Source organism: Kribbella antibiotica (assembly GCF_004349055.1).
In the GTDB taxonomy this organism is placed as follows: Bacteria; Actinomycetota; Actinomycetes; order Propionibacteriales; family Kribbellaceae; genus Kribbella; species Kribbella antibiotica.
Map to the genome: position 1 here is coordinate 1 of NZ_SMKX01000067.1, position 40,852 is coordinate 40,852.

A 40,852-nucleotide genomic window follows, 5' to 3' on the forward strand; every position below is an offset into this window, starting at 1 on the left:
CCCCACGCCAAAACCGGTACTCCAGCTCCACCGGCAACCGCGGACGACCCCTCCGAACACCCACCACAACACCCCTTTCAACAAGCCGGTGTTGCAACCACCCCTAGAACCCGCCGGGTCTATGCGCCGAAAAAGTCACATGCAACGACGCAGCAAGAGTCAGATGGGCGCGGCGGGACCCCGCGCTTCCTTGCTGGCGCTTTTCACCACCGCGGAGGGTCACGTTCCAGGCCTCCTCGCTACCGGCCGCAACCATAGCGAGCACCTCAATCGGCGGTCACGCGATCGCCGACCTCGCCAGTACCTCAGCCACCCGCCGGGCCGCACCACCCTCCCACTGTAAATCGGCCGCAGCGGCGACCAGCCACAAGCCGATCCTGACCGGCCGCATCCGAGCGATACCCCAGCCGCGACCGCGACAACCGCCCCGACCCACACCCACTCACCCCTGCGGCGGATCCTCGATCCACGCATCGCCGAGATGGTAAACCCAGCGCGGAGAAACCCCAGCAGGCACCAACCGGAACGGCTTTCCGTGATCGTCGATACGAACAGTCCCCTGCCGACCACCGCTAGACCAGGCCAGGTCGAAGTACCAGTAGGTGTCGCGCTTGGTGGTGCTTGCGGTGATGTAGAAGACCTCCGGATCCGACTCGGTCACCTTGAACGGAAAGGCGGGCTGTCCGGCGAGGGGCTTGAGTTGCGGGTGTTCGGAGTCGAGATCGAGGGTGAACTCGTGAGTGGGAACCGGCCCGCCGCAGCCGTCGCCGTTGCGGAAGATCGAGCCGGGCGGGCGGTCGCCCGTCTGAACGACGCGGACTGAGAGCGACTCGAGGACGACGGTCTCCGCGCCTTTGCCCTGCAGGGTGAGTTGAATCCGCTGGGATTCGGCGGGAATCCCCCCGAGCGCATTGAAGAAGACCTTGGCGTCCGGCTCGAGTGTTGGCGGTGGCGGGACGTCCTTGGGAACGCGGTTGAGCAGGAAGACGCCACTGCACGGGTCCGCCCAGGCGGCCGGGTCGACGGTCAGGGTCAGCGGGGCCGGCGGGGGCTGGGTAGTGGGCTTCGCGTCGGACGTCAGGTTGCGCGCGACCAGAACACAGGCTGCGATGACGACCACGGCGACCGAGGCGGCGATCAGCACTCGCAGCGACGACCAACGGGGCGCGCGGACAGGCTCCGCCGGAAGGTCGTCCGCGGCCTCAGACTCGGCCGACGGCTGGCCGGCAGGCTCCGCGGCAGGCGGTTGGGCGGCGGGCGAGGTGGTCGGCGTTTGAGCGACGGGCGAAGTCGTCGACTGGCGCCCCGGTGCGGCTGGCGGTTGCGCGACAACCGGATCGGGCGGGGGTTTGCGGCGAGCAGCGTCGGCGAGAATCCAGCGGCGATGGAGCTCGACCAGCTCGTCCGGGTTCGCCTTGCAGAGACGAGCCAGGCGCTCGATCGGCGCGTAGTCGGTCGGCACCGCCTCGCCGTTGCAGTAGCGGTGCAGGGTGGACTGGCTGAGGTAGAGACGCTTGGCCAGTACGCCGTAGCTCAGGCCGGAGCGGGTCTTGAGTTGGGTCAGGAATGCCGCAAACTCGACGATCTCCGCAGGTCGTTCCACGCTCTCCCCGTCCCGGTCCGGCGCTCCAGGGGCGAGGCGTTTCCCCAGGTCAGCGCGGCATTCAGCGTTCCAGCCTCCCGCATCGGCCGATCACTCTGGCGGCCGGGACGGATCGTATACAAGCCTGGTGCTCGTTCACACAGCAACCCTCCACGAAAGTAGCCAACGATGTCAGCGCGTACCTACCTCGTCACTCTCGGACTCGCCGTCACCGCGACCGCAGCCTTCGCCACCAGCGGCGTCCTGACCGCCGCCGGCACCAACGACAAGGCCCCGGTCACCTCAACCAGCGCACCGGCCGCCAAGACGGCGGCCACCAAGACGGCGGCCAAGCCGAAGGCGACCGTGACGTGCACCGGCGGCAACACCAAGGTGGTCGTCACGAAGCTCACCCGTCCGGCCAACCACTGGCTGATCACCGCCACCAACACCGGCAAGAACCTCTGCAACGCGTACTACGCACCGTTCCTCGGCTTCGAGCACGACCAGTCGACCACCACGATCATCGAGGGCAGCCAGCCGCAGGCCGTGGTCACGCTCGCGCCCGGCGAGTCGGCGTACGCGGGTTTCACCACCGCGTCGGCCAACGGCTCCGGCTCGAACCCCCGGACGGCGCATGACCTGACGATCTACTTCTCGGGCCGGAGCAGCGATGGCGGCTCGGTCGGCAAGGCCGCGCACTGGATCTTCAAGCCGGGTGTGCGGGTCGACGACAGCGCCAAGGTCACCTACTGGCAGTCCTCGATCTCGGACGCCATCAACTGGTGACTCTTGAAGAAACGGACCACAGTCCGTTAAGGTCGGCGACATGGATATCAGCGCAGGGCTCGAGCGCATTCAGGCGCTCGGCCGTCAGGACTCCTGGCTCGCCGTACTCATCACGCAGCGCCGCTCCGGGGAGCCGGCCGCGACCGTAGTGAACGCAGGCGTCCTCAACCACCCGCTCACGGGTGAGCCGGTCGTCGCGCTCGTTGCCCGGGGCCGGACCGCGAAGCTGGCTCACCTGCGGCTGAACCCGCAGGCCACGCTGGTGTTCCGGGCCGGCTGGGAGTGGACCGGAGTCACCGGATCGGTCGAGTTGGCAGGTCCCGACGACGAACTGCCCGGGCTGGATGCGGATGCGCTGCGGCAGTTGCTGCGTGACATCTACGAAGCGGCCGGCGGCGAGCACCCGGACCTGGACGAATACGACCGAGCGATGGCAGAAGACCGTCGTACGGCGGTGCTGGTCCGGCCGGAGCGTTTCAGCAGCAACCCTCCCGGGGCCGACCACGAGGAGAGCGAATGATCATCCAGGTCTGGTCGGATCTGCTGTGCCCGTTCGCTCATGTGGCGATTCATCGGCTCCGGGTGGCGCGGGAGCAGTTGGGTGTCGAAGTGCAGCTGGATCACCACACGTTCGCCCTCGAGCTGTTCGACGGCCCGCACCCGCGACCCGGTACGGACAGCGAAGCGGTCGGCCTCGGCCAGCTGGAACCGGAGCTCGGCTTCCGGCTGTGGACGAAGCCGGACTGGACTTACCCGTCGACAGTGTTGCTCGCCGCCGAGGCCGTACATGCGGCCAAGGAGCAGGGGCTGCGAGCATCCGAAGAGCTGGATCACGCGCTCCGGAAGGCGTTCTGGCTGGAGTCTCGGTCGATCGCGCATCGGCAAGTGATCCTCGACGTCGCCACCGAGATCGGCATCGACACCACCGCGCTGGCCGCTGCGCTGGATGACGGTCGTGCCCGCGCGACCATGATGGCCGACCACGCGATCGCGGTGACCGATGCGATTCAGGGTAGTCCGCAGTTCGTCCTGCCCGACGGTTCGAGCGTCCACAACCCTGGAATCAAGGTTCGTTGGGAAGGTCCGTTCGCCGCGGGGTATCCGATCGCTGAGAACAGCGATCCCGGATGGGCCGAGCGACTTCTCAAGCAGGCCGCATGATCCGCCTGGAACGCCTGGTCGTGGGCTACCTGGACACGAACTGCTGGATCATCGCGCCGGACGTCCCTGGCCGGCAGCCCGCGCTGATCATCGATCCCGGTGACGATCCGGATTACCTGGCCGCGGCGGCCGCGTCGTACGACGTCGTTGGGCTCTTGCTCACGCATGCCCACGCCGACCACGTGCTGGCTTTGTCCGCCCTGGCCGAATCACTCAACGCGCCGATCATCGGCCACCCGGCCGAGCGTGAGGTGTGGGCCGCTGAGCTCGACCACCTGAAACGGCACGGCTACCTGGACGCCGGCACCGCGACCGCCGACCTCGTGGCGAACGGCAAGGCACCGCGCCCCACCCCCGGCGTCCCGCTCTGGAACGGGCACCTCGACCAGGAGATCGCCGAGCCGACGAAGCTCGCCCTGGGCCCACTGGATGTGGAGGTCATCCCAACTCCCGGCCATTCCCCCGGCAGCCTCACCGTCCACGTCGCGGGCCACCTTTTCACCGGCGACACCCTGTTCCCCGGCGGCCCCGGCCTCACCGGTCCGGAGTACCCACTGACCGATTTCGACGCCATCATGAGGTCCGTCCGCCAGCTCCTCAGCTACCCCACCGACACTGTCGTCCACCCCGGCCACGGCGCCGACACCACTGTCGGAACCGAGCAGCCAGCGCTCGAATCGTGGCAGGCCCGCGGCTGGTGATCGTTGTGCGAAGCAATCACTCCGGCCCTGGAATAACACACCGGCAGGGCCAAGGCCGGACCCTTACAGCACAGGTCGAATCTTTAGACCACTTCGCCGCCAGCGCCTAGATTTTCGGGCAACAGACGCCAGCTCGAAGGGGAACCGAATGAAGAAGAAGCCGACCGCACGCATGGTCGCCGCAGTCATCATCGGCGCGACGGCGCTGCTGGGCGCAACCGCCGGGTCGGCGGCCGCCGACCCGCCGTGCTACAGCGGCGAGGTCTGCACGTACTACCAGGGCGCGCTCGTCTCCAAGAACGGCCCGATGTACCCCGGCCAGTGCCACTTCGTCTCGCACAGCTTCGACTATGTGCGGAACCTGTCGGGGATCCAGCAGACCGCCTACTCCGGCACCAACTGCACGGGCCGCAGCGTCCGGATCAATGCCGGCACGGGCTCCGGGGTCAACCTCTTCTGGAGCATCGGCTACTGATCCACTGTGCGAGAGCGCCCGGTCAAGGAATGAGCAGGACCTTGCCGGTCGTTCGCCGCGCCTCAAGGTCGGCGTGCGCGCGAGCCACGTCGGCCAGTGGATAAGCGGCCGAATTCTGGATGACGAGGTCGCCGGCCTGCACGTAAGCGAAGAGGTCGGCGGCCCGTTGCCGGAGCTCGGCCGCCGTGGTGACGAAGTCGCGAAGGGTCGGGCGCGTGATCGTCAGTGATCCCGCCGGCCCTAACCGCCGAAGGTCGAAGGGCGGGACCGGGCCGCTGGACTGGCCGTACAGGACCAACGTGCCGCGTCGGCGCAGACAGCTCAGCGAGTCCTCGAAGGTTGTGGCGCCGACACTGTCGTAGACGACATCCGCCTGCTCGCGTGCGATCTCTGCATAAGTGATGACACGGTCGGCGCCGGCCGCTCGCGATAGCTCGGCTTTCGCGTCCGTGGACACCGCACTGATCACGTGAGCGCCGCGGAGTTTCGCTAGCTGGGTAAGGAGTAGGCCGACACCACCAGCACCAGCCAGTACGACGACCAGGTCGCCCGGCTGCACGTCGTACGAGTCGTTCACGAGGTAGTGCGCGGTCAAGCCCTGCGTCGGCAACGCGGCGGCAGTCTCAAGGCTCACCGCCTCCGGTACGGCGATCAACCGGTCAGCGGGGATCACCTGCTCGGAAGCGTATGAGCCGCGAATCCCCTGCCAGCAGACGCGTTCGCCCGGCTGCCAGCGCCGTACTGACGCACCGATCTCGACGATCACGCCACTGCCTTCGTCACCCGGCACGTACGGTACGGCGCGCGGATACGCGCCAGTGCGCTCCTGAACATCCAGGTAGTTGACGCCGATCGCGGCCACCTGAACCCGAACCTCGTCAGGCCCCACGGGCACCGACGGCCGTTCGACAACCCGCATCTCCTCAGGCCCACCATGGCGGCCAACTTCGACGACCCTCATGCTTGGTGGAACGCTTCGACGACCTGCTGCACCCGGAAGCCCGTCGCGAAGTCGGCGAGGTTCCCCGAGGACCGGCCGTGCATCGCCTCCGCGAACAGGCTCAGCCGGGTCTCCTCCGAACCCCGCGCCCCCACCAGGCGCACCGGTTTCCAGCCATTGCTGTCGGCAACGAACAGCTGATCCCAGTCCCGCAGGAGATAGGACCGCTTCGTCCCGCGGATGATCCACTCGTAACTGTCCTGACCAGCGGCTCCAGCGACGGCGGAGACCTGCACCGGCACACCGCCCGCCCGGAGCAATCCCCAGGCCGCGATCTCACTGCGGAAGTCCGCTCCATGGTCGAGGTGCAGATCAACCGGCTCCAACGGCCCCAGCAAGCGGTCGGTGAGATAGACGAAGTGCGACAACACCTCGCGCACGAACCCACCTTGCGCGCGACCGTCGAGCCACCCGGCATGGGCCTGAAAATCCCGCGGCCAGTGCGTGAACGCGAGCCGGATCTCGACCGATAGCACCTCGCCGATCAGCCCGAAACCCAGTGCGTCCTCAAGCTGAACAGTCGCATGCCGATCGGACAGCGCGAAGTTGACCGCGGCAACACCAGGAGCGGCATCCGCGGCCGCCACCATGCGACGCCCATCTGCCAGGTCTATCGCCAACGGCTTCTCGCACAACACCGAGAGCCCGGCCTGCAGCGCCGCCACCGCGAGGTCCGCGTGGAAAGCCGGCGGAGTGGCGATGTAAACGGCATCGAGACCGTCTCGCACGTCCGCCGAGTCGGTAGTGAACCGGACGCTCGGATAACCGTCCTGGTGGCGAGCAACCTCGGGGTCGGCGGCGGCGACGACCTCGAAGGCGGGGTGCGCACTGGCCACACTCAGCACCTCTGCCCCCATCGCGCCCAATCCGATGATGCCGAGCCGTACCGGTGTCTCCATCCCTTGAGCATGAGGTGACTCCGCCCCTGAGGTCCATCTAATCTTTGGACATGGATCAGTTAAGGCCAGACTTCATCGACGATCTCCGCCGCTTACGGGTACTGCGTGAGTTCCGCGAGCGCGGAACGGTGACGGCAACCGCCGACGCGCTGCATTTGACGCCGTCCGCGGTGTCGCAGCAGCTCGCGGGCCTGTCCCGGGACCTCGGGTTCGCGGTGATCGAGCGGGAAGGCCGACGGGTGAAGCTGACGCCCCGCGGCACTGCCCTGCTGCACCACGGTGACGCGGTATTCGCCCGGCTCGAGCAGGCGAGGCTGGAGTTCCAGTCCTGGGACCGGACGATTCAGGGCAACGTCACCATCGGAGCTCCCTCTTCCGCGCTGATCAGCCTGTTGCCCCGGGCGCTCTCCACGATCCGGGCCGAGCTGCCCAAACTCAACGTCTCCCTGCGTCAACTCGAGCCACCCGCGCTCTTCGACCTGCTCGACGCCGGCAAGGTCGACCTCGCCATCGCGGTGAGCTTCGACGGCTCGCCCAGCGCCGGTGATGCGCGATACCACCGGGTTGAGCTCGGCGCCGACGTACTGGATGTTGCGCTGTCTGCCACGCATCCGCTGGCGGCCGAGGAGGAGATCGAGCTACCGGCGCTCCAGCACGAGCCGTGGATCTCCGGTACGCTTGGTGGGTGCTGCGCGACGATCACTTCGACTGCCTGTGCCGCGGCCGGATTCGCACCACGGATCGCCTACCAGGTCGACGATTGGCACGCGGTAGCCCAGCTGATTCGCCAGGGTCACGCGGTCGGTCTGCTCCCCCGGCTCGTCCAGGAGTCAATGAGTCAGGAGCTGGCAATCCGACCCGTCAAAGGGCCGCGGCCGCAGCGTCACCTCTTCGCCGCGGTCCGGGAAGGCAGCCAGCAGTCACCCTTGATGACCAGCCTGCTGACGACCATCCGGCGCTCGGCTCTGGACGGGGAGCGCGCCGCATAGGACCCTGATCCCTCAACGCCTCGGCCTACGACGGGAAACCCGCCTTGTCTGACTCTGTGCTTACCTCGGTCCTGCTGCCGATCGCGCTGGCGATCATCATGTTCGGGCTCGGTCTCAGCCTGACGACCGGCGACTTCGCCCGGGTCGCGCGGATGCCGAAGGCCGTACTGGTTGCGCTTGGCACCCAAATTCTGCTGCTGCCGGTGATCTGCTTCGGGCTCGTCGAGGTGTTCGGGCTGGCCCCGGCGCTCGCGGTCGGCATGATGTTGCTGGTCGCCTCACCCGGCGGTACGACGGCCAATCTGTTCAGCCACCTGGCCGGTGGCGATGTGGCGCTCAACGTGACGCTGACCGCGGTGAACTCGGTGCTGGCGGTCATCACGCTGCCGATCGTGGTGAACCTGTCGGTCGCACACTTCATGGACGGCTCCGGCCAGCTCGGGTTGCAGCCGGCCAAGATGCTGCAGGTGTTCGCGATCGTGCTGATCCCGGTTGCCCTCGGCATGCTGGTGCGCAATCGCAAGCCCGGCTTCGCCGATCGGATGGAACGCCCGGTGAAGCTCGGATCGGCCGTCGTACTGGCCCTCGTCATCTTCGCCGCGATCTACACCGAACGCGACAACTTCCTCGACTATCTGGCCGCGGTCGGGCTGATCGCTCTCCTGCTGAACGTGATCAGCCTCGGCCTCGGCTACGTCCTGCCCCGGGCTGCCGGCCTGGGCGAGCGGCAGTCCATCGCGTGCTCGATGGAGATCGGGATCCACAACGCGACCCTGGCCCTGACCATCGCACTGAGCCCAACACTGCTGAACAACAGCGAGATGGCCACGCCAGTAGCCGTCTACGGCATCGTGATGTTCTTCCCGACCGCTCTCGTCGCCTACCTCCTCAGCCGAGCATCCAGTCGAGGAAGCCGGCTGCCGCAAGCCGGCTGACCGTCGCCTCAGCCGTCTTCCGGCTGAGGTCCTGGACGGCGATGACGTTGCCCTCGTAGAAGATGCCGCCGTGGTTGGTCTCCGCCTCGACGTCCTGGGTGAGGCGGTAGGGGTCATAGACGATGACGGGGAACTTCCGCTCCCCGTGCACCAGGTGACCGCCCATGAGCAGGCCGCGGCTCTCGATCAGCTCCCAGTCGGCGTCGTCGAAACCGTCCGGTCCAACGAGCCGCCAGCCTGCTTGGGTCATCGTTTCTCCTCAGCTAGTGAAAGAGTGCCTTGAGCGCTCCGAGATAGTCGGACTCGGTGACCTTGAGGCCGTCGCGGACCGCGATCTCGAAGTGCGTACTCGTCTCCGGGTTACCAGTCTGCCGAATCGCCAGCCTCGGATCGAGCTTGGTCGGGTCGATCCGGAGTGCGTCGAATCCCTTGGGCAGCGCCCCGGGGCTGGTGTTGGTCGAAATCCCACCGTTCGTCTTCACGAACCCGTCGACGTCGACCTTGTAGTCGACACCCTTGCGCGCCTCCCACGGCTTGGCACCGTCCGGCTTGGTGCCGCGGTAGATGGGCTCGTCCGGCCGCGCCTCCCGGCCGAGCCGGGACTGCTGCGGTTGCTGCTGCTTCGGCTTGCGCGGCTGCTGCTGGCGGGGCTGTTGCCGCGGCTGCTGGGGTTTGCCCGGGTTGCCTTCCTGCGGCTTGCCCTTGCCGTTGTTGCCGCGGTTCTGATTGCCCCGGTTCTGGTTGCCCCGGTTGCTCTGACTGTTGCTCTTGCCGTCGTTGCGTTGGGCCTTCTGGTTGTTCCGGGGTTTCTTCTTGTCCGCAAAGTGTTTGATGATCGTCTTGTAGATCACCACGGTCTTCGCGACGATGCTCATCACGGCGACCGTGATGAGTCGCCACATCGTGACGATCACCGTCGTGACCACCTTGACCAGCTTGACGATCGAATCCCACGCCCATTTCAGGACGTTCCAGATGTTGTCGACCTTCTCTTCCCAGCTGACCGTCGTCACCGACTGCTGGTAGGCCTGCAGCATCGCGACCATCACGATGAGGACGACGAACACCACGACGATCACCGGTACGGCGATCACGACGACGAAGTTGCCGCCTGCGTCGTTGTAGCTGACCGGGTTGTGGTTCGCGTAGGCGTACCCGCTCATCTGCCGTTGATCGGAGAAGTCGACGAGCGAGTCGACCGAGATGAACCGCCCGATGCTCTTGTCGTACTGCCGTGCCCCGAGCTGGACGAGCCCGGTGTCCGGATCACTGGTCCCGCCGTGGAAGTCGCGCTGCCCCGGCCAGTCCGTCGGCGCCGCACCGCGAGTCTCGCCGTACGGCAGCACCCGGCGTTTCTGGACGGCCTGCGTCACCGAGTCGATCGCTGTCAGCGGCGTCCCTTGCAGGTCACCGAGCAGCCAGCTCAGCTTCGCCCCGGACCGTACGGCGATCACCCGGTCCCCGAACCCGTAGTACCGGGTGCCGGTCACGGTCTGACCGGCCTTGTCGAGGCGGAGCTCCGTCTCGCCGACGTACAGCGTCGTACCGGAGGAGTCCCGGCGAATCAGCCGGCCGCCATCCGCGTCGTACACCGCACTCGTCGAGGCGGCGCCCTTCGTCGTACCGACGAGCTGGTTCTCGGCGTCCCACTCGAGGACCTCGTCGACCCCGTTGGCCGTCCGCCGGGTGGTGTTGCCGACCTCGTCGTAGGAGAAGGTCTTCGTCTTCGTCCCGGCCGGGCCGGTGCTGGTCACGCTGGTCAGCGCATGCGGTTTGCCGCTGCCGTATTCGTAGGTGCTCGTCGTCGTCCCGGCAGGTGTGGTCGTCTTCTCCGACTTGCGGTTGCCCGCCTTGTCGAACGTCCACTCCTGCGCGTACGGCGCCGGTCCGCCGAGGTCCTGGGCAGCCGCACAGTCACCGGCACTGTTGTCCGCCCCCGGCTTCGGGGTCCAGGCCTTGGTCAGCCGGCTCAGGTAGTCGTAGTCGAAACACTGTGTGTCAGTGGCGTCGCCCGACTCCGCCGGAGCGATGTCGCTGATCTTCTTGATGTTGCCGCCGGGGTCATAGTCGTACCGGGTGTCGGAGACCCGCTTGGGCGACAGTTCCTTGTCGACCACGACTCGGCTGACTCGCCGGGTGATCTGGTCGTACTCGAACTTCTGCTGCACGAACGGACCCGACGCCGTACCGAGAGTCAGTACGTCGGCATCCTCGAACGGCGTGTACGCCAGCTGCCGCACGTAGGTGTCCTGGCCAGCCAATGAGGTCGGCAGGCCCTGGTTGTTGTACCCGAGGTTCAGCGTCTCCGCGCCGAGACCACCAGCGGCCGGCAGGGACCGGGTGGCCACCTGACCGTCGTCGGTGTAGGTCTGGCCGACCGTGTAGCTACCGGCCAGCTTCCCTTCGGAGGCAGGCAGGGTCAGCGTCGTCCCGGTCACCCGGCCGGATGCGTCGTACCCGCTGATCGCGCTCGTGTAAGCCTCGGTCTTGCCGTCCTTGGTGACGTACCGCGTCGAGGACGTCGGCCGTCCGGCCGCAAGCGAGTCGTACTTCCACTCGCTCTGGAGCGGTCCGTCCGGAGCGTTCAGCCGCGTCGCGGTCTTCCGGCCACTGTTGTCGTAGCTGGTGTACAGCTTGACCCCACGGGAGTCCGTCGTCGACACCAGTTGGTCGGCAGCGTCGTACTCGTACTTGCTGATCCCCTTGTCCGGGTCGTTCTCCTCGATCTTGCGGCCCTGGGTGTCGTACTTGTAGCTCCAGACACTGCCGGCCGGATCGGTGACACTCTTCAGGCTGCCGCTCGGCCAGTAGGCGTACTTGGTGCTGTCGTAGTCACCGGTCGCGCTGTCGCCCTTGTACTGACGCAGCTCGGTGAGGTTGCCGTCGGCATCCATGATCCGCGTGGTCGGGGTCTGTCCGGTGGGCGGGTCGATGGTCTGCTTGTTGGTGCTGATGGTGTGCTCGATCGACCACTTCTGGACGCCCATCGAGCGGAACGTCTGACTCTTCGGCCGCTCGGCCGCGTCCCAGACGTTCACCTCCTGCTTCGGCAGCGTTGCCTCGTCGACGACCTTCAGCTCGCCCTCGGCCAGGGTCGCGGTGTAGTACGGGCCGTTGACCTTGGTCTCGAGACCGCGCGAGTCGTACCGGTTGTCGGTCACCAGCCAGCCACCACGCGGCGACTGCTCGTGCGTCTGGCGGACCCGGCCGAGGCCGTCGTACAGGTCGTAGGAGATGTCGTAACTGGTGACATTGGTGGCGGCATTCTTCACGCGGCGCTTGGTAGTCACCATCGACGGACCGTCGTCGCGCAGCTTGTAGTCGAGCTCCAGGTCGGCCGGACCGGTGGCCGGGTGCCCGGAGTCCCAGGTCTTGCTGACCCGGCCGACTGCGTCGAGCTGACGGACACCGCGCCGGCCGTCAGGCATCTGTACGGCGGTCTCGGTGCCGAACGCCGGCTCGAGTTCCGTGATGACCTGCTGGCCGTTCGGTGCGGTGTCGGTGATCTTCGTGATCGGCCCGTACGTCGGGTTGTACGCCCGGCGGTTGGGGCGGTTCAGCGCGTCCACGGACTCGGTCTGGCGGCCCTGCGTGTCGTACTTGGCCGTGTAGACCAGTTCGTACTTCGGCTCACCGGCAGTGTCGAAACCTGCCAGCCGCTCGGCGCGGGTGACCTGACCCCTGACCGGAGTCGCGGTCGGCGAGGTCGCGTCGTCGTAGAACAGCCGCTCGTCAGCCAGTACGTCGGTATTCGCGAACGGCTGGTCGCATCGCTTCGCGACCTGCTGCAACCGGGCCGGCAGTTCACGGAGGTTCTTCGTCGGGTTCTCGACGTAGGTGTAGCGCGTGCAGCTGTCGTCCGTGGTGTCGGCGAGGTCGCCGGCCTCGTCCTTGCTGGTCAGCCGGCCACCCGCGTCGTAGCTGTTCTGGGTGTCGACCTTCAGCGTGCCGGTGTCGGTCGGCTGGTACTGCGTGACCTGCTTCTGTCCCGAGTAGCGCGAGGTCAGCGTGCCCCACGGCCGCGTCATCGTCGCGGTCGGCGCGGAGATGTAGTAGTCGGCGATGCTCTTGTTGATCACGGTGGCGCCGTTGTAGGTCAGCTGCTCGCGCGCCTGACCGGCGTACTCGTTGATGTCCTCCACTGCGGCACCAGTGGAGTCGGTGATCTTGACGTCCTTGACACCACCGGCGGCCGTCCGGTCACCGTCGAGGCCACGGAAGTACAGCGACTCGCTGACCGACTGTGTCTCGTCCGCACGACCCTTGATCACCTTGACCCGGCCGAAACCACGCCACTGCGACCAGGTCGACTCCTTCAGGTCGGTCCCGGCGTCCTGCTCTTCAAAGCGCCAGGCCGGCTTGTCGAGGTACTGGACCGTCGTGACGACCGGCACCGGCGCCTGCCACGGGTCGTTGGCCGCGACAGTTCGGTCGGTCTCCTGTACCGACGTGACGACGTACTTGTGGAACCAGTCGGTGCGGTCGGGTGAGCTGTCGAGCAGCGACCACTTCTGCGGTCGGCAGCGCCGGTCGTTGTTGTCCGGTGCGGGCAGACCCGTCGGCAGGCAGTCGATCGGGCCGTAGTTCACCGCGACGTCGCCACCGGTCCCACCGTGGACGGCGTTGATCCGGAACCACTCCAGCGGCGGAACAGTGTCGCTGCCAGTGTCGACCCGGTTGGCCAGCGGGATGCCGTCGAAGCTCGTCGTGGGCATCTGAACCGGCGTACCGACCAGACCGATCGGCGTGATCTCCTTCAGCCAGAGCGACGGACTGCTGTTGTCACCGCGCAGGTACTCCTGCCGCAGCGACCACGACTGCACGTCCTCGTGCTTACTCGTCGCAGCCCGCCACACCTGGGTCGTCACCTTGTCCAGCCGGAGCTGGGTCCAGAACGTCGCGGTGTAGTGGTTGTCGCAGTTCGTCGTGCTCGCGCAGGTCAGGTCCCACGGAGTGTCCGGGTACGTCGCCTTTTGGGTCGGCCCACACGGCAACGGCGTACAGCGCTCGGCCGTCGTGAACAGGACCTGGGCCACCGGCTTCTGGGCGAACACCTGGCCGTCGATCTGGCCGTACTCGATCCGCTTGATGTTGCCCGCGCGGACATAGGTGCTGACCGAGGCCTTGGTGAGGTTCCGGGCGTACCGGTCGATCTCGGTGTTGTAGAACAGGCTCATCGTGTTGCCGTTGGGGTCGACCACGTAGTCGAGCTGCCACTCGTAGGCCTGCTGGCACCACGAGTCGGCGAACGCGGTCTTGTTGCACTGCTCGCCGCTGTTGTTGCCGAAGACAGGCACGGTGAAGGCCGACTTGGTCTCCTCCTTGCCGGTCGTCCAGCCAGGCAAGCGGTTCAGGCCGAAGTAGTACTTCGTCCCGTTCGACGACGTCATCCGCCAGTACTCGCCCTTGTCGGCGGCAGCGACACCCTCGTCGCCGTTGGTCGCGCCGCTGAGCCGCTCGATGATGGCGCCGTCGTCGCCGCGCATCCGCCAGACCTCGCCACTGGCATCCTTCTTGGCCAGCACCAGGTCACCGGACTTGCCGTTGACGGAGATGTTCATGCTGTCGCCGGCAAAGCAGAGGTCACCGGTCTTGCGGGTGCCGTTGTTGCCGTTCAGGTCCTTGCCGCAGCTCCGGTACTTGCGCTCGATCGAGCCGCCGCCGGACGTCGTGAACCCCTGGCCGATCTGCGAGGTCTGGTTGTTCGTCGCGGACGACAATCCGTCCAAGGCGCCGGACGAGTAGTTCAGGCCGACCGTCGGCTCCGGGCCACCGGTCGCCGGCGGTGTGTCCAACGGCATCTGCCACTCGAAGTCACCGGACGAGCCACCGATGCTCCAGGTCGAGGCGCCATCGCCAGACTCGGGCTTCTTGTAGTCACCCGCACCGCTCGACTCACCGGCCGCGACCATGACGGTCTGCGGCTGCGCACCAACCGGTACGTCGGCAATGACGTCCCCGTTGCCGTTGTTGCGGCTCGGTACGACGACCGTCTTGCCGTCCTGCTCGGTGGTGAAGCGCAGCCGGGTCGCCCAGTCGCCGCCGTACGTGTCCCGGAACTCGCGATAGTCGACGCCGACCGTCACCTGGCCGGACTTCGCCGTACCGTCGGCTCGGGTGAGCTTCAGCTCGAGCGCGTCGCCGCGGCGGCCGACCAGGTCGACCTTGACCTTCGCGGGTGCGCTGCTCGTGCCTTTGGCCAGCACCTCGCGAGCCGTTGCAGAGGTGGGCGCAACCCAAACCGGCAGCTGACCGGCCTTGGCCCGCTGGTTGACGCGGCCGCCGTTCAGCGCGAGCTGCCAAGTGCCGTTCGCAGCCGGCGCCGGTACGGCGACCTCGGCGGAACCGGCGCTGGGCCAGCGGGTAGCGGGCGTGCCGTGGAACTCACGGTCGGCGGTCTTGGACGCGGGCCGGGGAACGGCCTTCGCGGTCCGGCCGTCGATCGACTTGTACTCGGTGGACTTGAACTCGGGGTCGGACCGGGTCGCTGCCGCAGCGGTCAGACCTTGCTGCTGGGTGGACAGAACCAGCGTGATGGTGAGTCCGGCGGCGATGGCGGTAACGAGGTTCGATCGGAACCTTCGAGAGGGCATGGGCGGGCCTCCTGGGTAGACGCCCATACCTTGCCGCCTGGCCACGCACCGTCACCAGGTAAGAAGTGGACAACTTCCGGAACTGGCCAGTACCTAACGCGCCGGACGCGTCGCGCGTCAATGAGGAACATGACAGGGTCGTCTCGTCCGGCGGAGAACTCTGGTGTGAGGGTGGTGGAGGGTATGCGTCGGCGACGCTTGTCCTGGGGTGCGGCAATGGTTGTGGTGGCGGCGCTTCTGGTGTCTGGTCCGACGCAGCCGACTCCAGCCGCAGCAGTGGAGACCGGATACATGACGGCTCCGGAGCTGGCCTCGCCAGAGGCGCGCGCGATGGCGACGGCACTCCGCACCGGGCAGCAGGTCGAGCTGACCGACCAGCGCACCGAGACCGGGCAGGTGTATGCGAACCCTGACGGCACCAAGACGATGGAGCAGCACAGCATGCCGGTCCGGGTCCGCAAGGGCCGCGACTGGATTGCGCCCGACCCGTCACTGCGGCTGGAGGACGACGGTCTGATCCGTCCGGTCGCCACGATCTCGCCGCTGGTCCTGTCCGGCGGCGGCAACCAGAACCTGGTGTCGATCGGCAAACCCGGTTCGCAGATCCGGCTGGGCTGGCCGGCCACGCTCCCGAAGCCCGTGCTGAGTGGGAACATCGCAACGTATCCCTCGGTGCTGCCCGGCGTGGACCTGCAGATCACGGCCGAGGTCGACCGGTTCTCGCAGCTCCTCGTGGTGCACACCCCGGAGGCTGCTGCCAATCCTGCCCTTGCCACGTTGAGCTTTCCGATCAGCGCCGATGGTCTGACCCTGAAGGTCAATCCGGATGGCACCACGTCGGGGACCGACAAGAACGGCAAGCTCGTCTACACCACCGACCGGCCGAGCATGTGGGATGCGTCGAGTGTGGAGAAGCCGCGGTTCGCCAAGCTGGGCATCCGGCACGTCGGTGGTCGCTTCGTCATCACCCCGGATCGGAAGCTGCTCACCGACCCGGCCGCGAAGTACCCGATCTCCATCGACCCGTCGATCTCCGGTACGTCGGTCAACTACCTGCATGTGAACAGCAATTCCAGCCAGGCCGACGGGTGGACCTACGACCGGGCCGACCCGGAAGCCAAGGTCGGACCGCGGTATGGCGAGCCGGCCAACGTGTACCGGTCGATGTTCCTGATGCGGACGGTCAGCGGCGCCCAGGCGATCGCCGGCAGCACGATCCTGAGCGCGCAGTTCCGGATCACGCTGGACTGGAGTTCGTCGGGTACGGCGAAGCCCGTCCAGCTGTGGAACCTGACCGACCTGGACACCGCGAACAAGAACCTCAACTGGGGCACCACGACCCCGTCGTACTGGAAGAGCTTGCTGGACACCCGCAGCGGTGCGGCCTGGCCGGCGGAGAAGACGCTGCCGATGGAGTTCGGCGAACCCGATGTCTCGACTGCGCTGCGCACTGTCGTGCAGAACGTGGCCAACTCGCGGAAGCCGACCATTTCGCTCGGGCTCCGCTCGCCGAACGAAGCCGCCACCACGGAAGGGCAGTACCACTGGAAGAAGTTCATCCCGAACTCGGCAGCACTCGCGGTCAAGTACAACACCGCGCCGAAGATGCCGAAGGGGCTGAACCTGACGCGGCCGAAGCAGTGCGGTACGGCGGCGGCGCCGATCCCGATCCAGACCGCGCAGCCGCAGTGGGCCTCGGTCGCGGACGACCCGGACCTCGGCGACAACGTCACGACCACCCTGCAGATCAAGAACTCCGCCGGCACCGTCGTACACGAGAGTGCAGTCGGTCCGACGGTCAGCGGTGCTGCGTTCGCTTGGCCGGAGACTCCGGTTGGCAAGCTCAGCAACGGGGTTGTCTACAGCTACACGGCCTTCACCAAGGACGCGGCGAACGCGAGCAGCCCGACTACGCCGGCCTGCTACTTCGTGATCGATACGGCAGCACCCGCCGTACCGAAGATCGAATCGACGGACTTCCCCGATGCGGCGGATCCGGTGATGGAGGCGCGTAAGGCCGGCAAGGTGACCTTCAAGCCGGCCGGCAGCGAGACCGACATTGACGAGTATGTGTATGGATTCCAGGCTGACGCATTGATCAGTCGAGTCAAGGCTGCTCAAGATGGATCAGCAACGATCCCGATCACTGTCCATCCCGATCCAGTGACCGGCGTACCGGCTTTGCGCTTGTATGTGCGCGCAGTCGACCGTGCAGGGAACAGCAGCGGGATTCGGGACGCCTGGGAGTTGTCGGCGAAATCGCCGACCGGGCCGGCGACGACCGTGCGTGGTGACAGCAACGGCGATGGCCGGGCTGATGTGACGGCGGTGCTGGACCACGGATTTGGGCGAACTGGGATCTGGAACGTTGTCTCCAATGGGTCGGCGTTCTACGCCGGCACGATGGCGTGGGACACCGGTGAGGGCGCGGGCTTCTCGCTGGCCAAGGTCAAGCCAGTGCAGGGTGACTTCGACGGCGATGGCCGGACCGACATGGCGGTGTTCCGTTCGGGCGCCGGTGGGCGGATGTGGTTGTACAAGCTGCCGTCGGACGGGAACGAGTACCAGAACCCACCGGCAGTGTGGACGACCGAGACCGCGACCTGGCAGCTCAGCACCGCGCGGGTGGTGTCGGGCGATGTGGACGGCGACGGGAAGGACGACATCGTCGTACAGAACGCTGGTACGGGCGACAACTGGCAGGCGCAGGTCTTCCGCGCGGCCGACGACTTCGCCGTACCGGTGAACTGGGTCGCGGCGACGGCCGGGAACACCTGGTCGCGCAGCGCGCCACTCATCGTCGACATCGACAAGGACGGCAAGGCCGACCTGCTCAGCGTCCGCAACCTGACCGGCTGCCGCACCGCAGTCGACCTGTACCGCTCAACCGGTACGGCGTTCGCCGCGGCGACCACGATCTACGACTCCGGCGCGGATGGATTCTGCTGGGACAAGAGCCGGTTCACCGTCGCCGACCCGGACGGCAACGGCCGGGACGACGTGGTCGCGCTGACCGAGAACTCGCCGACCGACGGCACCGTGGTCGTCTTCAGCTCGAGCGGATCGACGCTGGCCAAGTCGGACTGGCGCCGGGTGACCGGGCTGGAGCTGGCCAAGATCACGATGGTAAGCGGCGACTACGACGGCGACCGGCTGGAGGACATCGGCCTGCTGTACGCCTCCGCGGAAGGCGATCGCGAGGTCTACACGCTGCACTCCACCGGGACCGCCTTCAACGACAAGGTGCAGACCTGGTCGGGTGAGGTCGGCGCGGTGACCGGTCCGAAGTTCGACATCGAGCACCGGCAGTACGAGCTGGTCAACAAGAACAGCGGCAAGTGCCTGAACGTCGGCGGTAGCAGCACGGCCGACAACGCCCAGTTCATCCAGTACGGCTGTGTCGGGACTGCGCTGAACGAGCGCTTCCGGTTGATGCCGATCGCCGGAACCGACCAATACAGCATCCGGCCGGTACACACCGCGATCGACAACGGTGCGGTCAAGTGCCTCAGCGCTTCCGGCGGAAGCTCGCAGGACGAGACGAACGCCGTACAGTCCACTTGCGGCGCCGGCCTCGGTGAACCACGAGCCTGGGAGCAGGTGACGTTCGACTACGTCGACGGCAGCGCCTACGAAACCGTTGTGCACCTACGATTCGCGCACAGCAACAAGTGCCTCGATGTCGCCGGAGCCTCGCTGGACAACAGCGCGCTGGTCCAGCAGAACGAGTGTGGCCAGTCGGCCAGCGAGCAGTGGATCCTGCGGCCGGCCTTCAACGCCACCCAACTCGGCGGCAACGGCAGCACCAAGTACCGCGTCGACGCGGCAAGCAGCACAACCACCGTCCTCGAAGTACCGAAGTGCGTCACCGCGGCAACCACCCAGGTCAAGATGGGCACCTGGTCAGCCACAAGCGCCTGCCAGAAATGGACGCTGAAGAGCCTCGGCGACGACATGTACAAACTCACCGACGGCAACTCCAAACAGGTCCTGGACATCAAGGGCTGCTCGAAGTTGCCGCGAGCAACGACCATGATCTTCCCCGACAACACCACCGAGTGCCAGAAATGGCGCATCGAGCCCACTCCCGGCGGCACCTACAGCATCATCTCCGTCAGCTCCGGCTTGTCGCTCGATGTCGCCGGTGGTGCCTCCACAACCGGCGCCGAGGTCATCAGCTGGTTCTACCACGGCGGCAAGGGGCAACGGTGGTCCCTCAAACCCCAGTAGGTACTGCGGTTTGTGGACTCTCGCTGCCGCTCTGTGGCATTGAGAGTCCACAAAGAACCCGGTTGGCCTAGCGCTACGGATGCGGCCGGTCCGGTACGGCGGGGTGGTTGATCGCCGCACCGGACAAGCCGGACACGTTGTCTGTGGCTGGTCGCCGCGGCGGCCGCGTTACAGAAAGAGCTTGGCTGAGCCCGGCACGGGGTTGAGGTACTGGCGAGGTCAGCGGCCGCGTTCCCGCTGCTTGAGGTGCCCGCTATGGCTGAGGCCCAAGATCTCCGCTGAGTGGAAACTCCTGTGCGCCATTTGCAAAGAATGTTCCACCCAACGACCCCCGGGCGCCGCAGACCGCGGGGTTGCCCGCTGCCCCCGGCCACCAGTCCTTGTCTCAGGCCACCACTGACGGCGTGGGCGGCGCGGGGTGAGCCGACAACCGGGGGCTTGAACAAGAAGTGGTGGGCGGGAACAGGTAATTACTTGTTCAAGCCCACCACCCAGCCGACGAACCCCCGGCAACTGGACAGCGCCGCGACGGAAAAGGGGCAACCAGCGAGGCGGCCAGGGTCAGCCGGGCACGGCAGGACCCCAGCTCTCCTTGCCAGCGCTTTTCACCACAGCGGAGAGTCACTTTCAAGGCCTCCCCGCTACCGGCCGCAACCATAGCGAGCACCTCAATCGGCGGGAACGCGATCGCCGACCTCGCCAGTACCTCAACCACCCGCCGGCCCCAGCCAAGCTCTTTATGTAACGCGGCCGCCGCGGCGACCAGCCCCAGACAACGTGTCCGGCTTGTCCGGTGCGGCGACCAGCCACAAGCCGTACCGGACCGGCCGCATCCCAGGGATACCCCAGCCGGGCGGCGGCGAATTAACCGAGCCCGTTGCGCAGAGCGTCGTACAGGCTCTCCAAGCGAACCCGGTGGTCGACAGCAACAGCATCCAGCGGCTCACCGGCTAGGCGGCGGCTGGCGGTGTCGACCACAACAGTGGTGTAGCCGGCGACGAAGAACGCGGCGAGCAGCGGCGCGGTCTCGGTCGGCGGTAGTTCGCGGGTGAGGGCCTGCTGGAGACTAGCGGCGATCTCGCGGGCCCGGTTGGCCAAAGCGGGCGACTCGGCGACGGTCTGGAAGAACGGCACCGACCGGGGATCGAGACCGGACAGCGGATGCCCAGCGTCGGCGAGCTCGAGCGTCAACCGGTGGAGGAGGTCGACAGCGTTGCCGGGCTTTCGGAGAGCAGCGACGAGGAGGTCTTCGGCTTCGTCCTGGCGATCGAGGAAGAGGTCTTCCTTGCGCGGGAAGTGTTTGAAGACGGTGACGCTGGAGAGGCCGGCCGCCTTGGCGATGTCGGCGACCGTGACGGCGTCGAAGCCGTGCTCGAGGAACAGGCCGCCGGCGACCTCGGCGATCTTCGCCCGCGTCTGTGGGCCACCACGACTTCCGGTCCTCGGCATGCGCGCCATCCTCTCATGGTTGTGTCACTAAACTTAGTGAGTTAACTTAGTGACTATGATCATCACACACTCCCCCGGATCGCTGCGTCAGGCGCGGGTCGCCCTGGCCGGCCTGTCCGCCGTCTTCCTCTTCGAGATGCTCGACAACTCGATCCTCAACGTCGCGCTGCCCACGATCGGCCGCGAGCTGAACGCGTCGACCACGCAGCTGCAGTGGGTCACCGGCGCGTACGGCGTCGTGTTCGGCGGGCTGATGCTGGTCTTCGGAGCGCTCGCCGACCGCTCCGGCCGGCGCCGGATGATGCTGATCGGGCTCGTCCTGCTCGCCGTGGCCAGCCTGGCGACTGCATTCGTGACCACGACCGAGCAGCTGATCGCCGTCCGGGTCGCGATGGGAATCGCGGCAGCAATGACCACGCCTGGATCGATGGCGTTGGCGTTCCGGCTGTTCAGCGAGGATTCGCTCCGCGCCCGCGCCTTCAACCTGATCTCCACGGTCGGTCTGGTCGGTCTCGCGATCGGTCCGACAGCCGGTGGATTCGTCCTCTCCTTCGCGCCCTGGCAGGTGCTGCTGCTGGTGAACGTGCCGATCGCCGCGCTGGCGTTCATCGGTATCCGCACCGGTATCGCCGACGACGACCCGGCCGAGCTGCATCGCGATCCGGTCGACATCGCAGGCGCCGTACTGGGTACGGCGACGATCGTGCTCGCGCTCGTCGCGCCGACGTTCTTCGTCGAGAAGGGCGCTCACGCCTGGCAGCCCTGGGTGACCACCACTCTGGTCGTCGTGGCGATCGTTCTCTTCGTCATGCGCGAGCGTTCAGCGCCGCACCCGCTGCTCGATCTCAAGCTCATCGCCCGCCCGCTCGTCGCCAGCGGCCTCGCCTACAAGGCGGCTTCCGGTCTGGCCACCGCCGGTCTCGGCTACATGGTCACCCTGCAACTGCAGCTCGACTGGGGCTGGTCCCCGGCGCTCACCGCGATCGGGCTGCTGCCACAGGTCGTCGTACTGATTGCCGGCGGTGCCATCGTCAGCCCGTTCGTGAAGCGGGTCGGCCTCGAGAATTCCGCCTGGATGAGCTCGGCCATGGTCGTCCTCGGCCTCGCCGTCTACGCCACCCTCGGCCGCCTCGGCTACATCTGGGTCGCCTTGGCGCTCGTCTTGGTCTCCGCCGGCATGCGTGTGGTCGGCGTCGTCGCCGGTACGAACGTCCTTCGCGGCCTGCCCGAGAACCGCTCCACGATCGGCGCGGCCCTCGTCGACACCGCCTCGCAGGTCACCACCGGTATCGGCATCGCCGCCACCGGAACGATCCTCGCCGCGATGTTCACCGGCAGCATCGCGGCCGCGAACTGGAGCGCTCAACAGACTTCCCAGTTCGAGACGGCGATTACGGTCGCGGCCGGAAGTCTCACCGTCGTCTCCGCAGCCCTGGTCAGCTGGGCCTACCTCCGCACACGCGGCGTACTGCATGCCGAGAGCAACTAAATCTCCGGGTCGGCGTAACCGGCTGCCCTGCAGCGTCGTTGTCCACTTGCAGTCCAGGAACGTGCTGCACGGATACGCCTTTGTAGGGACGTGCTGTGCGCCGACTGTTCACCGAAGTCATTCATTGCACTCGCTGCGCCAGAAGGATCTGGCGCTGGAGCCCCGAGTATCGCTGGGTGATGCTGACCACTGCGGACGGAGAGAGCCCCGCGGTCACCTGCCTCGACTGCCCGCCTGATGACGGACTAGCTGACCAGACCGTGGCGGTAAGCGTGGACGACGGCTTGGACGCGGTCCCGGAGGCCTAGCTTCGCCAGGATTCGGGAGACATACGTCTTCACCGTCTCCTGGCTGATGACGAGGGCGGCCGCGATCTCGGTGTTCGACAACCCATCCGCAATCAGCCGAAGCACTTCAAGCTCTCGCGGTGTCAGCGGGCTGTCGGCCGGGGTGATGCGGGCCGGGCGGATCCGGTCGGCGTAGCGGCCCACCAGTTGGCGAGTGACCTCGGGCGCAAGCAGGGCAGCACCGCTGGCAACAGTGCGGATCCCGTTGAGAAGCTGGGCAGGCGGAGCGTCCTTCAGCAGGAACCCACTGGCACCAGCGCGAAGAGCTTCATACACATACTCATCCAGATTGAACGTAGTCACGACCAGCACCTTGACCGGATTCTCGACCCCGTCACCGGCGAGCAGTCGCGTCGCCTCGATCCCGTCCAGGATCGGCATCCGCACGTCCATCACGACAACATCCGGGTTCACCTGCGCGGCAAGCTCGACCGCGGCCCGGCCGTCACCACACTCGCCGACCACTTCGAGATCGGGTTGCGCGTCGATGATCGTGGCGAAGCCGGTCCGGATCAACGCCTGGTCGTCGCACACGAGCACTCGCACGGTCATGCTGTTCCCCCAGCCGGAATCCGAGCCTGTACGACGAATCCACCGTCTCGAGCGCCTGCGGTGAACTCACCGCCGAGCACCTCGACACGTTCCCGCAGGCCGGTCAGACCTCGACCACTGCCACCCGGTGACGTGCTGCCGACACCAGCGCTGGTTCGGATCTCCACACTGAGCTCCCGTTCGCCGTACCGGACAAGGACCGTCGTACGGCTACCGCGTGCGTGTTTGAGCGCATTGGTCAAAGCTTCCTGCATCACCCGGTACGCCGTGACTTCCGCGCTGCCGGCCACTGCCATCGGCTCGCCTTCTTCGGTGAACTCGACCGGCTGACCGGCCTGCCGGGTCTGTTCGACCAGCGCGGCGAGCTCGCCGACCGAGGGCGTCCGCGGTTCGGTGCCGTGGTCCGGGTTGAGAACGTCGAGCAGGTGGCGCAGGTCCGAGATCGCGCGCCGGCCGGTGTCGGTGATCGCGTTCAGGCTGTCATCGAGGCGTTCCGGCGCGGCGGTCAGATAGCGGGCCGCCTCGGCCTGGACCACCATCGCGGTCACGTGGTGAGTGACGATGTCGTGCAGGTCGCGGGCGATCAGGCTGCGTTCGGTACTGCGGGTTGTCTCGGCGATGTGCTGTCGGCGCTCGACCTCGGCGGCCCGGGTCAGCCGGACCCACGAACCGATGCCCCAGGCAACAACCAGTGCCAGGTAGAAGGTGATGTATCCGGCAACGCCTTCGGTTGAGCCTCGACTGTCGAGCGCGAACGCGAATCCCACATAGGCAACCGAGGCGCCCACCATCGTCGTACGGCGGTATTGCGCCAAATGCACCGCCGTGCTGACCAGCGCGATCGGAAGCGCGGACCCAGCGACCGTATGGAAACCGACGAGCTGATCGATCGCGAACCCACCCGCAGTCAGGACCAGAGTGACGATCGGCCAGCGACGGCGGACTGCCAGCGGCAGGCATTCGAGGGCGATCACCCCCAGAGCGAGCGCGTCCATCGGCCTGCTCGGCAGGTTGCCCACCTGAGTTCCGTGCCCGCGCAGAGCCGGGAGGACCGAGATGAGCACCAAGACGATCGCCAGCGCCAGGTCCCGGACCATGACGTCGGACTGACGCCACCGCTCCCGGATATCGATCACGGGACGAGGGTAGCGGTGCGGCGGCGGGGCGCCAGCAGTTGACCGCGGCGCTTGGCCAGCCAGATGAAAGCGATCGTGACGATCAGCCCGGCGGCGACCGAGTAGACGCTCGCCTCGGGCCCGAACTCCCCACCGGTCAGTGCGGCTGGACCGGACAGTACGCCGTCCAGCAGTCCCTCGGGCGCGGCCTTGCCGGAGATCTGGGTGCCGAAGATGCCGCCCTCCGCGTAGTTCCAGGCGAAATGCATGCCGATCGGGACCCAGAGGTTGCGGGTTGCGATGTAGGCCGCACCGAGCATTCCGCCGGCCTCGATGGCGATCGCGATCGCGCCCCACAGGGTCGCATGCGGGTTGAGCAGGTGCGACAGGCCGAACAGACCCGCGGTGAGCCCCAGAGCGCCGTACGAGCCTAGTCGTCCTTCGATGATCCTCAGGAGCACGCCGCGATAGAGCAGTTCTTCTGTGACGGCAGCGGCCGCGGTGAAACCGAACAGTGCGATCGCACCGGTCAATGAACCGAAGCCGGCCACGTGATAGTCGCCGAGTAGCGCCAGGTTGAGGATGACTGCGGTGAACATGACCAAGCCGATCAGCAGCCCGCGGCCAACCGCGGCGGCTGCCCCCCGCCAGTTCAGCTCGGCCACCTCGCGACGCTCGGTCCGTCGTACGACCCAGCGATAGCCCAGCAGGGCCAGCGCTGCAGTCGCGAACCCCAGGAGGAGCGTCAGCGGGGTGTTCCAGTTGGCGGCGGTGATGAGCTGGCTGCCGAGTAGCGAGATGAGAACCACGACGGCGAACTGCTTGACCAGTCGCATGACGACTCCTTCGCGAGTGTTCCGCAGCCCGGTGCTGCGGTGTCTCAAACGCTATGGATTCGCCGCCTCGAAATCGTCACCGCTCAGAGGACACCTGTGGGTAGCTCGCATGGGGGACAAGCGCCTCGATGGCAGGGGTCAGTTCGTCGAGTTGCGGCTTGAAGCGGCGGACTGCCGTCACCTCAAGGGCCAGAGCACGGTTCAGCTGGAAGCGCGGCCAGCCTGCTGCGGTAGTGCACTCGTACCAGGCCACTGCGAGCGCGGACTCCTGACTCGTCGGGACGTAGGGGGTTGCCTGCTTGGCGAACTGGACGCCGAAGGTTCGGACGTCAGCTGACTTGGATCTGAAGCCCTCGCGTTGCAGACAAGCCAGAATCGGTACGGCGAACCGGTCCGGCATCGTGTCGGCGTACACGGGCCGGAGTGCCATCCGCAGCTGGTTCCCGAGGTCGTAGTACCGGCTCTGCACCTCCCCTGCGTTCGGACCGCGGTGTGCGTTCGCCTCTTGTGTGCAACGGGCTATGGCGTCAGCAAAGGACCGACTCGAGTTGCGGACCGCAGGTGGCGCAGCGGGCAGGACTCGACCGAACCCCCGTTGCCGAGCCTCGTCAGCGCTGGTGGCGCCGAAGCTGCCCAGGTTGACCCGCAGGTCGTTGAACGAACCTGTGACCGGCCGAGCGGCTGTGTTCTTCTGGAGCTCGGGATGGCCGGCTTTCGCCATGCACTGGTCACGGTCCGCGAGGACGGTGGCCACGATTGCGTCGAGCAGATCACCCCGGAAGGCGTCGTACGGCTGACTGGGGGCCGACGGACGCGTAATCGGTAGGACGATGGCCGCTGGCTGCGGCGGCGTCGTACCGCACGCGGCCAGCAGGAACGGGAGTAGCAGGATGAGGAGCCGGCTACGGCTGCTCCAGGAGCAGCCGTAGCCGTTGTTCAGTGAGCTCATCAGCAGCGGCTGTGGCCGTTGTTGCGGTTCTCCTTGCCGACACTCCGCAGGTCGCCCTGCCAGCCGATCGGGGCGGTCCAAGTGACAAACCAGCCGCCGCTGCCGGTGATGTCCCAGATCTTGACCGCACAATCGGTGTCGAAGTTCCGCATCGAACCAGCCGTGTCCATGAGCCGGATGTTCGACTGCTGACCGTTCGCGACGTCCCAGTAGTAGTCGTTGCTGTGGTCCATGTCGGCGTTCCAGTACTGGCGGGTCAGGCTGCCGAAGCTGTAGGTGTAGTAGAAGCAGATCTCTCCGCTGTTACAGGCGGTCTGACCGTCGCCGTTGTCGGCGTTGGCCGGCACGGTCGTCACGGCGGCTGCGGCGCCGGCGACTGCGAGCAGTGCACCGAGGCGGGCGATCCATCGGCGTGCGCTGCGTTTCATGGTGATCCTCCAGATGAGTGGGCGGGGGCGGGGTGATCGTCCCGACACTCGGAAACGTAGAAGCCTGGCCCGTGGGTGCGGTAAAACTTCGGATGGGGCCGAATCGTTTGCGCAGGTTGGCGAGGGGGAGCGATGTGGCGGATCCATCTGACGACGGAGGACATCCGGCGGATCCGGATCGCTCCGGACATCGATCCGTTGTGGGAACTGGTGCACAGCATCCAGTTGCTCGACAACGGCGGCCCGGTGATCTTCGGTCCGTGGCGGCGCCGCGTCCGCCTGGCCGGACTGGCCCGCTGGAGCATGCTGCGGCACCTCTCGCCGCCGATGGGCTACTTCGCTGACTTCCTGACCCCAGCGACCGGCACAACCGACCTGCGCACCGGCATCGAAGAGGTGCTGCGCACACCGCGCTCAAGCCTGCGCAGTGACCTGGTCACACTGCACGAGCAGTGCCCCCGCGCAGTGGGCTGGGCGCGTGACCTCGCCGCCGGCGACCAGCAGGCGCTGCGTGCGCTTGGCAGCAACCTGATCCAGTTCCACGAGACGCATCTGAAGCCCTCGTGGGCGGAGATCCGCGGCCAGGTCACTGAGGAGCTGACCCGGGTACGGCGGATCCTCTGCGACGAGGGAGTCGACGCCCTGCTCGCCTCACTCGGCGGCCATGTGCACTGGGAGTCGCCAGCGCTCGTCCTGCGCAACAAGACAACCGACCGAGACCTGTACGTCGACGGTCGCGGCATCATCATCCAGCCGTCGTTCTTCGCCCTCGGCGACACGTCCATCCTCGATGTCCCCGGCGAACCGTTCGTCCTGGCCTATCCGGTCCGCCACCGGCTCGGCTGGTGGGACACGAACACCGAGGGGATCCGACTGGACGCCGTACTGGGGAAAACGCGCGCCGAAGTCCTGGAGTGCCTGGCCAGCAGCCCCCACACCACCACTGAGCTGGCCCGCGCGCTGGACCTGTCCTCCGCATCCGTCAGCGAACAGGCCAAGGCTCTCCGCGAAGCCGGGCTCATCACCAGTCGCCGTACGGGGAAGCGGGTTCTGCACGACCTCTCCCCCACCGGCTCAACCCTGCTTGGCCACCGGGTCGGCTGACCAAGACCGCCGCCTCAGTTCCAGAGACCGGCGGCGACTGCCTGGGCGACGTAGTCCTCGAACGGCCGGGCGGGCCGGTCGAGGATCGCTCGACTCCGTCGCCGAGCTCAGCTCCCTTGCCGTCGCGGATGTCCGTCATGCCGCTGGCCAGGAAGCCTGCAACCTGACGCGGGATGCCTCAGGCACCCAGGTGCCCGTTCAGTCAGCTCAGCCCATTCAGGAAGGCGACGATGTGATTCATGGTCTCCTGCGTACTCCACGGCTTGCCGGACTTGGTGTCACCGGTGAAGGACAGATCACCATGGTCCGCGCCGGTCAGCACATACCTCGTGCTGTCGATTCCCTTGCTCCGCAACGCATTGTGGAGCAGCAGAGTCTGACTCGGTGATACCGACCGGTCCGCACTGCCGTGCAGTAGCAGGAACGGCGATGTCTTGGAGCTCAGGTAGCTGATCGGATTGGCGGCCGCGACCTCAGGTGTCGGGTCCTTGACGGACTTCTTGGTACCGGAACCGTAGACCCACTTCGCCAGGAAGTTGCCTTGGGCATAGTTCACGTCCTGCGCAGCCTGATCGAAGTCCGCCGCGAGCTTCGACAGGTCGGACGGGCCGAATTCGTCGACCACGCCCTGTACGTCGCTGCTCTGGTCGAGGTTGTCACCGACGTCGAACTGCTTGGTGCCGTTGGTGGCACCGGCCATCGCCGCGAGATAGCCGCCGGCCGACTGGCCCCAGACCGCGACCTTGCCCGGGTCGATGCCGTACTCGTCGGCGTGCGCCCGCAGGAAACGGATCGCCGACTTCACGTCAGCCAGACCCTCCTTGTACGTCGCACCTGTGGTGGTCGTCCGATACTCGATACTCGCCACCACATAGCCCTGCTCGGCCACATAGGTCCGCTGATCGAGGTTCGCCGTCTTCGTCGCATTCGAGAACCCACCGCCGGTGATGTAGACGACCAGCGGCTTCGCGCCCGCGGTGTCGGGAACCTGGAGGTCGAGCTTCAGTTCGGCCTTCTGTCCGTTGACCGCCGGAGCCGAGTAGACGACATCGTTGTGCGCGGTGAGCTTCGTCTTGCCGCACTCGATCTGTGCGCCGGTCGGGTTGATCACCGTGCTGCTGCTGGTATCGCTCGGCTTGATCGTCGTGGCAAACGCGATGCCACCCTTCGCGCCTTGTGGCGCCGCACCGCCGGTCCTTGCCGGAAGCGGGCCGGCCGGGCACGCCGTACCGCCCGACGTCGAAGCCTGACCACCGGCGGTGCCGCCCTCCTTCGACGAACACGCGGCCAGCACCAGAATCACCACCGCCACCAGAGCCGTACCTCTGAACCTGCGAGCCATCTCGTCATCTCCATCTTCGGCGTTAACTGGAGGCATCCCCTCCACTTATTCGGATGATAGCATTAAGTGGAGGAAGACCCTCCAGTTAATCCCGAGACGACAGGATCGACGTGCCAGCTGAGCAGCAGCCCCTCAGGCGCGATGCCGAGCTCAACCGGCAGCGACTCCTCACGGCAGCTCACGAGGTCTTCCGGGAGCGCGGGCTGAGCGCCACGCTCGAAGACGTCGCCCACCACGCAGGCGTCGGAATCGGAACGGCCTACCGCCGGTTTGCGAACCGGGATGCGCTGATCGACGCACTCTTCGAGGACATGATGAGTCGCGTCGAGGAGATCGGGACCGAGGCCGCCAAGGACCCGGACGCCTGGCGTGGCTTGAGCACCAGCCTCGAGCTGGTCTGCGAACTGCAGACCTTCGACCGCGGACTACGCGACATCATGCTGGGGACCGGCCGGGGCCGGCGTCGCCAGAAGCTTGTCGCGGAGCGGATCAAGCCGGCCGTCGACGCGATGATCCAGCGAGCCAAGGACCAAGGCATACTGCGAACCGACATCGAGGGCTGGGACCTTCCGATGATCCAGTTGATGGTCGCGGCCATCACCGACCACACCGGACAGCCCGACCTGTGGCGACGCTACCTACACCTGATCCTGGACGGCATGCGCGTCGGCGGAAGCGACGGTACGACGCTCCCCGTCGTACCGCTCCCCACGGGCCAACCGCCCTCACTCAACCGCTAGCCGCCACTCGGGCCCGGACGATCACCACGCCAAGCCCGGCACCGACGACGTACCAGAAAAGGTCGGGCGCATTGAAGGTGGAGCCCAGGACGAGGTGGGCCAGGCCGCTGCGGGTGGAGAGATCAGCTGGGATCCCGGTGAGCTGGAAGAACTCCACTGCCCAGCTGAAACCCGTTGCCAGCAAGGCCGCCAGCAGCGGGCGCAGCCAGAACGCCGCCAGCGCGTAGATCAGCGTTGCGTAGAGCGCGACTCCGGCATACTTGGCAAAGTCACCGCCGGTGAACGCCCGCACACCCAACCCCAAGGCCAGTACGACGGGCACGGCCAGCCACGGTCTCATCCCCAATAGCCTAGTGGTGTGTCGCGGCCAGCAGACCGCGACGGTCTACTAGTGCAACCGTTTCCACCCCTGTCGAACCACTGCGGATCTGGGCTCAACCGTTGCTAGCTTCCAACGGACGCCTGCAGCTTGCAGGCGGCATGGATGGAAGGACCAACGATGAGAGCTACCAAGAAGACCCTGGCGATCACAGCGTTACTCGTACTGGCCGGCACCGGCCTGGCCGGCTCGGGAACCGCTACTGCTGCCACGACCACCAGCACTCCCGCTGCGGCCAGCACCCGCCAGGTTGCCGATGTGACCTACTACTTCCACACGGTCTGGGCCACCTCGGGCGACTGCGCCAACCGCGGCCGCCGCGGGATCAGCAACGGTGAGTGGATCGACTGGATCTGCGTCAACGACGGCCTGCACTCGCCGGTCTACAAGTGGAGCCTGTACATCCGCTAGTTCAGCACTCTCCCCAGGCGCGCTCTGACCCGACGCCCGGGGAAAGCACTAGATGTCACGCCGTCACTGACAGAGCTCCGGCGTGACGCAGGCCCTTCGGCGCAGATCTCCGCGCGGATGGGTCGACGTCCTACCGCGTCCGCCCGTGGCGGTACACGCTGACCACGACGCCGTAGCGCTGGTCGCGGTCGCTCGCCGGCTCGAGTGCGTGGACGAGCTTGTCGAGATGCTGGGTCAACGCGGCAGCCTGGGGTTTGGTCAGTCGCAGGATCCGGTGATTCAGGAGCGCCTCTTTGTCGCCGGCGATCTCGTTGGCCAGATTGCTCATCATCGCGAAGAGCGTGGCGTTGTCCGGCCCGCCTTCGAACTTGATGACCCGCGCCGGACGGACGTAGTACTGCTCGGTCCCGCCGCGCACTGTGCGCGTAGGCCCCTTCGCCACCAGGCCTGCTGCGACCAGTACGGCGAGGTGGTGCGCCACGTTGCCCTTGTTGATCAGCAGGCGATTCGTCAGCTGGCTGACGGTCGCTGCGCCCTCCCCGAGCTCGAGCAGCAGGCGATGCCGCGTGGGGTGGCTCAGGGCGCGCGCATGCTTCGCGCTGGTGGCGTCGTACACGTCTGCCGGGTTCACAAATCAAGCGTCAAGAACTGTTGTCGCTTTGTCAACACCGCTGCTGGACTGGGGACATGACGATCACAGCGAACCTGAACGACCGCATCGCCGCCCTGGTCAGCGAGAACTACGTCTTTCCCGAGGTCGCCGAGGCGATCGCGGCCGGGCTGGCCGACGTGGACACCGCCTTGGTAGATCCCGACGAGACCGCCGCCCGCCTGACCGAACGGCTGCAGACCGTCAACCAGGACCGACACCTCCGGGTGCGCCACCGTCCGTCGGGCGCTCTTCGCCCCGCTGACTGGGAGCAGCACTACGCCGCCGAAGCGGTCCGGAACGCGGGCGGCATCAACCGGGTCGAGCGGCTCGAAGGAAACACCGGCCTGCTGGCGATCGCGCCGTACACGTCACCGGTGCACATGGCCGAGCGCTACATCGTCGCCGCCTTCGAACTCCTGGCCGGCGTCGATCGGCTGGTCATCGACGTGCGCGCCGGCCGCGGCGGCGTACCCGAAACGGTCGCCCTCATCTGCGGCTACCTGCTCGGCCACGAGCCGGTGCACCTGCAGGACCTCGTCGCACGCGACGGCACCATCCGGCAGTTCTGGACCAACCCAGCTGCCGGCCGCCTGCCCCTGTCGGTCCCCATCAGCGTGCTGACCAGCGCCAACACCTTCTCCGGCTGCGAAGAACTCGCCTACAACCTCCAGGCCCACGGCCGCGCCACCGTCATCGGCGAGCGAACCCGCGGCGGCGCCCACCCGGTCGAGATCTTCGAACTGACCGACACCCTGGAGCTGACCATCCCCATCGCCCGCTCGGTGAACGCAGTCACCGGCACCAACTGGGAACAGGTCGGCGTCGTACCGGACATCGAATGCCCGGCCGAGGAGGCACTCGAGCGCGCATCACAAGTCTTCGGGTGAACTGCTCAGGGGTGGAGGTAGAGGCCTTCGGCGAGCAACAACAGGCCGACGAGCCCGGCCGCAGTCGGAGCGGCGAGCAACTGTCGCCGCCGGAAGCGGTGTCCGCTATGCCACTGCGCGGCTCACCTCCTGGTCGAGAGGCTCGACTGGGGTGCCTATCCAGCGGGTGTGGGCGGGGAGGCGTTCGCCGCGCATCACCAGGGAGTTGGCGCCGACTGTGCAGCCGTCCTCTATCGCTGCGTCGAGCAGGATGATGCTGTGCGGGCCGAGCGTCGCGCCAGAGCCGAGGTGAACCGGGCCGAGCCGCAGGACCCGGTCGTGGAACAGGTGGGTCTGGAGGACGCAGCCCCGGTTCACCACAGCACCGTCTTCCAGGGTGACGAGGTCCGGTTCGGGGAGCCAGCGGGTTTCGCAGGAGACGCCACGGCCGATCCGCGCGCCCATGAGCCGCAGCACCCGGTTGTACAGCGGGCTTCCGACGGCCAGTCCGGCCCAGCGGATCACCAGCTCTTCCACGAAGACATCGGACAGCTCGTTGCGCCATACGAACGTGGTCCAGAGCGCGTGCTCGTCGCTGCGGAACTTGCCCATCAGCAGCCATTTCGCCATCACGGCAAGCAGCACACCGGTAGCCGCCGCGAGCAGCATCACGGCCGGGCTGACGAGCGCGGTGCGCAGTACGCCGTACTGCTGGCTCATCGTCGACAAGGCGGCGTAGACGAAGATCGCCAGCGCTGACGTCAGCAGGACCGGGACGAAGCGGCACGCCTCCACCGCGGCTCGCGCGAGGACGAGCCGTCGCGGTGGTTCGAAGGTGCGCGCGAGCTCGCCGGATTGCGGGACGCGTGGCAACTCCATCGCCGGGCGGCCGAGCCAGGACGAGCCGACACCGGCTCCGTCGGGCGTCTCGGACAGTACGCCGACCAGCGCGTGGTCGGGGACCGATCGTCCCGGCTCGACCTCCGCGGAATTCCCGACGAACGCCCGCTGCCCGACCTCGGCGGGACCGATCCGGAGCCAGCCCGCCCGCAGTTGATAAGGAGCGACGACCGAGTCGTCGGCGAGGAACCCGCCGCTTCCGACCGTCATCATCTTCGGCAGGCCGGTCACGGTCGACACCTCGGCCCGTCGACCGACTGTCGCGCCGAGCATCCTTAGCCAGACCGGTGTGAAGAGACCGGCGTAAAGCGGGAACAAGGTGCGACGCGCCATCGTCATCGTGGCTTGGATCAGTGAGGCGCTCCAACCCGCCAGGCTGTCCACCCGGTGCACGCCTGGCCGGACGCCGTGACTGGCCAGCCTCACCATCGCGGCCGTCATCAGACTGTTGAGGAACAGATAGGCGGCTGCCGCGGACGGCGCGATCCACAGACTCGCGAGGAGCACCGCTCCGAGACTCGCGTTGTTGCTGAGGAGTGCCTGGACAGCGAAGGCGCCAGGAAGCGTAGCCACCATCGTGATCAGAGCTGAAGCCGTCGGCGTGAGGCTGTGGGCGAACTGCCACCAGCGCGAGCGCCTCGCCGGTTCGACCGGCCACTGCAGGCCGGCCTCGTCCAGTGGACGGGCGGGCGAACCGCCCCATCGTTGACCAGCTGGCACCGTGCCCGATACCGAGCTGCCTGAGGTGACTTCCGCACCGGCCCCAATAATTGCCCCTGGCAACAAGGTGGTCCGCGCACCGACACGGGCCTCCGGACCGACGTGCACCGTACCGACCTGCAGTTCCTGGCCTTCGAGCCACCAGCCGGCCAGATCCGCCTCGGGTTCGACGGCTGCCCGGTCCCCGAATCGGGCTAGCCCGGTGACGGGCGGGAGGGCATAGAGATCGACCTTGCGCCCGACCTTGCAGCCGAGTGCGACGGCGTACCAGCGCGCCCACGCCGTACCGGTGAATCCGCTGGTACCGACCGCGGTCGCCCACCGCTCAGCCGTCCAGATGCGCAGGTGGGCCCAGCCGCCGCGCCGATAGCTGCCCGGGCTCAGTCGCGCGGTGAGGAGCCTGGCTCCGCCTGCTACAAGTGCCAACCGGCCGGGAACGGTGAACAAGAGCACCCAGCTCAGTCCGAGCATCAGCCAGGTTTGCCAGGACAGCGGCGCGTTACCGGCGAACTGACCGTAGAGCGCGGCGAGTGTGACCACTCCGGCCGTCCAGCGCATGCCCACGAACCCGAAGAGCAGGACCGCGATGACTGATTGAAGAACACCGAAGAGCCTGGTGGTGCGCCGGGTCACCCGCGTCCTGGGGCCGGTCGGAGTCAAGACGTTCAGCCGATCGGCCAGCGCGCCCAAGGTCGGATACCGATACGCATCGGCGACAGACATTTCGGGGTAGCGGCTGCGCAGTCCGGACACCAGTTGAGCCGCGGCCAGACTCGTGCCGCCGGAAGCGAAGAAGTCCGCGTCGAGTGCGGGTGAACTGCCGAGTACTTGTTTCCAATGACCCGCCACGAAGTCGGCTGTCTCGTCCAGATCCGAGGCGTCGTCGTCGGGCAAGGGCCACGGCAATGCCGCACGGTCCACCTTGCCGGAGGTGCGGGTGGGCAGCGTCGGCAGAATCGTCAGTGTGGGGACGAGCGAAGCCGGCAGCCGTCGACTCAGCTCCTCTCTCGCCTCGGCAAGCTGGAACTCATCCTGGTCGTTAGCGAGCACCAGGTAGCCGACCAACACCTGGCTGCCTGCGGGAGTGCGTTGTACGGCGGCCGTCGCCGCGCGAACGCCGTCCAAGGACAGCAGCGCGGCATCGATCTCGCCGAGCTCGATCCGCCGGCCGCCGATCTTGATCTGGTCGTCCGAGCGGCCGACGAACACCAGGCCTTCGGGCTCGGCCCGGACCTGGTCGCCGCTGCGGTAGCCGCGCTCCCAGCCGAGCGTGGGATACGGGAGATAGGCCTTCGCATCCTGAACCGGATCGAGGTAGTGGGCCAGCCCGACCCCGCCGATGATCAGCTCACCGACCTCACCCCAGCCCACCGGACTCCCCTGGTCGTCGACCACGGCCAGATCCCAGCCGTCCAGCGGCAGACCGATGCGGACCGGTTCGGTTGCCTGCAGCAACGCCGCGCTGGCCACGACGGTCGCCTCGGTCGGACCGTAGGTGTTCCAGACCTCCCGCCCGGGCCTGTCCAGCTTGGCCACCAGCTCCGGACCGGTCGCCTCGCCACCGAGGATCACCAGCCGAACACCACTCAAGGTCTCCACCGGCCAGAGCGCGGCAAGAGTCGGCACCGTCGACACGACGGTGATCCGACGCTCCTGGAGCCACGACCCGAGGTCGGCCCCGCTCCGTACGAGCGCCCGGGGTGCCGGCACCAGGCAGGCACCGTGGCGCCAGGCCAGCCACATCTCCTCACACGAGGCATCGAACGCCACCGAGAGCCCACCCAGAACACGGTCCGCAGGGCCTAGCGGATTCTTCTGCAGGAACAGACGAGCCTCGGCGTCCACGAAGGCAGCAGCCGCGGCATGGCGTACGGCGACCCCCTTCGGCTTACCGGTGGAGCCCGAAGTGAAGATGATCCAGGCGTCGTCATCAGGCGTGGGCGGCCGATGCGCCCCGATCGGCGGTTCGGCCGGTCTCCAGGTCAGCGCTCCCCCGGCCTGGAGGACTGCGCAGACCTGCGCCTCCTGCCAGACCAGCTCGGCACGATCATCCGGATCGTCCGCGTCGACCGGCACGTACGCGGCACCGGCCGCGAGCACGGCCAGGATCGACACGTACAGCTCCGCGGTGCCGGAGGGTATCCGGATGCCGACCCGGTCACCGGCACCGATCCCCCCGGATCGCATCAGCTGCGCCAATTCATCCACCCGCCGGCGCAGCGCCCGATAATCGAGAACAATCTTTCCATCGTCGATAGCTGGCGCTCTCGGATGGCATTTATAAGATCTGTCTAAGATGTCCATCAGCGTCCGTTCCTCAGGAGGTTCGGCAGCTTGGTAGATCGCAGAATCGTGTGCTACTGAAGGGATTTCTGTCCATGTGCTCACGACGGCTCCTCGCGGGATAGTTGTCTCTCACAACGTATCCAGCAAAAAGCAGAACAGAAGCAAACGATCGTTTTTCATAGACTATTGCCAGAAAGCCTTTCGCCGAATTTTCTCAGCCGACCGGGAAGTGGACGTCATCCAGGCCATTCAGTGCTCAGCTGGTAGTGAGGTCGTAGACGGTGGTGTTTCCGACGGTCTGGGTCTGGAAGTTCTGCGACACCCAGGTAGTGATCTCGCTCGAGGTTCCGCCGCGCCCGCCGCGGTTGCCGCTGATGAAGTAGTGGACTTTGCCCTGCGCAACCAATTCCTTGAACTGCGACAGTGACGGCGTCGGATCGGTTCCGATGAAGCCGCCGATCGCCATCACCGGCACCTCGGCAGCAATCTGCACCGGTCCCGCCGCGTCCGACGTCACCGCTGCGGCAGCCCACGTGTAGCCCTTCGCACCCTGCTGGAGCAGCGCGATCAGCTCACTCGGCACCTCGCTGATCCCCTCGCTACCGCCGCCAGACCCACCCTGCCCAGCGCTGGTTCCGGGTGCGCCGTGTTCGGCGCCGGGCGCACCCTGCCCCGTGCCCTGTGGTTGCGTCGCGGCCCGTCCACCGGTACCACCGCCGCCCATTTCTCCACCCACGCCTGCGGGTCCGGCAGCCGGCCCCGCGCCCGTGTGTGCCGTTCGGATCGTCTCGACCGAGTACGCCGCTGGTCCTGCGAGCCCCGTCAACGCCAGCAGGGTCGCGGCGAGCAAGCCGGTACGTCGTACCGAAGTACTGCTCATCTTCAGTTTCGGCTGTACCACCACCAATCCGGCCGTGATGATTCCCGTGACCAGCACCATCCAGCGCAGCCAAGGCTGGAAGGTAGGCGTTGCCTGCAGCAAGGAAAAACTCCAGCCCGCGGTCAGCAGAGCCCCTCCGGCCAGCGTGACGCGAGCCGGCCATCCCGACCGGCGCCGCCAGAGCACCATCGCGGCGGCACCGATCAGCGCGCCGACCGCGGGAGCCAGCGCGATTGTGTAATAGCTGTGGATTGTTCCCTCCATGAAGCTGAAGACCAGCCCGGTCACCACCAGCCAGCCACCCCACAGCACAGCGAATGCCCGCGTCTTGTCGGTACGCGCGGCCTTACCCGCGGCAACAACCAGGACAACGACAGCTAGTAACGCCGCAGGGAGCAGCCACGCGATCTGGCTACCGAACTCTCCCCCGAACAAGCGCAGCAATCCCGCAGGACCACCCTTGCCCGAGCCGCCCGCACCACCACCTACAGCCGAGCTCTCCTCACCAGTCAGCCGTCCGAGACCGTTGTAGCCGAGGGTCAACTCGAGAATGCTGTTCGTTGGTGACCCACCGATATAGGGGCGCGCCGACGTCGGCATCAGCTCCACGACCGCGATCCACCAGCCGGCGCCCAGGATCAACGCGACCAGCGCGGTCAAGCTGTGCAGGAGTCGCTTTCCCAACGCAGGCTTCCCCGCAATCAGGTAGGCCAGACCGAAGGCCGGCAAGATCAGGAACGCCTGCAGCATCTTCGTCAGGAATCCGAACCCGACCAGCAGACCGGCCAGCGCCATCCATCGCCAGGCGTTTTTCTCCGAGTCGATCGCCCGGGTGACAGCCCAGGCAGCCACCACCAGCAGCAAGACCAGCAGCGCGTCCGGATTGTTGAACCGGAACATCAGCACCGCCACGGGCGTCAGTGCGAAGGTCGCGCCCGCCAGCAACGCGGCGTTCGCCGAGAACCACCGCCGCACCGCCACGTAGACGAAGCCGACGCTCGCGACTCCCATCAGCGCCTGCGGTATCAGCATGCTCCACACGCCGAACCCGAAGATCCGGCCAGAGAGTCCCATCAGCCACAGCGAGGCCGGAGTCTTGTCCACGGTGATGAAGCTCGACGAGTCCAGCGACCCGAAGAACCAGGCCTTCCAGCTGGTCGAACCCGCCTGCACGGCGGCCGCGTAGTAGTCATTGGCATAGCCGTTCTTGGACAGTCCCCACAAATAGGCGATCGCGGTCAGCACTAACAGACCGCCGTACAAGAAGCTGTCCCGGGGTCGACTCGAATTCCGCATGCCCAGGACCCTGTCCGGTGAACCTGAGGCACGCCCCGTTGACGCCTGGCAATTCTCTGGGAATGCCCATTCTCGAGGAGATCGCCCCGAGGGCCTTTGTCAGGCGAGGCCCTTGAGGAGTTGGCGGGCCATGACGATGCGCTGGACCTGGTTGGTGCCTTCGTAGATCTGGGTGATCTTCGCGTCGCGCATCATGCGCTCGACGGGGTAGTCGTGGGTGTAGCCGTAGCCGCCGAGGAGTTGGACTGCGTCGGTGGTGACGGCCATGGCTACGTCGGAGGCGAAGCACTTGGCGGCGGCGCCGAAGTAGGTGAGGTTGGCGTCACCGCGCTCGGACTTGGCGGCGGCCGCGTAGGTGAGCTGGCGGGCGGCCTCGATCTTCATGCCCATGTCGGCGAGCATGAACTGCAGGCCCTGGAACTCGGCGATCGCCTTGCCGAACTGCTTGCGCTCCTTGACGTAGCCGAGGGCGTAGTCGAGCGCGCCCTGGGCGATGCCGAGGGCCTGGGCGGCGATCGTGACCCGGGTGTGGTCGAGCGTGGCCATCGCCGTACCGAAGCCGGTGCCGGGGTCGCCGATCAGGCGGGCGACCGGGATCCGGACGTTGTCGAGGTAGACCTCGCGGGTCGGGGAGCCCTTGATGCCGAGCTTCTTCTCGGGGGCACCGAAGGAGACACCCTCGTCGGACTTCTCCACGACGAACGCCGAGATGCCCTTGGAGCGCGCGTCCGGGTCGGTGACGGCGAAGACGGTGTAGAACTCGCTCTCACCGGCATTGGTGATCCAGCGCTTCACGCCGTTCAGCACGTAGTGGTCGCCGTCCAGCACCGCGCGGGTCTTCATCGACACCGCGTCCGAACCGGCGTCGGGCTCGGACAGGCAGTACGAGAACATCGCCTCACCGGCGGCCACCGGCGGCAGGTAGGCCTGCTTGACCTCCTCCGACCCGGACAGCAGCAGCGGCAACGAGCCGAGCTTGTTCACGGCCGGGATCAGGGAGCTCGAGGCGCAGGCCCGGGCGACCTCCTCGATCACGATCACGGTGGCGAGCGCATCCGCCCCGGCGCCGCCGTACTGCTCGGGGATGTGCGGGGCGTGGAAGTCCGAGGCCTTCAGCGCGTCGTACGACGCCTTCGGGAACTCGGCCAGCTCGTCCACATCACCGGCGTTCGGCGCAACCTTGGCGTCGCAGACGTCGCGGACCGCCGCCCGGATCGCCTCGTGCTCCTCGGACAGCGCGTACAGGTCGAATGAGTTACTCACGAGTCACATGGTACGACGGAAGCCGCCGTACGGGGAGTTGCCGGACGCCGAAAGTGACCAACTCCGCACGGTCCGAAGCCCGTTGGCCATGAGCCGGTCACCGGACGATAACCACGGTCGGTAGAGTCCCCGGCATGAGTGAAGCGACCTCCCGCCCGCTGCGGATCGCCGTGATCGGCACCAACTACCTCGGCGCGAACACCGCGGCCGGGATGGCCGAGTTCGGCTTCGACGTGGTCGGGGTCGAGATCGACGAACACCGGCTGAAGCTGCTGAACGACGGCAAGGCACCGTTGTACGAGCCCGGCCTGGACCCCTTGCTGAAGAAGCACGTCGACTCCGGCCGGCTGCGGTTCACCAAGGACTACACCGAGATCGGCGACTGGGCCGACGTGCACTTCATCTGCGTCGGCACCCCCTCGTCCGAAGGCAGTGACGCCGCGGACCTGACCCAGGTGAACTCGGTCGTCTCGATGCTGGCGCCGCTGCTGACGAAGCCGACGCTGGTGGTCGGGCGTTCGACCGTCCCGGTCGGTACGTCGAAGGTCGTCGAAGCGCGGTTCCACGCCGAGGCGCCGGCCGGGACATCGATCGAGATCGCCTGGCAGCCGGAATTCCTCCGCGAGGCACACGGTGTCGACGACACGCTGCACCCGGATCGGCTCGTCTTCGGTGTGCAGTCGGCCGAGGCCGAGACGCGGTTGCGCGAAGTCTTCGCGACGCCGATCTCCGAAGGTACGCCGGTCGTCGTGTGCAACCTGCCGACCGCCGAGCTGGTCAAGGGCGGCGCGAACGCCTTCCTGGCCACCAAGATCTCGTTCATCAACGCGCTCGCCGAAATGGCCGACGCGACCGGCGCCGACGTCACCCAACTGGCCGACGCCCTCGGCTACGACAAGCGGATCGGCCGCGGCATGCTGAACGCCGGCCCCGGGTACGGCGGCGGCTGCCTCCCGAAGGACCTGCGCGCCTTCATGCACCGCGCCGGTGAACTCGGCGTCGAAGAGGTCATCACACTGCTCCGCGAGGTCGACGACATCAACCGGCGCCGCCGGGCCGGTCTGGTCGACCTGACCCACGAGGTGCTTGGCGGCGTCTGGATCGGCAAGAACGTCACCGTCCTCGGCGCCGCCTTCAAGGCCGGTACCGACGACGTCCGCGACTCGCCCGCCCTCGACGTAGCCGGCCGCATCTCCCTGCACGGCGCCACAGTCACCGTCTACGACCCTGAGGCGATGGAGAACGCCCGCAAGGTCCGCCCGACCCTTCGGTACGCCTCCACGGCCGCAGAGGCCTGCGTAGGCGCCCACGCGATCCTCCACCTCACCGAGTGGCCCGAATTCCGCGAGCTGGACCCAGCCGCCCTCCGAGGCGCCGTCGAGACCCCGGTCGTCATCGACGCCCGACTCCTCCTCGACGCCGCCAAATGGCGCGCCGCCGGCTGGACCTACCGAGCCCCCGGCAAGCCCTAACCCGGAACCCGCCGTACCGGGC

At 66.9% G+C, this 40,852-nt stretch carries 31 protein-coding genes; 14 read left to right on the forward strand and 17 right to left on the reverse strand.

All coding sequences use genetic code 11. The annotated features are described in order from the left end of the window. Positions 1 to 442: 442 nt before the first annotated feature. The gene (locus tag E1263_RS43315; protein ID WP_202868995.1) at positions 443 to 1,603 is read right to left on the reverse strand and encodes a helix-turn-helix domain-containing protein; all 1,161 of its coding nucleotides are present in this window, start codon (positions 1,601 to 1,603) and stop codon (positions 443 to 445) included. Between the two features lie 168 nt (positions 1,604 to 1,771). Here E1263_RS43315 and E1263_RS22335 point away from each other — a divergent pair, with 168 nt between their 5' ends. From E1263_RS22335 to E1263_RS22355, 5 genes are all read left to right on the forward strand, one after another. Then, positions 1,772 to 2,371 (forward strand): DUF4232 domain-containing protein, encoded by a 600-nt coding sequence (locus E1263_RS22335; RefSeq protein WP_132170457.1) that lies wholly within the window; start codon positions 1,772 to 1,774, stop codon positions 2,369 to 2,371. Positions 2,372 to 2,411: 40 nt separating this feature from the next. Continuing rightward, positions 2,412 to 2,891 carry a pyridoxamine 5'-phosphate oxidase family protein gene (locus tag E1263_RS22340; RefSeq protein ID WP_132170459.1) on the forward strand — a complete coding sequence of 160 codons (480 nt, stop codon included), beginning with the start codon at positions 2,412 to 2,414 and terminating at the stop codon, positions 2,889 to 2,891. Next, complete coding sequence (locus E1263_RS22345; protein WP_132170461.1) at positions 2,888 to 3,532, forward strand: DsbA family oxidoreductase; 645 nt, start codon at positions 2,888 to 2,890, stop codon at positions 3,530 to 3,532. The genes E1263_RS22340 and E1263_RS22345 overlap by 4 nt, the downstream gene beginning before the upstream one ends. After that, complete coding sequence (locus E1263_RS22350) at positions 3,529 to 4,233, forward strand: MBL fold metallo-hydrolase (RefSeq protein WP_165956714.1); 705 nt, start codon at positions 3,529 to 3,531, stop codon at positions 4,231 to 4,233. Before E1263_RS22345 ends, E1263_RS22350 begins: the two co-directional genes overlap by 4 nt. Positions 4,234 to 4,381: 148 nt before the next feature. After that, positions 4,382 to 4,708: a hypothetical protein gene (locus tag E1263_RS22355; protein ID WP_132170465.1), complete on the forward strand. Its 327-nt coding sequence runs from the start codon at positions 4,382 to 4,384 to the stop codon at positions 4,706 to 4,708. Between the two features lie 22 nt (positions 4,709 to 4,730). Here E1263_RS22355 and E1263_RS22360 read toward each other — a convergent pair whose 3' ends face one another. Together E1263_RS22360 and E1263_RS22365 are read right to left on the reverse strand one after the other, a co-directional pair. Beyond that, a complete protein-coding gene (locus E1263_RS22360) occupies positions 4,731 to 5,627 on the reverse strand; it encodes a quinone oxidoreductase family protein (protein ID WP_238161416.1) in 897 nt (298 codons plus the stop codon). A gap of 38 nt (positions 5,628 to 5,665) precedes the next feature. Further along, positions 5,666 to 6,607, reverse strand: coding sequence for a Gfo/Idh/MocA family protein (locus E1263_RS22365; protein ID WP_132170468.1), 942 nt, complete (start codon positions 6,605 to 6,607; stop codon positions 5,666 to 5,668). Between the two features lie 50 nt (positions 6,608 to 6,657). Between E1263_RS22365 and E1263_RS22370 the strand changes: the two genes are divergently transcribed. Continuing rightward, complete coding sequence (locus E1263_RS22370; RefSeq protein WP_132170469.1) at positions 6,658 to 7,596, forward strand: LysR family transcriptional regulator; 939 nt, start codon at positions 6,658 to 6,660, stop codon at positions 7,594 to 7,596. Between the two features lie 44 nt (positions 7,597 to 7,640). Then, the gene (locus tag E1263_RS22375) at positions 7,641 to 8,531 is read left to right on the forward strand and encodes a bile acid:sodium symporter family protein (RefSeq protein WP_132170470.1); all 891 of its coding nucleotides are present in this window, start codon (positions 7,641 to 7,643) and stop codon (positions 8,529 to 8,531) included. Here E1263_RS22375 and E1263_RS22380 read toward each other — a convergent pair. Then, the gene (locus E1263_RS22380; RefSeq protein WP_132170471.1) at positions 8,485 to 8,781 is read right to left on the reverse strand and encodes a hypothetical protein; all 297 of its coding nucleotides are present in this window, start codon (positions 8,779 to 8,781) and stop codon (positions 8,485 to 8,487) included. The genes E1263_RS22375 and E1263_RS22380 overlap by 47 nt on opposite strands. A gap of 13 nt (positions 8,782 to 8,794) precedes the next feature. Further along, positions 8,795 to 15,124, reverse strand: a complete 6,330-nt coding sequence (locus E1263_RS22385; RefSeq protein ID WP_132170472.1) for an RHS repeat domain-containing protein — start codon at positions 15,122 to 15,124, stop codon at positions 8,795 to 8,797. A 183-nt stretch (positions 15,125 to 15,307) separates the two neighbouring features. Between E1263_RS22385 and E1263_RS22390 the strand changes: the two genes are divergently transcribed. Next, positions 15,308 to 19,354 (forward strand): RICIN domain-containing protein, encoded by a 4,047-nt coding sequence (locus tag E1263_RS22390; protein ID WP_165956715.1) that lies wholly within the window; start codon positions 15,308 to 15,310, stop codon positions 19,352 to 19,354. Positions 19,355 to 20,218: 864 nt separating this feature from the next. On the opposite strand, the gene E1263_RS22395 is transcribed toward E1263_RS22390, so the two are convergent. Then, positions 20,219 to 20,803 carry a TetR/AcrR family transcriptional regulator gene (locus E1263_RS22395; protein ID WP_132170474.1) on the reverse strand — a complete coding sequence of 195 codons (585 nt, stop codon included), beginning with the start codon at positions 20,801 to 20,803 and terminating at the stop codon, positions 20,219 to 20,221. Between the two features lie 55 nt (positions 20,804 to 20,858). On the opposite strand from E1263_RS22395, the gene E1263_RS22400 reads away from it, so the two are divergent. Continuing rightward, positions 20,859 to 22,292, forward strand: a complete 1,434-nt coding sequence (locus E1263_RS22400) for an MFS transporter (RefSeq protein ID WP_132170475.1) — start codon at positions 20,859 to 20,861, stop codon at positions 22,290 to 22,292. Between the two features lie 245 nt (positions 22,293 to 22,537). Here the strand turns inward: E1263_RS22400 and E1263_RS22405 are convergent, their stop codons facing one another. From E1263_RS22405 to E1263_RS22425, 5 genes are all read right to left on the reverse strand, one after another. Beyond that, positions 22,538 to 23,191: a response regulator gene (locus E1263_RS22405; RefSeq protein ID WP_132170477.1), complete on the reverse strand. Its 654-nt coding sequence runs from the start codon at positions 23,189 to 23,191 to the stop codon at positions 22,538 to 22,540. Next, positions 23,188 to 24,327 (reverse strand): sensor histidine kinase, encoded by a 1,140-nt coding sequence (locus E1263_RS22410; protein WP_132170479.1) that lies wholly within the window; start codon positions 24,325 to 24,327, stop codon positions 23,188 to 23,190. The genes E1263_RS22405 and E1263_RS22410 overlap by 4 nt, the downstream gene beginning before the upstream one ends. Beyond that, entirely contained in the window at positions 24,324 to 25,142 is an 819-nt protein-coding gene (locus tag E1263_RS22415) for a CPBP family intramembrane glutamic endopeptidase (protein ID WP_132170481.1), read from the reverse strand. The genes E1263_RS22410 and E1263_RS22415 overlap by 4 nt, the downstream gene beginning before the upstream one ends. A 76-nt stretch (positions 25,143 to 25,218) precedes the next feature. After that, entirely contained in the window at positions 25,219 to 26,091 is an 873-nt protein-coding gene (locus tag E1263_RS22420; protein WP_132170483.1) for a hypothetical protein, read from the reverse strand. Continuing rightward, positions 26,091 to 26,519 carry a hypothetical protein gene (locus tag E1263_RS22425; protein WP_132170485.1) on the reverse strand — a complete coding sequence of 143 codons (429 nt, stop codon included), beginning with the start codon at positions 26,517 to 26,519 and terminating at the stop codon, positions 26,091 to 26,093. Before E1263_RS22425 ends, E1263_RS22420 begins: the two co-directional genes overlap by 1 nt. A gap of 132 nt (positions 26,520 to 26,651) precedes the next feature. On the opposite strand from E1263_RS22425, the gene E1263_RS22430 reads away from it, so the two are divergent. Then, the gene (locus E1263_RS22430; protein ID WP_132170487.1) at positions 26,652 to 27,623 is read left to right on the forward strand and encodes an ArsR/SmtB family transcription factor; all 972 of its coding nucleotides are present in this window, start codon (positions 26,652 to 26,654) and stop codon (positions 27,621 to 27,623) included. A 202-nt stretch (positions 27,624 to 27,825) separates the two neighbouring features. Here the strand turns inward: E1263_RS22430 and E1263_RS22435 are convergent, their stop codons facing one another. After that, positions 27,826 to 28,965: an alpha/beta hydrolase gene (locus E1263_RS22435; protein ID WP_132170489.1), complete on the reverse strand. Its 1,140-nt coding sequence runs from the start codon at positions 28,963 to 28,965 to the stop codon at positions 27,826 to 27,828. A 110-nt stretch (positions 28,966 to 29,075) separates the two neighbouring features. On the opposite strand from E1263_RS22435, the gene E1263_RS22440 reads away from it, so the two are divergent. After that, a complete protein-coding gene (locus tag E1263_RS22440; protein WP_202868996.1) occupies positions 29,076 to 29,705 on the forward strand; it encodes a TetR/AcrR family transcriptional regulator in 630 nt (209 codons plus the stop codon). On the opposite strand, the gene E1263_RS22445 is transcribed toward E1263_RS22440, so the two are convergent. Beyond that, complete coding sequence (locus E1263_RS22445) at positions 29,695 to 30,045, reverse strand: ribosomal maturation YjgA family protein (protein ID WP_132170493.1); 351 nt, start codon at positions 30,043 to 30,045, stop codon at positions 29,695 to 29,697. The two genes, E1263_RS22440 and E1263_RS22445, sit on opposite strands and share 11 nt — an antisense overlap. A gap of 159 nt (positions 30,046 to 30,204) precedes the next feature. Here E1263_RS22445 and E1263_RS22450 point away from each other — a divergent pair, with 159 nt between their 5' ends. Then, entirely contained in the window at positions 30,205 to 30,495 is a 291-nt protein-coding gene (locus tag E1263_RS22450) for a hypothetical protein (protein ID WP_132170495.1), read from the forward strand. A 130-nt stretch (positions 30,496 to 30,625) separates the two neighbouring features. Here E1263_RS22450 and E1263_RS22455 read toward each other — a convergent pair whose 3' ends face one another. Next, the gene (locus E1263_RS22455) at positions 30,626 to 31,126 is read right to left on the reverse strand and encodes an ArsR/SmtB family transcription factor (RefSeq protein WP_202868997.1); all 501 of its coding nucleotides are present in this window, start codon (positions 31,124 to 31,126) and stop codon (positions 30,626 to 30,628) included. 56 nt (positions 31,127 to 31,182) lie between these two features. Between E1263_RS22455 and E1263_RS22460 the strand changes: the two genes are divergently transcribed. Beyond that, positions 31,183 to 32,034 carry a S41 family peptidase gene (locus E1263_RS22460; RefSeq protein WP_132170497.1) on the forward strand — a complete coding sequence of 284 codons (852 nt, stop codon included), beginning with the start codon at positions 31,183 to 31,185 and terminating at the stop codon, positions 32,032 to 32,034. Between the two features lie 105 nt (positions 32,035 to 32,139). On the opposite strand, the gene E1263_RS22465 is transcribed toward E1263_RS22460, so the two are convergent. The 3 genes from E1263_RS22465 to E1263_RS22475 all read right to left on the reverse strand — a co-directional run bounded on the left by E1263_RS22465 (position 32,140) and on the right by E1263_RS22475 (position 39,358). Then, entirely contained in the window at positions 32,140 to 35,937 is a 3,798-nt protein-coding gene (locus E1263_RS22465; RefSeq protein ID WP_132170499.1) for a Pls/PosA family non-ribosomal peptide synthetase, read from the reverse strand. A 238-nt stretch (positions 35,938 to 36,175) separates the two neighbouring features. After that, the gene (locus E1263_RS22470; protein ID WP_132170501.1) at positions 36,176 to 38,095 is read right to left on the reverse strand and encodes an ArnT family glycosyltransferase; all 1,920 of its coding nucleotides are present in this window, start codon (positions 38,093 to 38,095) and stop codon (positions 36,176 to 36,178) included. A 99-nt stretch (positions 38,096 to 38,194) separates the two neighbouring features. Continuing rightward, positions 38,195 to 39,358 (reverse strand): acyl-CoA dehydrogenase family protein, encoded by a 1,164-nt coding sequence (locus E1263_RS22475; protein WP_132170503.1) that lies wholly within the window; start codon positions 39,356 to 39,358, stop codon positions 38,195 to 38,197. Positions 39,359 to 39,492: 134 nt separating this feature from the next. Between E1263_RS22475 and E1263_RS22480 the strand changes: the two genes are divergently transcribed. Further along, the gene (locus tag E1263_RS22480; protein WP_132170505.1) at positions 39,493 to 40,830 is read left to right on the forward strand and encodes a UDP-glucose dehydrogenase family protein; all 1,338 of its coding nucleotides are present in this window, start codon (positions 39,493 to 39,495) and stop codon (positions 40,828 to 40,830) included. Positions 40,831 to 40,852: the final 22 nt, after the last annotated feature.

Excerpts from the sequence above, each read along its gene's own strand:
- E1263_RS22335 (WP_132170457.1), top strand. The coding sequence starts at position 1,772 with ATGTCAGCGCGTACCTACCTCGTCACTCTCGGACTCGCCGTCACCGCG.
- E1263_RS22340 (WP_132170459.1), top strand. The coding sequence starts at position 2,412 with ATGGATATCAGCGCAGGGCTCGAGCGCATTCAGGCGCTCGGCCGTCAG.
- E1263_RS22345 (WP_132170461.1), top strand. The coding sequence starts at position 2,888 with ATGATCATCCAGGTCTGGTCGGATCTGCTGTGCCCGTTCGCTCATGTG.
- E1263_RS22350 (WP_165956714.1), top strand. The coding sequence starts at position 3,529 with ATGATCCGCCTGGAACGCCTGGTCGTGGGCTACCTGGACACGAACTGC.
- E1263_RS22355 (WP_132170465.1), top strand. The coding sequence starts at position 4,382 with ATGAAGAAGAAGCCGACCGCACGCATGGTCGCCGCAGTCATCATCGGC.
- E1263_RS22360 (WP_238161416.1), bottom strand. The coding sequence starts at position 5,627 with ATGCGGGTTGTCGAACGGCCGTCGGTGCCCGTGGGGCCTGACGAGGTT.
- E1263_RS22365 (WP_132170468.1), bottom strand. The coding sequence starts at position 6,607 with ATGGAGACACCGGTACGGCTCGGCATCATCGGATTGGGCGCGATGGGG.
- E1263_RS22370 (WP_132170469.1), top strand. The coding sequence starts at position 6,658 with ATGGATCAGTTAAGGCCAGACTTCATCGACGATCTCCGCCGCTTACGG.
- E1263_RS22380 (WP_132170471.1), bottom strand. The coding sequence starts at position 8,781 with ATGACCCAAGCAGGCTGGCGGCTCGTTGGACCGGACGGTTTCGACGAC.
- E1263_RS22385 (WP_132170472.1), bottom strand. The coding sequence starts at position 15,124 with ATGCCCTCTCGAAGGTTCCGATCGAACCTCGTTACCGCCATCGCCGCC.
- E1263_RS22390 (WP_165956715.1), top strand. The coding sequence starts at position 15,308 with ATGCGTCGGCGACGCTTGTCCTGGGGTGCGGCAATGGTTGTGGTGGCG.
- E1263_RS22395 (WP_132170474.1), bottom strand. The coding sequence starts at position 20,803 with ATGCCGAGGACCGGAAGTCGTGGTGGCCCACAGACGCGGGCGAAGATC.
- E1263_RS22400 (WP_132170475.1), top strand. The coding sequence starts at position 20,859 with ATGATCATCACACACTCCCCCGGATCGCTGCGTCAGGCGCGGGTCGCC.
- E1263_RS22405 (WP_132170477.1), bottom strand. The coding sequence starts at position 23,191 with ATGACCGTGCGAGTGCTCGTGTGCGACGACCAGGCGTTGATCCGGACC.
- E1263_RS22415 (WP_132170481.1), bottom strand. The coding sequence starts at position 25,142 with ATGCGACTGGTCAAGCAGTTCGCCGTCGTGGTTCTCATCTCGCTACTC.
- E1263_RS22420 (WP_132170483.1), bottom strand. The coding sequence starts at position 26,091 with ATGAGCTCACTGAACAACGGCTACGGCTGCTCCTGGAGCAGCCGTAGC.
- E1263_RS22425 (WP_132170485.1), bottom strand. The coding sequence starts at position 26,519 with ATGAAACGCAGCGCACGCCGATGGATCGCCCGCCTCGGTGCACTGCTC.
- E1263_RS22430 (WP_132170487.1), top strand. The coding sequence starts at position 26,652 with ATGTGGCGGATCCATCTGACGACGGAGGACATCCGGCGGATCCGGATC.
- E1263_RS22435 (WP_132170489.1), bottom strand. The coding sequence starts at position 28,965 with ATGGCTCGCAGGTTCAGAGGTACGGCTCTGGTGGCGGTGGTGATTCTG.
- E1263_RS22445 (WP_132170493.1), bottom strand. The coding sequence starts at position 30,045 with ATGAGACCGTGGCTGGCCGTGCCCGTCGTACTGGCCTTGGGGTTGGGT.
- E1263_RS22450 (WP_132170495.1), top strand. The coding sequence starts at position 30,205 with ATGAGAGCTACCAAGAAGACCCTGGCGATCACAGCGTTACTCGTACTG.
- E1263_RS22460 (WP_132170497.1), top strand. The coding sequence starts at position 31,183 with ATGACGATCACAGCGAACCTGAACGACCGCATCGCCGCCCTGGTCAGC.
- E1263_RS22465 (WP_132170499.1), bottom strand. The coding sequence starts at position 35,937 with ATGGACATCTTAGACAGATCTTATAAATGCCATCCGAGAGCGCCAGCT.
- E1263_RS22470 (WP_132170501.1), bottom strand. The coding sequence starts at position 38,095 with ATGCGGAATTCGAGTCGACCCCGGGACAGCTTCTTGTACGGCGGTCTG.
- E1263_RS22480 (WP_132170505.1), top strand. The coding sequence starts at position 39,493 with ATGAGTGAAGCGACCTCCCGCCCGCTGCGGATCGCCGTGATCGGCACC.